Origin of the sequence: Kitasatospora sp. NPDC048239, assembly GCF_043202015.1 — a bacterium.
Lineage (GTDB): Bacteria > Actinomycetota > Actinomycetes > Streptomycetales > Streptomycetaceae > Kitasatospora.
Genome location: NZ_JBICZP010000001.1, coordinates 216,045 through 273,288 on the forward strand (window position 1 = coordinate 216,045; position 57,244 = coordinate 273,288).

48 protein-coding genes and 1 tRNA gene (1 of these 49 running past the window's edge) are annotated in these 57,244 nt (G+C 73.2%); 18 read left to right on the plus strand and 31 right to left on the minus strand.

Features of this window, described 5'->3' with window-relative positions; translation table 11 throughout:
* Positions 1-134: 134 nt before the first annotated feature.
* From ACGFZP_RS00955 to ACGFZP_RS00975, 5 genes are all read right to left on the minus strand, one after another.
* Positions 135-1,394 carry an acyltransferase gene (locus tag ACGFZP_RS00955; protein ID WP_392927244.1) on the minus strand — a complete coding sequence of 420 codons (1,260 nt, stop codon included), beginning with the start codon at positions 1,392-1,394 and terminating at the stop codon, positions 135-137.
* Between the two features lie 30 nt (positions 1,395-1,424).
* Entirely contained in the window at positions 1,425-2,543 is a 1,119-nt protein-coding gene (locus ACGFZP_RS00960; RefSeq protein WP_392927246.1) for an alpha/beta hydrolase, read from the minus strand.
* Positions 2,544-2,664: 121 nt separating this feature from the next.
* Complete coding sequence (locus ACGFZP_RS00965) at positions 2,665-3,339, minus strand: response regulator (RefSeq protein ID WP_392927248.1); 675 nt, start codon at positions 3,337-3,339, stop codon at positions 2,665-2,667.
* Positions 3,336-4,646, minus strand: a complete 1,311-nt coding sequence (locus ACGFZP_RS00970; protein ID WP_392927250.1) for a sensor histidine kinase — start codon at positions 4,644-4,646, stop codon at positions 3,336-3,338. Before ACGFZP_RS00970 ends, ACGFZP_RS00965 begins: the two co-directional genes overlap by 4 nt.
* Before the next feature lie 108 nt (positions 4,647-4,754).
* Positions 4,755-5,489, minus strand: a complete 735-nt coding sequence (locus tag ACGFZP_RS00975) for a TetR/AcrR family transcriptional regulator (RefSeq protein ID WP_392927251.1) — start codon at positions 5,487-5,489, stop codon at positions 4,755-4,757.
* A gap of 175 nt (positions 5,490-5,664) precedes the next feature.
* Between ACGFZP_RS00975 and ACGFZP_RS00980 the strand changes: the two genes are divergently transcribed.
* Positions 5,665-7,272, plus strand: coding sequence for an MFS transporter (locus ACGFZP_RS00980; protein WP_392927252.1), 1,608 nt, complete (start codon positions 5,665-5,667; stop codon positions 7,270-7,272).
* A gap of 177 nt (positions 7,273-7,449) precedes the next feature.
* Here the strand turns inward: ACGFZP_RS00980 and aceE are convergent, their stop codons facing one another.
* Positions 7,450-10,200, minus strand: coding sequence for a pyruvate dehydrogenase (acetyl-transferring), homodimeric type (gene aceE, locus ACGFZP_RS00985; protein WP_392927254.1), 2,751 nt, complete (start codon positions 10,198-10,200; stop codon positions 7,450-7,452).
* A gap of 516 nt (positions 10,201-10,716) precedes the next feature.
* Here aceE and ACGFZP_RS00990 point away from each other — a divergent pair.
* From ACGFZP_RS00990 to ACGFZP_RS01010, 5 genes are all read left to right on the plus strand, one after another.
* Positions 10,717-11,151, plus strand: a complete 435-nt coding sequence (locus ACGFZP_RS00990; RefSeq protein ID WP_387939950.1) for a DUF3052 domain-containing protein — start codon at positions 10,717-10,719, stop codon at positions 11,149-11,151.
* Between the two features lie 229 nt (positions 11,152-11,380).
* Positions 11,381-11,839, plus strand: coding sequence for a peroxiredoxin (locus ACGFZP_RS00995; RefSeq protein WP_392927256.1), 459 nt, complete (start codon positions 11,381-11,383; stop codon positions 11,837-11,839).
* 272 nt (positions 11,840-12,111) lie between these two features.
* The gene (locus ACGFZP_RS01000) at positions 12,112-12,687 is read left to right on the plus strand and encodes a TerD family protein (RefSeq protein ID WP_387939954.1); all 576 of its coding nucleotides are present in this window, start codon (positions 12,112-12,114) and stop codon (positions 12,685-12,687) included.
* A 230-nt stretch (positions 12,688-12,917) separates the two neighbouring features.
* On the plus strand, positions 12,918-13,493 hold the full coding sequence (locus ACGFZP_RS01005) for a TerD family protein (RefSeq protein WP_387939956.1): 576 nt from the start codon (positions 12,918-12,920) through the stop codon (positions 13,491-13,493).
* 187 nt (positions 13,494-13,680) lie between these two features.
* Positions 13,681-14,787 carry a DUF475 domain-containing protein gene (locus ACGFZP_RS01010; protein ID WP_392927258.1) on the plus strand — a complete coding sequence of 369 codons (1,107 nt, stop codon included), beginning with the start codon at positions 13,681-13,683 and terminating at the stop codon, positions 14,785-14,787.
* Between the two features lie 96 nt (positions 14,788-14,883).
* On the opposite strand, the gene ACGFZP_RS01015 is transcribed toward ACGFZP_RS01010, so the two are convergent.
* Positions 14,884-16,047 carry a DUF2637 domain-containing protein gene (locus ACGFZP_RS01015; protein WP_392927260.1) on the minus strand — a complete coding sequence of 388 codons (1,164 nt, stop codon included), beginning with the start codon at positions 16,045-16,047 and terminating at the stop codon, positions 14,884-14,886.
* A gap of 472 nt (positions 16,048-16,519) precedes the next feature.
* Here ACGFZP_RS01015 and ACGFZP_RS01020 point away from each other — a divergent pair, with 472 nt between their 5' ends.
* Positions 16,520-17,266, plus strand: coding sequence for a Tellurium resistance (locus ACGFZP_RS01020; protein WP_392927262.1), 747 nt, complete (start codon positions 16,520-16,522; stop codon positions 17,264-17,266).
* A gap of 79 nt (positions 17,267-17,345) precedes the next feature.
* Here the strand turns inward: ACGFZP_RS01020 and ACGFZP_RS01025 are convergent, their stop codons facing one another.
* The gene (locus ACGFZP_RS01025; protein WP_392927263.1) at positions 17,346-18,512 is read right to left on the minus strand and encodes a TerD family protein; all 1,167 of its coding nucleotides are present in this window, start codon (positions 18,510-18,512) and stop codon (positions 17,346-17,348) included.
* Between the two features lie 359 nt (positions 18,513-18,871).
* On the opposite strand from ACGFZP_RS01025, the gene ACGFZP_RS01030 reads away from it, so the two are divergent.
* The 3 genes from ACGFZP_RS01030 to ACGFZP_RS01040 all read left to right on the plus strand — a co-directional run bounded on the left by ACGFZP_RS01030 (position 18,872) and on the right by ACGFZP_RS01040 (position 23,549).
* Positions 18,872-20,083, plus strand: a complete 1,212-nt coding sequence (locus tag ACGFZP_RS01030; protein WP_392927266.1) for an HpcH/HpaI aldolase/citrate lyase family protein — start codon at positions 18,872-18,874, stop codon at positions 20,081-20,083.
* A 98-nt stretch (positions 20,084-20,181) separates the two neighbouring features.
* Positions 20,182-22,695 carry a phosphoribosyltransferase gene (locus ACGFZP_RS01035; protein WP_392927268.1) on the plus strand — a complete coding sequence of 838 codons (2,514 nt, stop codon included), beginning with the start codon at positions 20,182-20,184 and terminating at the stop codon, positions 22,693-22,695.
* Positions 22,696-22,700: 5 nt separating this feature from the next.
* A complete protein-coding gene (locus tag ACGFZP_RS01040; protein ID WP_392927270.1) occupies positions 22,701-23,549 on the plus strand; it encodes an HAD family hydrolase in 849 nt (282 codons plus the stop codon).
* A 55-nt stretch (positions 23,550-23,604) separates the two neighbouring features.
* On the opposite strand, the gene ACGFZP_RS01045 is transcribed toward ACGFZP_RS01040, so the two are convergent.
* Together ACGFZP_RS01045 and ACGFZP_RS01050 are read right to left on the minus strand one after the other, a co-directional pair.
* Positions 23,605-23,823: a zinc ribbon domain-containing protein gene (locus ACGFZP_RS01045; RefSeq protein ID WP_392927272.1), complete on the minus strand. Its 219-nt coding sequence runs from the start codon at positions 23,821-23,823 to the stop codon at positions 23,605-23,607.
* Positions 23,824-23,942: 119 nt separating this feature from the next.
* A complete protein-coding gene (locus ACGFZP_RS01050; RefSeq protein WP_392927273.1) occupies positions 23,943-25,277 on the minus strand; it encodes a hypothetical protein in 1,335 nt (444 codons plus the stop codon).
* Positions 25,278-25,499: 222 nt separating this feature from the next.
* Between ACGFZP_RS01050 and ACGFZP_RS01055 the strand changes: the two genes are divergently transcribed.
* A tRNA-Val gene (locus ACGFZP_RS01055) sits at positions 25,500-25,571 on the plus strand.
* A 477-nt stretch (positions 25,572-26,048) separates the two neighbouring features.
* On the plus strand, positions 26,049-26,957 hold the full coding sequence (locus ACGFZP_RS01060) for a hypothetical protein (protein WP_392927274.1): 909 nt from the start codon (positions 26,049-26,051) through the stop codon (positions 26,955-26,957).
* 234 nt (positions 26,958-27,191) lie between these two features.
* Here ACGFZP_RS01060 and ACGFZP_RS01065 read toward each other — a convergent pair whose 3' ends face one another.
* Positions 27,192-27,830: a nuclease-related domain-containing protein gene (locus tag ACGFZP_RS01065; protein WP_392927276.1), complete on the minus strand. Its 639-nt coding sequence runs from the start codon at positions 27,828-27,830 to the stop codon at positions 27,192-27,194.
* 486 nt (positions 27,831-28,316) lie between these two features.
* Between ACGFZP_RS01065 and ACGFZP_RS01070 the strand changes: the two genes are divergently transcribed.
* A complete protein-coding gene (locus ACGFZP_RS01070; protein WP_392927278.1) occupies positions 28,317-28,859 on the plus strand; it encodes a flavoprotein in 543 nt (180 codons plus the stop codon).
* 12 nt (positions 28,860-28,871) lie between these two features.
* Here the strand turns inward: ACGFZP_RS01070 and ACGFZP_RS01075 are convergent, their stop codons facing one another.
* From ACGFZP_RS01075 to pgl, 9 genes are all read right to left on the minus strand, one after another.
* Complete coding sequence (locus tag ACGFZP_RS01075) at positions 28,872-29,444, minus strand: HAAS signaling domain-containing protein (protein WP_392927279.1); 573 nt, start codon at positions 29,442-29,444, stop codon at positions 28,872-28,874.
* Complete coding sequence (locus ACGFZP_RS01080; RefSeq protein WP_392927281.1) at positions 29,441-29,809, minus strand: PadR family transcriptional regulator; 369 nt, start codon at positions 29,807-29,809, stop codon at positions 29,441-29,443. Before ACGFZP_RS01080 ends, ACGFZP_RS01075 begins: the two co-directional genes overlap by 4 nt.
* Positions 29,810-29,958: 149 nt before the next feature.
* Positions 29,959-30,606 (minus strand): HAD-IA family hydrolase, encoded by a 648-nt coding sequence (locus ACGFZP_RS01085; RefSeq protein WP_392927283.1) that lies wholly within the window; start codon positions 30,604-30,606, stop codon positions 29,959-29,961.
* The gene (locus tag ACGFZP_RS01090; protein ID WP_392927285.1) at positions 30,606-31,283 is read right to left on the minus strand and encodes a ribulose-phosphate 3-epimerase; all 678 of its coding nucleotides are present in this window, start codon (positions 31,281-31,283) and stop codon (positions 30,606-30,608) included. The genes ACGFZP_RS01085 and ACGFZP_RS01090 overlap by 1 nt, the downstream gene beginning before the upstream one ends.
* Before the next feature lie 22 nt (positions 31,284-31,305).
* Positions 31,306-32,397: a DegT/DnrJ/EryC1/StrS family aminotransferase gene (locus ACGFZP_RS01095; RefSeq protein ID WP_392927287.1), complete on the minus strand. Its 1,092-nt coding sequence runs from the start codon at positions 32,395-32,397 to the stop codon at positions 31,306-31,308.
* 87 nt (positions 32,398-32,484) lie between these two features.
* Positions 32,485-33,702, minus strand: a complete 1,218-nt coding sequence (locus ACGFZP_RS01100; RefSeq protein ID WP_392927289.1) for a dehydrogenase — start codon at positions 33,700-33,702, stop codon at positions 32,485-32,487.
* On the minus strand, positions 33,699-34,832 hold the full coding sequence (locus ACGFZP_RS01105) for a sedoheptulose 7-phosphate cyclase (RefSeq protein ID WP_392927291.1): 1,134 nt from the start codon (positions 34,830-34,832) through the stop codon (positions 33,699-33,701). Before ACGFZP_RS01105 ends, ACGFZP_RS01100 begins: the two co-directional genes overlap by 4 nt.
* Positions 34,829-35,956 carry an ROK family protein gene (locus tag ACGFZP_RS01110; protein WP_392927292.1) on the minus strand — a complete coding sequence of 376 codons (1,128 nt, stop codon included), beginning with the start codon at positions 35,954-35,956 and terminating at the stop codon, positions 34,829-34,831. The genes ACGFZP_RS01105 and ACGFZP_RS01110 overlap by 4 nt, the downstream gene beginning before the upstream one ends.
* On the minus strand, positions 35,953-36,819 hold the full coding sequence (pgl, locus tag ACGFZP_RS01115; protein WP_392928289.1) for a 6-phosphogluconolactonase: 867 nt from the start codon (positions 36,817-36,819) through the stop codon (positions 35,953-35,955). Before pgl ends, ACGFZP_RS01110 begins: the two co-directional genes overlap by 4 nt.
* Between pgl and ACGFZP_RS01120 the strand changes: the two genes are divergently transcribed.
* Positions 36,818-37,681: an arylamine N-acetyltransferase gene (locus tag ACGFZP_RS01120; RefSeq protein ID WP_392927294.1), complete on the plus strand. Its 864-nt coding sequence runs from the start codon at positions 36,818-36,820 to the stop codon at positions 37,679-37,681. The two genes, pgl and ACGFZP_RS01120, sit on opposite strands and share 2 nt — an antisense overlap.
* 13 nt (positions 37,682-37,694) lie before the next feature.
* On the opposite strand, the gene ACGFZP_RS01125 is transcribed toward ACGFZP_RS01120, so the two are convergent.
* Both ACGFZP_RS01125 and ACGFZP_RS01130 read right to left on the minus strand, forming a co-directional pair.
* On the minus strand, positions 37,695-39,170 hold the full coding sequence (locus tag ACGFZP_RS01125; protein WP_392927296.1) for a glycoside hydrolase family 3 N-terminal domain-containing protein: 1,476 nt from the start codon (positions 39,168-39,170) through the stop codon (positions 37,695-37,697).
* A 63-nt stretch (positions 39,171-39,233) separates the two neighbouring features.
* Positions 39,234-40,253 (minus strand): ParB/RepB/Spo0J family partition protein, encoded by a 1,020-nt coding sequence (locus tag ACGFZP_RS01130; RefSeq protein ID WP_392927298.1) that lies wholly within the window; start codon positions 40,251-40,253, stop codon positions 39,234-39,236.
* Positions 40,254-42,130: 1,877 nt separating this feature from the next.
* On the opposite strand from ACGFZP_RS01130, the gene ACGFZP_RS01135 reads away from it, so the two are divergent.
* The 4 genes from ACGFZP_RS01135 to ACGFZP_RS01150 all read left to right on the plus strand — a co-directional run bounded on the left by ACGFZP_RS01135 (position 42,131) and on the right by ACGFZP_RS01150 (position 47,594).
* Positions 42,131-43,144, plus strand: a complete 1,014-nt coding sequence (locus ACGFZP_RS01135) for an LLM class flavin-dependent oxidoreductase (protein ID WP_392927299.1) — start codon at positions 42,131-42,133, stop codon at positions 43,142-43,144.
* 341 nt (positions 43,145-43,485) lie between these two features.
* A complete protein-coding gene (locus ACGFZP_RS01140) occupies positions 43,486-45,909 on the plus strand; it encodes an acyl-CoA dehydrogenase family protein (protein WP_392927301.1) in 2,424 nt (807 codons plus the stop codon).
* A 66-nt stretch (positions 45,910-45,975) separates the two neighbouring features.
* Positions 45,976-46,233, plus strand: a complete 258-nt coding sequence (locus ACGFZP_RS01145; RefSeq protein WP_392927303.1) for a phosphopantetheine-binding protein — start codon at positions 45,976-45,978, stop codon at positions 46,231-46,233.
* Complete coding sequence (locus ACGFZP_RS01150) at positions 46,230-47,594, plus strand: condensation domain-containing protein (RefSeq protein ID WP_392927304.1); 1,365 nt, start codon at positions 46,230-46,232, stop codon at positions 47,592-47,594. Before ACGFZP_RS01145 ends, ACGFZP_RS01150 begins: the two co-directional genes overlap by 4 nt.
* Positions 47,595-47,703: 109 nt before the next feature.
* On the opposite strand, the gene ACGFZP_RS01155 is transcribed toward ACGFZP_RS01150, so the two are convergent.
* The 9 genes from ACGFZP_RS01155 to ACGFZP_RS01195 form a co-directional block, all read right to left on the minus strand.
* On the minus strand, positions 47,704-49,038 hold the full coding sequence (locus tag ACGFZP_RS01155) for a bifunctional folylpolyglutamate synthase/dihydrofolate synthase (protein ID WP_392927306.1): 1,335 nt from the start codon (positions 49,036-49,038) through the stop codon (positions 47,704-47,706).
* Positions 49,032-50,834 carry an AMP-binding protein gene (locus tag ACGFZP_RS01160; RefSeq protein WP_392927307.1) on the minus strand — a complete coding sequence of 601 codons (1,803 nt, stop codon included), beginning with the start codon at positions 50,832-50,834 and terminating at the stop codon, positions 49,032-49,034. The genes ACGFZP_RS01155 and ACGFZP_RS01160 overlap by 7 nt, the downstream gene beginning before the upstream one ends.
* A 4-nt stretch (positions 50,835-50,838) precedes the next feature.
* The gene (locus ACGFZP_RS01165; RefSeq protein WP_392927309.1) at positions 50,839-51,663 is read right to left on the minus strand and encodes a phytanoyl-CoA dioxygenase family protein; all 825 of its coding nucleotides are present in this window, start codon (positions 51,661-51,663) and stop codon (positions 50,839-50,841) included.
* Between the two features lie 58 nt (positions 51,664-51,721).
* Positions 51,722-52,903 carry an acyl-CoA dehydrogenase family protein gene (locus ACGFZP_RS01170; protein WP_392927312.1) on the minus strand — a complete coding sequence of 394 codons (1,182 nt, stop codon included), beginning with the start codon at positions 52,901-52,903 and terminating at the stop codon, positions 51,722-51,724.
* A 40-nt stretch (positions 52,904-52,943) separates the two neighbouring features.
* Positions 52,944-53,729 carry an SDR family NAD(P)-dependent oxidoreductase gene (locus ACGFZP_RS01175; protein ID WP_392927314.1) on the minus strand — a complete coding sequence of 262 codons (786 nt, stop codon included), beginning with the start codon at positions 53,727-53,729 and terminating at the stop codon, positions 52,944-52,946.
* Positions 53,730-53,819: 90 nt separating this feature from the next.
* A complete protein-coding gene (gene folE, locus ACGFZP_RS01180) occupies positions 53,820-54,449 on the minus strand; it encodes a GTP cyclohydrolase I FolE (protein ID WP_392927317.1) in 630 nt (209 codons plus the stop codon).
* 48 nt (positions 54,450-54,497) lie between these two features.
* The gene (folP, locus tag ACGFZP_RS01185) at positions 54,498-55,403 is read right to left on the minus strand and encodes a dihydropteroate synthase (RefSeq protein ID WP_392927320.1); all 906 of its coding nucleotides are present in this window, start codon (positions 55,401-55,403) and stop codon (positions 54,498-54,500) included.
* Between the two features lie 34 nt (positions 55,404-55,437).
* Entirely contained in the window at positions 55,438-55,779 is a 342-nt protein-coding gene (locus tag ACGFZP_RS01190) for a 4a-hydroxytetrahydrobiopterin dehydratase (protein WP_392927322.1), read from the minus strand.
* A 402-nt stretch (positions 55,780-56,181) separates the two neighbouring features.
* On the minus strand, positions 56,182-57,244 hold the 3' portion of the coding sequence (locus ACGFZP_RS01195) for a phosphoribosylaminoimidazolecarboxamide formyltransferase (RefSeq protein ID WP_392928291.1). It continues 143 nt past the right edge of the window; the window shows 1,063 of its 1,206 coding nt (coding positions 144-1,206); its start codon lies beyond the right edge, outside the window — the gene reads right to left on this strand; its stop codon occupies positions 56,182-56,184.

A 57,244-nucleotide genomic window follows, 5' to 3' on the forward strand; every position in this document is an offset into this window, starting at 1 on the left:
GGCACACCGCGGGGGGGGGGGGGGGGCCGGCGCGCCCCCGGGGGGGGGGGGGGGGGGGGGGCCCCCCGGGGGGGGGGGGCCGTGGGCCCCGCGCCCCACCGGTCCTCACGCTCCGGCGCTCGCGCCCGCCCTGGTCACACCACCCCCAGCGCGTAGGCGGCGAAGAGCGCCGCCCCGGCACCGGCCACCGCCTTCCAGGTGCGGGAGACGGACGTCCACGGCCCGTCGAAACGGCGGGTGAACCACCCGATCGCGACCAGCGCGGCGCCGAACAGCGGAAGCAGCGCCAGCCGGGCGGCCACCCAGCCGAGCGAGTCGGGTGCGGTGGTCAGCCCCGGCACCGCGCCGAGGGTCGCGGCGCCGGGCACGGCGACCGCGAGCATGGCGCTCTGGTGCCAGCAGAAGATCGTCATCGCCGAGAGGTTCACCGCGACCACCGGCAGCCAGAGCAGCGGACGGCGCCTCAGCAGCCGCCCGAGCCGCTCGCGCAGCAGCACGGCCGCGCCGCACTGCACCGCCGCCAGGGCCGGCACCAGCAGGGACGGCGGGTGCGAGTTGGTCCGCTGCACCCCGGGCACGCCGACCATGCTGGCCGGGTAGTGGAAGACCAGCAGCAGGGCGGCGAACAGCGCGCCGCCGCCGAACAGCAGCAGCCGCGCACCCGGCCGGCCGAGCCGGCCCTGCGCCCAGAGCACCCCGAGCTGGTAGCCGAACAGCCAGCCCGGCAGGATGTTCAGCAGCGCGACCCAGGACGGCGCCGCGTCGGCCCACGGCCCGTACCGCAGCGCGTCGACCAGTGCGACGGCGGCCACCAGGGCGCCCGCCGACCAGCCGCGCAGCCGGCGGCCGGCCGCCATGCAGAGCGGGGTGAGCGCGGTCAGCCCCAGGTAGACGGCGATGTACCAGAGCGGCTGCACCACCAGCACCGAGCCGGTCCGCACGGTGTCGCCGGGGACGCCCAGCCGGCCCAGCAGCGGGATCAGTACCGCCCAGACGGCCGCCACCCCGAGCACCGGGCGCAGCAGTCGCACCGACCGGCCGCGCAGCCAGCCCGCCCAGGTCTCCCCCCTGGCCCTGGCCCGTTCCAGCGAGCGGACCGAGGAGTGGCCGCCGACCAGGAAGAAGACCCCGAGCATCTGGAGCACCCAGCTGAGCGGGGCGAAGAAGCCGAGCGAGGCGAGCGGGCTGGCGTTGTGCAGGGCGCCGTCGGCGGAGCGGGTGAGGCCGCCGAGCATCCAGTGGCCGAACGGCACGGCGAGCAGGGCGAGCGCGCGCAGGCCGTCCAGGGCGCGGTCGCGGGTCTCGGGGGTGCGGGCGTCGACCCGGGCGGCGGCGCGGCGCAGCGCGGTGAGGGGGCGGGCGGTGAGGGGGCGGGCGGTGCGGGGGTGGGCCATGGCGGTGCTCCTCGGGGGTGGTGGGTCGGGTCAGCGGCCGAGCGCGACGGCGGCGAAGGCGGCCAGGGACGCGGTGCCGGGGGCGAAGTAGCCGGTGTGGCCGTGCGAGCCGGTGGCGGGCAGCGGGCGGGCGCCGAAGCCGGGGCCGGTCGGGTCGGCGCCGTGGCCGAGGCCGAGCACCGAGACGTGGGGCACGTTGCCGATCCAGTCGGAGCCGTTGCGCGCGGTGGCCCAGAGCGGCACCCGGGGGTCGAGCTCGGCGGCCGAGCCGACGCCCATCCCGGGGGAGCCGAGCACCACCAGGCCGGAGGCCCGCGCGGGCCCGGGTGCGGCCAGCCCGCAGACCACCGAGCCGTAGCTGTGGCAGAACACCGTGGCGGGGGCGTCGGGGCGGGTGGTGACGGCGAGTCCGTCGAGCAGCCGGTCGAGCCGCCGGGCCCCGGCGCGGGCGAGGTCCTCGGTGGCGGCGTCCGGGCCGAGGCCGACCGGGGTGGTGTAGCCGGCCCAGGCGACCACGGCGGTTCCGCGGCCGGTGGCCTCGTACAGTGCGCGGGCCATCCCGGCCGGGGTGCCGTAGGGGTCGGCGGCCCGGTCGAAGCTCATCAGGTCGATGTCGGAGCCGGGGACGACCACCGCCGTGCGGGGTGCGGCGGCCAGGTCGCCGAACACCTCGGCGGCCTGGCCGCGGCCGCGCGGGTCGAAGGCGAGGATCTGCCGGCCGCCGTCGAGCAGGGTGCGGTAGCGCTCGGCGCGCTCGCGGGCGGCGGAGTGGTCCTGGGGGGTGAGCGCCGGGTCGGCGGCGCGGGCCAGCTGGTGACCGCGCTCCTCGGCGAGGGCCAGCGCGTTGGCGCGGTAGCGCAGCGGGACGGGGGCGCCGTCCAGGTTGCCGACCACCAGCGGGTGGCGGACGGCCAGCGCGTCCCGCTGGGCGGGCGGCAGGGCGGCGAAGAAGGCGGCCACCTCGGCGGGGGCGGCGGTGGCCGGGTCCGGCAGCCGGATGCCCAGGGTGGTGTCGGCCGTCCAGGCGGCGCTTCCGGGCGGCGGGCCGGTGACGGCCTGCTGGGTGCCGGCCGCCCAGCCGCCGGCGCCCAGTACCGCGGCGACGGCCAGTGCGACGGCGGCGACCGTCCTCCTCAGGCGCTGCTGCATGTCCGTTGTCTCCCTCGTCCGTGTGGTCCCGACGGAGAGGAAGGTAGAAATGCGGCGGCCCCGCGGGCGTCACACCGCGGGGCCAACTCCCGGGTGCTACCCGGGTATCAGAGGGGGGCCGTCACTGACCCGGGGTCACCAGGCCGGACTCGTAGGCGAGGACGACCGCCTGGGCGCGGTCGCGCAGGTCGAGCTTGGCGAGGATGCGCCCGATGTGGGTCTTGACGGTCTGTTCGGCGAGGACGAGTCCGGTGGCGATCTCCTGGTTGGACAGTCCGCGGGCGATCAGCTCCAGGACCTCGGTCTCGCGCGGGGTCAGCCCGTTGAGCCGCAGCCGAGGGTCCCGGCGGCGGGCGGGCCTGCTCCGGGCGAAGTCCTCGATCAGCCGGCGGGTCACCGAGGGGGCGAGCAGGGCCTCGCCGGCCGCGACCACCCGGACGGCGGCGATCAGGTCGGCCGGCGGTGCGTCCTTCAACAGGAAGCCGCTGGCCCCGGCGCGCAGCGCCTCGTACACGTAGTCGTCCAGGTCGAAGGTGGTCAGCATCAGCACCTTGGGGCGGTGGGCTCCGGGCACGGCCGGGTCGAGCAGCCGGCGGGTCGCCTCCAGGCCGTCCATGCCGGGCATCCGGACGTCCATCAGGACCACGTCCGGGTGGGTGCGGCCGCAGACCTCCAGGGCTTGTGCACCGTCCGCGGCGTCGCCCACCACGTCGATGTCGCTCTGGACGCCCAGCAGGGCCCCGAAGCCGGCCCTGACCATCGCCTGGTCGTCGACGATGATCACGCGGATGGTCATGGCGTTGTCTCCACAGGGGTGTCGAGCGGCAGGGCGGCGGCCACCTTGAAGCCGCCGTCGGGCAGCGGGCCGGTGTCCAGACTGCCATCCAGCAGGCGTACGCGTTCCCGCATTCCGACCAGGCCGTGGCCGGTGCCCTCGGCGGAGTCCTCCAGCGACGCGCGGCGCTCGGGCGGGGCGCCGTTCACCACGGTGACCAGCAGGACCGGGCCGTCGACGGCGAGCGAGACCCGGGCGGGCGCGCCGGGTGCGTGCCGGACGACGTTGGCCAGCGCCTCCTGGACGATCCGGTAGACGGAGAGGTCGACGGCCGGTGCCAGCGCGCCGTCGATCCCCGGCGGCATGGTCAGCTCGGCCGGGACCCCGGCCCGGCCGACCGTCTCGACCAGCTGGGCGAGTTGGCCGATGCCGGGCTGCGGGGCCGTCTCGGCGGCGGACTCCTCGCTGCGCAGCACGCCCAGCAGCCGCCGCATCTCGGTCAGCGACTCGCGGGCCGTCCCGGCGATGGCGGTGAACTCCTCGGCGGCCTCCGGTGGGACGCCGGTGATCCGGTAGGGCGCGCTGGCGGCCTGGACGGCGATCACCGACATGTGGTGGGCGACCACGTCGTGCAGCTCCCGGGCGATCCGGGCGCGCTCCTCCAGCAGGGTGCGCCGCTCGCGCTCGGCCTCGCTGATGTGCTCCTGCTCGGTGAGCAGCCGCTGGGCCTCGGCCCGCTCCCGCAAGGCCCCGCCGAGCACCAGGACGGCGCCGGTCAGCGCGATCGCCAGCACGCTGTTGTCGCCGCCCTCCCGGCTGCCGAGGCCGATCGCCGACAGGGTGAGGCTGCCGGCGGCGGTGGCCAGCCAGACCGCGATGAGGGTGCGCCGGGGCTCGCGGAGCGCGAGCGGCACCATCAGCATCAGGTAGCCGACGATGAGGGGGGCGGGCCAGGGCCAGCTGGCGGAGGACTCGCCGCCGGTGGTGAGGATCAGCAGGGCGGCCAGGGCGCCGGCGCCGCCGGTCGCCCACCAGGCGGGCAGCGGAAGGCTCGACGCGAACAGCAGTGGCGCGGTCTGCGCGAGGGCGAGGGGGGCGGCGAGCCCGGCGTCCAGCCCGTAGTCGCGGGTGAGGACGCTGATCGTGCTCGGCAGCAGCGAGCAGAACGCGCACAGCGCGAGCGCGTACGGCAGGTAGCGGACCCAGCGGCGGGAGGCGTGGGCCAGCAGCGGGGTGCGGTCGGCGGACGGGCTGGTGAGCGGGGCGAACAGGGCGAGCAGGGCGGGGAGTCGGCCGCCCCGGGCCGGCCCGGTGGGCGGATCGATCATCCGGTCAGCCTAGGTGCGCCGGGCCGCCCGGGCGTCGGACCGGGGAGGGGGATCGGCCGTAGTACCCCGGTATGACCCGGCGGCGCCCGGGGCCCCGGCGCGGGCCGCTCAGCGGCGCCAGTCGCCGGCCAGGGCGGGGCCGAGCTGGTCGAAGTGGCGTTCGATCAGCTCGATCATGCCCTCGGGGCCGGACTCCGCGCGGTCGGGCGTCCAGGAGAGGTGGGCGGAGCGCAGGACGGCGCCGAAGACGGCGGCCAGGACGGCGGGGCGCAGGTCCTCGGCCGGGTCCAGCCCCTCGCGGTCGGCGATCACCCGGGCCACCACCCGCTCCTGCTCGGTGACGCGGCGCAGGTGGGTGGCGAGCAGCGGCGGGGTGTTCTCGATGATCTGCATCAGCTCCAGCGCGCTGGTGATCGAGCCGCTCCCGCTCGGGTGGTCGGAGGCGAGGTCGCGCCAGGACTCGACGATCGCGGCGCGCAGGGCCCGCAGCGGGTTCTCCTCGGCGGGGCGCCGGCGCAGCCGCTCGATGAAGTAGTCCTCGGCGTCGGCCAGCACGGCGAGGGCGACCTCGTCCTTGTTGGCGAAGTAGCGGAAGAAGGTGCGCTGCGAGACGTCGACGGCGGCGGCGATCTCGTCCACGGTCGTCCGGGCGAAGCCCTGGCCGATGAACAGCTGGTGGGCGGCCTCGATCAGGGCGTCCCTGGTGCGCTGCTTCTTGCGTTCGCGCAGGCCGGGCGGCTGGGCGGCGGAGTGTCCGGAGGCCTCTGCGGCGGCGGGGGGAGCGGGCTGCGCGGCCATGGCGGGGGCCTTCCGGAGGGTGCTGCGGGCGGGGTGTCGGAGCACAACTGTAGCGTTCTGACAAATGTCAGACAGGGCCAGAAGTCAGTTCTTGCCGAATGTCAGTGGCTGACATAATCTGCCGGAAGTGGCGCCCGCCGGGCCGATGACTCGTGGGGACGGGTGGGCAGTGGGCGCCACGTCCACTTCCGATCTCTGCCACGCCCCCGGAGGGCCCCGGATGAGCCAGTCCGTCGTCAAGAGCGCCAAGGCGGGCCAGCCGCCGCGGCGCGATGAGCCAACCGCCGGGGGCCGCCTCCAGGGGCACCCCTGGCTGACCCTGCTGACCGTCGCGGTCGGCGTGATGATGGTCGCCCTCGACGGCACCATCGTCGCGATCGCCAACCCGGTCATCCAGGCCGACCTGAAGGCCGCGCCGTCCGAGATCCAGTGGGTGACCAGCGGCTACCTGCTGGCCCTCGCGGTCTTCCTGATCACCGCCGGCAAGATCGGTGACCGGTTCGGGCACAAGAACACCTTCCTGGTCGGCGCCGTCGGCTTCGCCGCCACCTCGGCCGCGATCGGCTTCGCCGGGAACATCCAGACGGTCATCGCCTTCCGGGTGCTCCAGGGCCTGTTCGGCGCGCTGCTCCAGCCGGCCGCGCTCGGCCTGCTGCGCGGGGCGTTCCCGGCCGAGCGGCTCAACATGGCGATCGGCATCTGGGGCGGGGTGATCGGCGCCTCCACCGCGGCCGGCCCGATCGTCGGCGGCCTGCTGGTCGAGCACGTCAGCTGGGAGTCGGTGTTCTTCATCAACATCCCGGTCGGCCTGATCGCGCTGCTCCTCGGACTTTGGATCCTCAGGGACGTCCGGGCCGAGAACGCCGCCAGGTCCTTCGACCTGCCCGGCATCGCGCTGCTCTCGGCGGCGATGTTCGCCCTGGTCTTCGGCATCATCAAGGCCCCCGAGTGGGGCTGGGCCGACGTCAACACGCTGCTCTTCCTGGGCGGCGCGGTGATCCTGATGACGGCCTTCGCGTTCTGGCAGCGGGTGGCCCGCGAGCCGCTGATCCCGCTCGGCCTGTTCCGCTCGGTGCCGCTGTCGGCGGGCACCCTGCTGATGGTGCTGATGGCCTTCTCGTTCTTCGGCGCGATCTTCTTCGTGACCTTCTACCTGCAGAACGTCCACGGGCTTTCGCCGGTCTCGGCCGGTGTCCACCTGCTGCCGATGACCGGAATGATGATCGTCGGCTCGCCGGTGGCCGGCCTGGCGATCGGCAGGCTGGGCCCGCGGATCCCGATCGTGGCGGGCATGCTGATCACCACGGTGGCGATGTTCGGGATGTCCACCCTGGACGCGGGCTCCGGCGGCGGCGTGATGTCGCTCTGGTTCGTGCTGATGGGCCTGGGCATCAGCCCGGTCATGGTCGGCGCCACCGAGGTGATCGTCGGCAACGCCCCGCTGGAGCTGTCCGGTGTGGCGGGCGGCCTGCAGCAGGCCGCGATGCAGGTCGGCGGCAGCCTGGGCACCGCCGTTCTGGGCGCGCTGATGGCCGCCAAGGTCACCGACGTGCTGCCCGGCAACTGGGCCGGGGCCGGGCTGCCGCCGGTCGAGGCCTCCCAGGTCGAGGGCCTCAACCAGGCCGCCCAGCTGGGCATCGCCCCGCCCGCCCCGGCCGGCACCCCGCAGCAGGCGGTGGACGCGATGGCCGGCGCCGTCCACGACTCCTTCGTCAGCGGCATGTCGCTCGCCTTCGCGGTGGCCGCCGTGGTGGCCTTCGGCGCCGCGCTGCTCGGCCTGCTCACCCGCCGGGGCAGCACGGACGCCGGCCCGGCCGTGCACATCTGAGCACCGCGCACCGCCCGGGCGGCCCCGGCTCCACTCAGGGAGTCCGGGGCCGCCTGCTGTCCGGGCCCGGGCCCGGACGAGCCCTGAACGCCCGTGGCCGGGCGAACCGGACCGCGGAACCCCGAAGGGCCCGGCCTCCGTGACGGAGGCCGGGCCCTTCGGTACCAGTCGGACCGGTCAGGCGTCGCCGCCGGCGGCGCCCGGGTCGGCCGCCGCCACGTCCAGCAGCTGGTAGCGGTCGATCGCCTCCTTCAGCGCGCTGCGGTCGATCTTGCCCTGCTTGGCGAGCTCGGTGAGCACGCCAAGGACGACCGACTGCGCGTCGATGTGGAAGAAGCGGCGGGCCGCGCCACGGGTGTCGGCGAAGCCGAAGCCGTCGGCGCCCAGGGACTGGTACTGGCCCGGCACCCAGCGCGAGATCTGGTCCGGCACGGCGCGCATCCAGTCGGACACGGCGACGAACGGGCCCTCGGCGCCCTGGAGCTTCTGCGTCACGAAGGGGACGCGCTGCGGCTCCTCCGGGTGCAGCAGGTTGAACTCCTCGGCCTCCACCGCGTCGCGGCGCAGCTCGTTCCAGGAGGTCGCGGACCAGACGTCGGCCTTGACGTTCCACTGCTCGGCGAGGATGCGCTGGGCCTCCAGGGCCCACGGCACCGCCACGCCGGAGGCGAGGATCTGGGCCGGGATCTGGCCGGCGGTCGCCGGGGCGTACCGGTGCAGACCCTTGAGGATGCCCTCGACGTCGACGTTCTCCGGCTCGGCCGGCATCTTGATCGGCTCGTTGTAGACGGTCATGTAGTAGAACACGTCCTCGCCGTGCGGGTGCTCGGCGCTGGAGCCGTACATCCGCCGCAGACCGTCCTGGACGATGTGCGCGATCTCGAAGCCGTACGCGGGGTCGTACGCGACGACGCCCGGGTTGGTCGAGGCCAGCAGGTGCGAGTGGCCGTCGGCGTGCTGCAGGCCCTCACCCGTCAGGGTGGTGCGGCCGGCGGTGGCGCCGATCACGAAGCCGCGCGCCAGCTGGTCGGCCATCTGCCAGAACTGGTCGCCGGTGCGCTGGAACCCGAACATCGAGTAGAAGACGTACACCGGGATCAGCGGCTCGCCGTGGGTCGCGTAGGACGACCCGGCGGCGATCAGCGAGGCGGTGCAGCCGGCCTCGGAGATGCCGTCGTGCAGCATCTGGCCGCTCGGCGACTCCTTGTAGGCGAGCAGCAGATCGCGGTCGACCGACTCGTAGGTCTGGCCGAGCGGGTTGTAGATCTTCGCCGACGGGAAGAGCGAGTCCATGCCGAAGGTGCGGTACTCGTCGGGCGCGATCGGCACGAAGCGGTTGCCGATGCCCTTGTCGCGCATCAGGTCCTTGAGCACCCGGACGAACGCCATGGTGGTGGCGATGGTCTGGTTGCCGGAGCCCTTCTTGACCGCCTTGTACGCGTCGTCGCCCGGGAGCTCCAGCTTGCGCGGCCGCACCTTGCGGGTCGGCACGTAGCCGCCCAGCTCCTTGCGGCGGTCGTGCATGTACTGGATCTCCTCCGAGTCACGGCCCGGGTGGTAGTAGGGCGGGTAGCCCTCCTCCAGCTGCTTGTCCGTGATCGGCAGGTGCAGGCGGTCGCGGAAGCGCTTCAGGTCCTCGACCGTCAGCTTCTTCATCTGGTGCGTCGCGTTGCGGCCCTCGAAGTTGGGGCCCAGCGTCCAGCCCTTGACCGTCTGGGCGAGGATGACCGTCGGCTGGCCCTGGTGCTCGCGGGCCGCCTTGAACGCCGCGTAGACCTTGGCGTGGTCGTGGCCGCCGCGGCCCAGGTGCTGGATCTGCTGGTCGGTCATCGACTCGACCATCTTGCGCAGCCGCAGGTCGCCGCCGAAGAAGTTCTCGCGGATGTACGCGCCGGTCTCGGTCGCGTAGGTCTGGAACTGGCCGTCCACCGTGGTGTTCAGCTTGTTCACCAGGACGCCGTCGCGGTCCTGCGCGAGCAGCGGGTCCCAGCTGCGGTCCCAGACCAGCTTGATCACGTTCCAGCCGGCGCCCCGGAACTGGGACTCCAGCTCCTGGATGATCTTGCCGTTGCCGCGGACCGGGCCGTCCAGGCGCTGCAGGTTGCAGTTGACCACGAAGGTCAGGTTGTCCAGGCCCTCACGGGCGGCCAGCGACAGCTGGCCCAGCGACTCGGGCTCGTCCATCTCGCCGTCGCCGAGGAAGGCGTAGACGTGCGAGTCGGAGGTGTCCTTGATGCCCCGGTGCTCCAGGTAGCGGTTCATCCGGGCCTGGTAGATCGCGCCGAGCGGGCCGAGGCCCATCGAGACGGTCGGGAACTCCCAGAAGTCCGGCATCAGCCGCGGGTGCGGGTAGCTGGAGAGGCCGTACGGGGCCTTCGACTTCTCCTGGCGGAAGGCGTCGAGCTGCTGCTCGGACAGTCGGTCCAGGAGGAAGGCGCGGGCGTAGATGCCGGGGGAGGCGTGGCCCTGGAAGAAGATCTGGTCGCCGGACTCGCCCTCGGCGTCCTTGCCGCGGAAGAAGTAGTTGAAGCCCACGTCGTACAGCGACGCGGAGGAGGCGAAGGTGGCGATGTGGCCGCCCACGCCGATGCCGGGCCGCTGGGCCCGGGAGACCATGACGGCCGCGTTCCAGCGGGTCGCGTTGAGGACCTTGCGCTCGATCTCCTCGTTGCCGGGGAAGAAGGGCTCGTCCTTGGTCGCGATGGTGTTGACGTAGTCCGTGCTGCGCATCTCGGGCACGGCGACGCGCTTCTCGCGGGCGCGCTCGATCAGGCGGAGCATCAGGTAGCGGGCGCGCTCGCGCCCCCGCTCGTCGATGGCCGCGTCAAGCGACTCCAGCCATTCCGCGGTCTCCTCGGGATCGAAGTCCGGGACCTGACTCGGAAGGCCGCCAATGATGATCGGGTTGCGATCGGATCCGGAAGCCACGCTGTTCCTTCACTGTCGGTCGAAACTGAGGTGTGTCGCGCCGCCTCCATCGTGCTACCGCGCTCGGAGATCCGTCATCTCTACCGATCGGTAACCATTCCGCCTGGTGGGCGGTACGGTCTGGCGGTGAGCGGTTCAGGCGCCGTCGCCTGTACCGCGCACCCCCGGGTGTTACGAACAGAGGTGGTCCGACCTGGTTGCCCGACCGTCCGATGGCGGGCGGTCGGGGTGAGGGCCAACAGGAGACTCTACGCCCGCGCACGCGCGGACCCGAATGCCGTTCGCATCTCGGGCACACGTACGCCCTGTGGGCCGGGACCACCCGAAGCATCCTTGTCTTACGCAGAGAAGGGCAAATCGGTGTGATTCGCGACACATCGACCGGCGTGTCCCTCTGTGGCACGTCAACCTTTGGGGGGGATCGGGGGTCGGGTACTTGCGCGAACCGCCGCGCCCGTGTGGACTACGGCCACAGCCTCGGCATGGATGCCGGGCCGAATACTGGAGGTTATTCCCGTGAGCGCGACCGCGGACCCCGCGGACAAGTCCAACCCGGCGCACCGTCTCGGTTTCGAGAAGGACCAGATCATCCAGGAGCTGGGGTACGACGAAGACACTGACCAGGAACTCCGCGAGGGCATCGAGGAGCTCACCGGGACGGATCTCGTCGACGAGGACTACGACGACGTCGCCGACGCCGTCCTGCTGTGGCACCGCGACGACGACGGGGATCTCACCGACGCCCTCGTCGACGCCCTGGAGTACCTGGCGGAGGGCGGCCTGATCTGGCTGCTGACGCCCAAGACGGGTCGGGACGGCCATATCGAGGCCTCCGACATCGCGGACGCGGCCAAGACCGCCGGTCTCTCGCAGACCAGCTCGATCGCCGTCGCCAAGGACTGGGCCGCCACTCGTCTGGCCACCAAGGCCGCGAAGGCGGGCAAGCGCTGAGCACCCTGTGAAAGCCCCGGCCGGGCCCCGCTGGACGAACCTCCAGCGGGGCCCGGCCGCTTTCCGTTCCCGTTTGGACTCGCTGACCAGGGCGGCGTTCGCCGAGGGCGAAAGCGGGGGGTCCGAGCCCCCCGGCCTCACCCATCCGGCCGAATCGGCCCCGACGAATGCGAGGATGACGCTCGCCGCGCCCGTCGCGCGGCACTGTCGCGTCAGAAAGGTCCCACTCATGGCCATCGAGGTCGGCACCCAGGCTCCGGACTTCGAGCTGAAGAACCAGCACGGCGAGCTGGTCAGGCTCTCCGACTTCCAGGGCAGCAAGAACGTCGTCCTGGTCTTCTACCCGTTCTCCTTCACGGGTGTCTGCACCGGCGAGGTCTGCGCGATCCAGAAGGAGCTGCCGCAGCTGCAGAACGACGAGGTGCAGGTGCTCGGCATCTCCAACGACTCGCCGTTCACCCAGCGGGTCTTCGCCGACCAGGAGGGCCTGGACTACCCGCTGCTCTCCGACTTCTGGCCGCACGGCGAGGTCTCCCGGGCCTACGGCGTCTTCAACGAGGAGAAGGGCTGCGCGGTGCGCGGCACCTTCGTGATCGACAAGGCCGGCACGGTCCGCTGGAGCGTGGTCAACGACCTGCCGGACGCCCGGGACGAGCAGGAGTACCTGAAGGTCCTCGGCGCGCTCTGAGGCCCCGTGCAGCCCGCGTACGGCCCCTCGGGGCGGCGCGGGCGGGCACGGGAGAGGCCCGGGAGGGCCTGTGGGGCCCCTGGGCCCGGCGGTGCCGGGAATCGATCACGGAGATTCGAACAGGCACGCCGGGCCCGTTCCCTGCCCAGGACGGGAACCCGGCACTACGATCGGTCCGTTGGCTGGTCAGAGGCTCGGCGGCAATCGCCGGCCGGCGCCTCGGACCGCACCACGGGGGCACCAGGGCGTGCCTCCCGATTCTTGGAGGACCAGTGGGTGTCAGCCTGAGCAAGGGCGGCAATGTCTCCCTCACCAAGGAGGCCCCCGGCCTGACCGCCGTGATCGTCGGCCTTGGCTGGGACGTTCGCACCACCACCGGCACGGATTTCGACCTGGACGCCAGCGCCCTGCTCTGCAACGACCAGGGCCGCGTCGGCGCGGACGGCAACTTCGTCTTCTTCAACAACCTGACGAGCCCGGACGGCTCGGTCGAGCACACCGGCGACAACCTCACCGGTGAGGGCGAGGGCGACGACGAGCAGATCAAGGTCAACCTGGCCGGCGTCCCGGCCGACGTCGCCAAGATCGTCTTCCCGGTGTCGATCTACGACGCCGAGAACCGGACGCAGAACTTCGGCCAGGTCCGCAACGCGTTCATCCGCGTGGTGAACCAGGCGGACAACAAGGAGCTGGCCCGCTACGACCTCTCCGAGGACGCCTCCACCGAGACGGCCATGGTCTTCGGCGAGCTCTACCGCAACGGCGCCGAGTGGAAGTTCCGTGCCATCGGCCAGGGCTACGCCTCCGGCCTGCGCGGCATCGCCCAGGACTTCGGCGTCAACGTCTGATCCTCGGGTACGGGCCCGTGGCGGCCTGACGGGACACCACCCGGGCCGGGGCGGCCGCGGACGCGATGCGTCGGCGGCCGCCCCGGCTTCGTGCTGCCCGGGTGCGGCGCGGGTCCGACGCACTGGGAGGATAGGAGTTCAGGAAGTTCAGCCGGTCGGAAGAGGCCGGACGGGGCCACGGGGGCATACACCTGAGATGCGCTCCGGGACGCAAGGGAGGAAGGACAGCCATGAGTGTCACGCTCGCCAAGGGCGGAAACGTCTCGCTCACCAAGGCCGCGCCGAATCTGACGCAGGTGCAGATCGGCCTCGGCTGGGACGCCCGCTCGACCACGGGTGCGCCGTTCGACCTCGACGCGAGCGCCCTGCTCTGCGGGGGAGGCCGGGTGCTCGGTGACGAGTACTTCGTCTTCTACAACAACCTCACGAGCCCCGAGGGCTCGGTCGAGCACCAGGGCGACAACCTCACCGGCGACGGCGACGGCGACGACGAGGTCGTCCTGGTCAACCTGGACCTCGTGCCGGCCCAGGTGGACAAGGTGGTCTTCGCGGTGTCGATCTACGACGCCGAGACGCGGCTGCAGAACTTCGGCCAGGTGCGCAACGCCTACATCCGGGTGGTCAACTCGGTGGACGGGCAGGAGATCGCCCGCTACGACCTGACCGAGGACGCCTCCAGCGAGACCGCCATGATCTTCGGCGAGCTGTACCGCTACGCGGGGGAGTGGAAGTTCCGCGCGGTGGGCCAGGGCTACGCCTCCGGCCTGCGGGGCATTGCCCTCGATTTCGGCGTAAACGTACAGTAAAGGCCCGGACGTCACACATATTGAGCAGTGGGCAGTGCGGGGGTGACCTGACCGGGCCGGGCCCGGTCAGGGCGTCTCAGGACGCCGCCGCTACGACGCCGTGAGAACTCCGCGAGAACCTCGCGAGAACACTCGCAACGACGCCGCACCCGCGGCACGCCCTGAACCTGAAAGGTAACCAAGTCCCGTGTTCCTCCGCACATTCGGCTGGTCATTCGCGATCACCGTCATCGGCCTGATCGCAGCCGGCCTGCTCTGGGGAGCCGAGGGATTCGGCATCGTGCTGATCCTCTCCGTCCTGGAGATCTCCCTCTCGTTCGACAACGCGGTGGTCAACGCCACGGTGTTGAAGCGGATGAACCCGTACTGGCAGAAGATCTTCCTCACCGTCGGCGTGCTGATCGCCGTCTTCGGTATGCGCCTGATCTTCCCGCTGCTGGTCGTCGGCCTCACCGCGCACCTCAGCCCGGCGACGGTCATCGACCTCGCGCTCAACTCCGACAACACGTACAACGGCTCCACGTACGCCCAGTACCTGGAGGCGGCCAACCCGGCCATCGCGGCCTTCGGCGGCGTGTTCCTGCTGATGATCTTCCTCGACTTCATCTTCGAGGAGAAGGACTACAACTGGCTGGCCTGGATCGAGCGCCCGCTGGAGAAGGTCGGCAAGCTGGAGGCCTTCTCCTCGGTGGTCGCGCTGGTCTCGCTCTGCCTGGCCGCCAACTTCTTCGCCGACGGGCACGCCGAGACCGTGCTGCTCTCCGGCATCCTCGGCCTGGTCACCTACCTCGCCGTGAACGGCCTGTCCTCGATCTTCGAGGCCGGGCTGGAGGAGGAGGCCGAGGAGGAGGAGAAGGCCGAGAAGAGCGGCAAGTCGATCGTCCAGGTCGGCGGGAAGGCCGCGTTCTTCCTCTTCCTCTACCTGGAGGTCCTGGACGCGTCGTTCTCCTTCGACGGCGTGGTCGGCGCGTTCGCCATCACCAGTGACATCTTCATGATCACGCTGGGCCTCGGCATCGGCGCCATGTACATCCGCTCGCTGACCGTCTTCCTGGTCCGCAAGGGCACCCTGGACGACTACGTCTACCTGGAGCACGGCGCGCACTACGCGATCGGCGCGCTCTCGGTGATCCTGCTGGTCGGCATCAAGTACCACATCCCGGAGATGGTCACCGGCCTGATCGGGGTCGCCTTCATCGGCCTGGCCCTGGGGTCCTCGATCCTCCGCAACCGCCGTGAGACCGCCGGGGGCGGGGACGGCGAGGAGAAGGAACTGGTGAGCGCGGGCGAGTAGTTTCCGCCCGCCCCGCCGGCGAACACACGTGAACGGCCGCCCCCGGATCCCCGGGGGCGGCCGTTCACGTGTATCGGGGCGCTTGCGCTCCGGTGGTTAGCCGAGCTGCTGCTCGATGGCGCGCAGCTTGCGCTCCAGCGAGTCCAGCTTCGGCATCGACAGCGTGTCGTCGTCGGCCGTCAGGTCGATCGTCGAGCTGCGGTACGAGCTGCCGTAGGTGCTGCTGTAGGAGGAGCTGCTGTAGGAGGACTCCGAGGAGCCGCTGCCGGTGGAGCTGCCGGAGGAGGAGCCGACGGCGGCGCGCGGGCGGCGGCCGGCCTCCAGTGCGCTCAGCGAGGCGGCGGCCTCCAGCTCGGGGGCCTGGGAGTTCGCGGAGGCGGTATCGGCCTCGGCGGCTAGGGCAGGCTCCGTAGCGTTCGGGCCGTCTCCGGCAGCGGTGAGAGCGGGCACCTGGCGGCCGCCGCGGGCGCGGGCGAGCACGCCGCCCTGGCGGGAGATGGCCTTGAGCTCGGCGCGCTCGCGGCGGTCGGCACTGCGGGCCCGCAGCTTCGCGGCCTCCTTGGCCTGGCGCTCCTCGCGCACCTCCTCGACCGCCTCGTCCAGGCTGCGGACGTTCTCCAGCAGCATCAGCGACCAGGCCGCGTAGGTCTCGCGCGGGGCGCGCAGCCAGCGGACGATGCGGATCTGCGGCAGCGGGCGCGGCACCAGGCCCTGCTCGCGCAGGGCGGCCTTGCGGGTCTGCTTCAGCGCGCGGTCGAACAGGATCGCCGCCGAGATGGACATGCCGGAGAAGAACTCGGGGGCGCCGTCGTGGGACAGGCCGCGCGGGGCGTGCACCCAGTTGAACCAGGCCGAGGCGACCGCGAAGACCCAGACCAGCAGGCGCGAACCGAGCGCCGCGTCACCGTGGCTGGCCTCGCGCACGGCGAGCACCGAGCAGAACATCGCCGCGCCGTCCAGGCCGAACGGGACGAGGTACTCCCAGCCGTTGGACAGGCCCAGGTTCTCCTTGCCGAAGCCCACCAGGCCGTGGAACGACAGTGCGGCCGCGACGCCGGCGCAGCAGAACAGCAGGACGTAGGAGGAGATCCCGTAGATCATCTCCTTGCGCCGGCGGCGCTCCTCGCTGCGCTCCCAGGAGTCGCCCGACTCCTCGGCCTTGGTGTTCTTGAAGCGCAGGGTCGCCACCAGGATGGCGGTGAACAGCAGGGCTGCGCCGCCGATGACGGTCCAGACCAGCTGTATGGAGGTCAGGTTCATTGCGGGTCGGGCCTCGGGTTTCCGCAGGGGACAGGTCACAGTGCGAGACAGGCGGTCAGGTCGCAGGGCAGGGAGCGAGCCTGACGGTGCGTCGTTGCCGCCGGGCGCGCCCACCGCGCCCGGGCAGGGCGGACGGGACACCTGTGCGGCTAGACGATATCGCGTCCGAAGGGGCGGCATCGTACGGGAGCGGGGCTCGGGCCCGCCAATCGACCCGCCGACGGCTCGGGCGGGCACTTTGGTGGCGGCTTCGGTGCCGGTTCTGGTATCGGCTTCGGTGGTGGCTTGGGTGGTCGTTTCGCGGTGGCTCAGCCGGTGGCTCAGATGGTGGCTTCGGTGGGCGTCCGCGGGGGCCGGTCGGTGTCCCGTCCACCTGGATGGGTAGGGAAGTTGGGTACCCGGCGGGTGGCCTGATGCCCGATCATGGAGCGGCGGACCGTCGGACCGACCGGCGGCCGCGGGGGAGGACTGGATGGCCTCGATTTGGGAGTACCTGCGCGGGGAGCGGAACACCCTCGACCCCGGCGGTCAGCACAAGATCACGCTCACCAAGTCGGCCCCGCACTACGCCATCACCGGGGCCGCGGCCACCACCGGCTTCCTGTACGTCAACCTGCACTGGACCGCCCGCGTCTCGGCTCCCGGGCCGACCGCGCGGGAGACGCTCAAGCGCTGGTTCAGCCCGCGGATCCTGAGCCCGATGGAGCCGGACTCCTACCAGAGCGCGCAGGTCAACGTGGACCTCGACCTGGCCTGCATGTACGAACTGGCCGACGGCACCCGGGGGGTGGTGCAGCCGCTCGGCGGCTTCTTCGGCGATCTGCAGCGCGCGCCGTACGTCAAGCTCAGCGGCGACGACCAGTACGGGGCGCCCTCCGGCGAGACGATGTACGTCAACCTGGAGAAGAAGGACCAGTTCAAGCGGCTGCTGATCTTCGTCTACATCTACGACGGCACGCCCGCCTTCGAGCAGGCCAACGCGGTGGTGACGATCGTGCCGCAGACCGGTCCGCGGATCGAGATCAAGCTGGAGGAGCGGGCCGCGGCCGCGCGGTCCTGCGCGGTGGTGCTGATCGAGAACGACGGGGACAACCAGCTGACGGTGCGCCGCGAGGTGCGGTACGTCAACGGCTTCCAGGCGGACATCGACCGGCTGTACGGCTTCGGGATGCAGTGGCAGCGCGGCTACAAGGGCGGGCCGGGGGGAGGGTCGGACTAGCCGCGTCGGGGTTGGCCCCGGCCCTGGGGCGGGGGGTTCCTTGCGGTCCGCGGCGGTCCGCGGCGGTCTGCGGCTGGTCCTAGCGGGGCTGGAACTGCGGGCCCTGCGGGGGCAGCGCGAACTCCTCGGTGCCGGTCGCGCCCTGGGCGGCCTGGACCGGCTGCTGCTGGGGCGGCTGCGGGGCCTGGGGCTGTTGGGCCTGGGCCTGCTGCTGGGCGGTGTTCGGCGGCGGGTAGCCGTACCCGGACTGCTGCGGCGCCTGCGGCGGGTAGCCGTACCCGGCGGCCGACTGCTGGTACGGCTGCTGCTGCGACTGGGCCTGCGGGTAGCCGGGGTGCTGGGCCTGCGGAGGGTAGCCGTAGCCGCCCGCCTGCTGGGGCTGGTTCTGCGGCTGCCGCGGGGGGTACCCGTACCCCGGCTGCTGGGCCGGCGGCGCCTGGGGTGCGGGCGGGATGGCCGGCGGCACGGTCGGCGGTGCCGGCGGGGGCGGGGGAGTGCTGGTGGGTACGGCGGCCACCGGTGCGACGGCCGGCGCGGCCGTGGGCGGCAGCGGGACGGCGGGTGCCAGGGTGAAGGTCCCGGGCTCGGGGCGCTGGGCCGGGCGCGGGTCCGGCATGGCGGCGGCGCGCGGGTCCACGGCCTGGGTGGCCTGCGGGGCGGGCTGGAGGGCCGCGTCGGAGGTCTGCCCGCCCTCGGCGGAGTCCTCGACGGTGATGCCGAAGTCGGTGGCCAGGCCGATCAGCCCGGAGGCGTAGCCCTGGCCGACCGCCCGGAACTTCCAGGCGCCGGCGCGACGGTAGAGCTCACCCGCGACCAGGGCGGTGACCTCGTCGGCCTCCAGCATGGCGAACTCGGCGATGGCCGGCCCGCCCTCGCCGCCGGCGGCGTCGTAGAGCAGGACCCGCAGGCCCGTCACGGCGCGGAACGAGCCGCCCTCGGAGGAGCCGGCCAGCACCACCCGGTCGACCTCGGCGGGCAGCTTGCCGAGCTCCACCTCCACGGTGTCGGCGATCTCGGCCCCGCCGGCCGTTTGCTGCTTGGGCAGGTGGCGCACCAGGCCGGAGGGGTGCCGCGGCTGGTTGTAGAAGACGAAGTCGGTATCGGAGCGGACCCTGCCGTCCGTGCCGAGCAGTAGCGCGGACGCGTCCACGTCCGGCGCGCCGGGCGTCGCGCTCCAGCGCAGCACGGCGCGGACCGCCGCCACCGGCAGTGCGATGTTGGCGCCCTTGGCCATCACGTGCGTCATAGCCGACCATCCTGCCTGTTCGCCACCCCTTCGGACAACGTGACCGAAGGTGGTGGAACGGTGGGGGACTTTGCCAACGCTTGCGCTTTGTGAAGCGGACGGTAACCTTCCGAGAATTCGATGTTTCGGAACCGCGTTCGACCAGGTGTCGTCCGTACGATGGGCGGCGAGAGGGCCCGGGGGGTTTGTCGGGGGGTGGAGGAGCAGCGCGCACCCGGGAACCACCCGCCCCGTGGACCGGTTAGTCCTTGTGATGTGCGAGCCCGGGAGTGATGACGCTCCGTACCCGCATACCCCGTACCGGGCCTGCGTACCCGCACCCCCGCCGCCCGGCGGCCGCACCCCCAGAGGAGAGCACCATGCGCCATTTCGGCCACCTCGCCGACGACGTACGCGGCCGGCTCTTCCTCGAACAGCCGCGGGCGTTCTCCGCGGAGAGCGGGGCGGCGGTCCTCTCCACGGCACTCGGAGCGACCCTCTACAGCCCCGCGACCCGGGCCACCCTGGCGGTCGACATCCGCAAGCAGGCCGCCCGGGGCGTCGTCTCCATGGTGCTCTGCCTGGAGGACGCGATCGCCGACCACGAGGTGCCCGCCGCCGAGGCCAATCTGGTCGCACAGCTCGGAGAGCTTCACGAGGAGGTCGCAGGAGGCCTTTCCGGTGGCGATATCTCCATCGATTGCACACATGATCTGCCCCTTCTCTTCATAAGGGTTCGTGCGGCCTCCCAGATCACCGATCTCACCGCCCGGCTCGGCCCGGCGATCGGCCTGCTCACCGGCTTCGTCCTGCCGAAGTTCACCGAGGAGAGCGGCGGCGGGTTCCTGGAGGCGCTGGCCGCCGCCGAGGCCGCCACCGGTCGGCGGCTGTTCGCCATGCCCGTCCTGGAGTCCCCCGAACTGGCCCACCTGGAGACCAGGCGCGAGCAGCTGTTCGGCGTCTCCCGGCTGCTCGACAAGTACCGCGAGCGGGTCCTCGCCGTCCGCCTCGGCGTCACCGACCTCTGCTCCGCGTACGGCCTGCGCCGCTCGCCCGACCTCACCGCGTACGACGTCGCCCTGGTCGCGGCCGTGATCGGGGACGTGGTCAACGTGCTCGGCCGGGCCGACGGCACCGGGTACACCATCACCGGGCCGGTCTGGGAATACTTCCCCGTCCAGGAGCGGATGTTCAAGCCGCAGCTGCGCCGCACCCCGTTCGCCGAGGCGGAGCCGTCCGGGGAGGCCGTCCGCCAGCGGATCATCGAGCACGACCTGGACGGGCTGATCCGCGAGATAGAGCTCGACCGCGCCAACGGACTGCTCGGCAAGACCTGCATCCACCCCAGCCACGTCCCCGCCGTGCACGCCCTCTCGGTGGTCACGCACGAGGAGTACAGCGACGCGCGCGACATCCTCGACCAGGAGCGCGGCGGGGGAGGGGTGCTCCGTTCGGCGTACACCAACAAGATGAACGAGGCCAAGCCGCACCGGGCCTGGGCGGAGCGGGTGATGCTGCGCGCCGAGGTGTTCGGGGTGGCCCGGGAGGACGTCAGCTTCGCGGAGCTGCTCTCGGCCTGCCTCTGCGGGTGAGGGGCCGGGGGCCCCTTCACCGCATCGCCTGGACCGCACCGCACCGCTTCGTATGGACCGCATTGCACCGCATCGCACCACCGAAAGTTGGACCAGCAGTGACAGCACAGCAAGAGTGGACCGGCCGCTGGGTGGCCGAGCGGGCCGGCGTCGGTCTGACCGGCTCCGACCGGCTCCCCGAACTGGTCGGCCTGGCCCTGCGGGAGAACCCGAAGCGGGCCCACCTGCTGGTCTCCAACGTGCTCGGCAAGCACGTCCCGCAGCGCCCGTCCGTGGTCCACGGCGCCGGACTGGAGCTCGGCCGCCGGGTGCGCGAACTGCTCGGTGAGGAGGCGGCCGCACGCGCCGTGGTACTCGGGTACGCGGAGACCGCCACCGGCCTCGGCCACAGCGTCGCCGACGGCCTGGACGCCCCCTGCCTGCACTCCACCCGCCGCCCGGTGGCGGGCGTCGCCCCGCTCGGGGGCTTCGAGGAGGAGCACTCGCACGCCACCTCCCACCTGCTGCTGCCCGCCCACCCGCGCCTGGTCGAACTCCTCACCGGGGACGGCCCGTTGGTGCTGGTGGACGACGAGTTCTCGACCGGCAACACCGTCCTCAACACCATCCGCGCCCTGCACGCCCGCCACCCGCGCGGCCACTACGTGGTCGTCGCCCTGGTCGACCTGCGCGACGAGCGGGACCGCACCCGCCTGGTCGACCTCGCCGCCGAACTCGGCACCCGGGTCGACCTGGTGGCCACCGCCGCAGGCGGCGTCAAGCTGCCCGCGGACATCCTGGCCCGGGCGCAGCGGCTGATCGCCGAGGCCGGGCCGGCCCCCGAGCCGCCCGCCGCCGCGCCCGCCCCGCTGGCGCGGGTGGAGCTGGCCTGGCCGACCGGACTGCCGGACGGCGGGCGGCACGGGTTCACCACCGCGCACCGGGCCGCGCTGGACTCCGCCCTCCCCGACCTGGCCGAGCAGGTCGCAGGGCAGCTGGCCGGCGGGGAGGAGCGGATCCTGGTCCTCGGCTTCGAGGAGCTGATGTACGCGCCGCTGCGCCTGGCCGGGGCACTGGCCGACCGGCTCGGCGAGGAGCGGGTCCGCTACTCCACCACCACCCGCTCGCCCGTCCTCGCGGTGGACGACCCCGGCTACGCCATCCGCACCCGGCTCTCCTTCCCGGCGCACGACGACCCGCAGGACCAGGCCTCGCGCGAGCGCTTCGCCTACAACGTGGCCCCCGGCGCCGACCCGGCCCGCCGCTTCGACGCCGTCGTGCTGGTGGTCGACGACGCCGCGGACACGCCCGCCCTGCACGAGGGGGAGCGGGCCCTGCTGACCCAGCTGCGGCAGGTCACCGACCGGGTGGTGCTCGCGGTGCTGCCCTCGCACCGGCCTGCCGGCCCGGCTGCCGGCCCAGCTGCCGGCCTGACTGCCGTGGCGCCGGGTGGTCCGGTTGCCGGTTCGGCTGCTGGCTCGGCTGCCGGTCTGCCGTCGCCGCTGTACGGGCCGGCGTTCTCCTCCTACCGCCCCGAGGAGGTGGCCTGGCTGCTCAAGGACCTCTCCGACGTCCCGCTGGAGGCCCCCACCGAGGAGCGCGAGGAGGCCGTCCAGAGCGGCGGCGCCCACTACGCCGAGTCCCTGCCGGTCGAGTACCAGCCCAGCCCCGAGTACCAGGAGCTGTTCCACCAGGCCCTGCGGGTCTCCGCCCGCCGGATCGCGCTCGCCGTCGGCACCGTCGCCGAGACCCTGCTGCGCGAGCGCGGCCCCGGCGTGGTGCTCGCCTCGCTGGCGCGGGCCGGTACGCCCGTCGGCGTCCTGATCCGCCGCTGGCTCGCCTTCGCGCACGGGCTGGACACCCCGCACTACGCCGTCTCGATCATCCGGGGCCGGGGCATCGACCCCGTCGCGGTGCGCTACCTGGACGCCCACCACCACGCCCCCGACGTGGTCTTCGTCGACGGCTGGACCGGCAAGGGCGCCATCACCCGCGAACTCGCCGCCGCCCTCGCCGGATCGGCGTTCAACCCGGAGCTGGCCGTCCTCGCCGACCCCGGCCGCTGCGTGCGCACCTACGGCACCCGGGACGACTTCCTGATCCCCTCCGCCTGCCTCAACTCCACCGTCTCCGGCCTGGTCTCGCGCACCGTGCTGCGGGCCGACCTGATCGGCCCGGACGACTTCCACGGTGCCAAGCACTACACCGACCTGGCCGGCGGGGACGTCTCCGGCGCCTTCCTGGACACCGTCGCCGACCACTTCGCCCAGGTCCGGGACGAGGCGCAGGCCGCCGCCGAACTGGCCGCCGCCGCCGACCGCACCCCCGACTGGGCCGGCTGGGCCGCCGTCGAGCGGATCAGCGCCGAGTACGGCATCGACGACGTCAACCTGGTCAAGCCCGGCGTCGGCGAGACCACCCGGGTCATGCTGCGCCGCGTCCCGTGGAAGGTCCTGGCCCGCCGCGGCACCGGAGCCGACCTCGACCACGTCCGCCTGCTCGCCGCCCAGCGCGGCGTCCCCGTCGAGGAGGTGGACGACCTGCCGTACTCCTGCGTCGGCCTGATCCACCCCCGCTACAGTCGGGGAGCGACCGGTGCCTCCGGCACAGCCGTCCTGGTGAAGGAGTCCTGAGCCCGATGAATGGTTTCCTGGTCGCGAGCGACCTCGACCGCACCCTGATCTACTCCAACCGCGCACTCGCGCTGGACGTGCCCGACCGGCTCGCCCCGCGGCTGCTCTCGGTCGAGGTGCACGACGGCAAGGCGCTCTCGTTCATGACCGAGCAGGCCGCCGCCCTGCTGGTCGAGCTCGCCCGCGAGGCCGTCCTCGTCCCCGCCACCACCCGGACCAGGACGCAGTACGAGCGCGTCAACCTGCCCGGCCCGACGCCCGGCTGGGTACCGTCGTACGCGATCTGCAGCAACGGCGGGCAGCTCATCGTGGACGGCGTCCCGGACGAGGACTGGCGCACCGAGGTGCGCGGCCGGCTGGCCACCGCCTCCGTGCCGCTGACCGAGGTGGTCGAGCACCTGGCCCTGTGCGCCGACCCGGAGTGGACCCACAAGCGCCGGGTCGCCGACGACCTCTTCGCCTACCTGGTCGTCGAGCGCGCCGAGCTGCCGGCCGGCTGGCTCGACGAGCTCACCGGCTGGTGTGCCGAGCGCGGCTGGACGGTCTCGCTCCAGGGCCGCAAGGTGTACGCCGTGCCGGCGCCGCTGAGCAAGAGCGCCGCCCTGGCCGAGGTCGAACGGCGGGTCGGCGGCTGTACCGTGCTGGCCGCCGGCGACTCGCTGCTCGACGCGGACCTGCTGCTCGCCGCGGACGCCGGCTGGCGGCCCGGGCACGGCGAACTCGCCGACGGCGGCTGGACCGCCCCCGGCGTCACCGCCCTCGACCAGGTGGGGGTGGCGGCCGGGGAGGAGATCGTCCGCCGCTTCCTGGACCGGGTGCGGGCGGGAGTGCCGGTAGCGGCCGAGCTGGGGTAGGGGTTGGGGCTGGGGCCTGGGGTTGTTGAGTGGAGGACCCCGGGCCGGTCGCGGCTCAGCCGCAGCAGCCGCCTCCGCAGCAGCCCCCGCCGGACGGGGCCTGCTGCGGGGCGCCGCCTCCGGAGGCGGCGCCGGTGACGGCGACGGCCGACAGCAGCTTCACGGTGTCCTCGTGCCCCTGCGGGCACACCGCCGGGTCGTTGGCCTGCGCCATCTGGCGGCGGAGTTCAAAGGTGGCTCCGCAGGAGCGGCAGCGGAAGTCGTAGCGTGGCATACCCCGCAGCGTACCCAGCGCGGTGGCCGGCCGCGCACGGTTGTGGGCGCGGGCCGTGCTCGGGCGTGCTTGGGTGTGCGTGCTCGGGTGCGATCGGGCCGGGCACGGCGGGTCACGGTTCAGTGGTGGCTGCCGAGGTCCCCCCGGATCAGCCCCACCACCCGCGCCGCCGTCTCCCGCACCTCGGCCAGCTCGGTCAGGAAGTGCCAGTAGTCGGGGTGCCGCCCGGCCGCCTCCAGCTCCGCCACCGCCCGGTCCAGCCGTCCCACCGCCGCGTCCAGCGGACCGGCGTGCCGAGGGTCCGGCGCCTGCCGTCCGGCCATCGCGAGCCGCTGGGCGTCCCGCAGGGCGAAACGGGTCCGCTCGATCTCCCGGTTCGGGTCGTGCTGCACCTCGTTCAGCTGCCGCAACCGCTCGTTCACCGCGACCACCGAGCCGTCCGCCGTGTCCAGCAGGGCGCGCACCGTACCGATCGCGCCGGTCGCGTCCGCCCAGCGCTGCTCATCGCGCGCCCGCGCCGCCTCGGCCAGCTTCTGCTCGGCCGCGCGCCCGGTCTCCGCCACCTGGTCCGGCACCCGCTGGAGGTCCTGCCAGCACGCCGTGCTGAACCGGCGACGCAGCTCGCTCAGCGCCGGCTCCACCGTGCCCGCCTTGGTCTCCAGCGCCTGGATCCGGGTCCGCAGACTCGCCACCCGCCGGTCGATCTCCCGTGCCCGCTCCGGCAGTTGCTCCGCATCCGCGGCGATCGCCTGGGCGCGCTCCCTCACGTTCTCCGCCCGCTGCAGCGTGCCCGCCACCCCGTGCTTGGCCGCGCCCTCGTTCAGCCGCCCCAGCTCCGGGGCCAGCTCCGCCAGCCGCGCCGCCAGGTCGTCCGCCCGCAGCCCGGCCCCGCGCACCGCGTCCAGCGCGTTCGTCGCCGCCAGCAGCGCACGCTTCGCCTGCTCCACCGCGGGCGTCACCCGCATCAGCTGCGACTCCGCGTGGTCCAGCGTCGGCTGCAACCGCCGGAGGAAGTCGCCCAACTCCGCCTGCGCCGCCCCGAGCTGCCCCTTCACGTCCTCCAGCTGGTGCCGGGCCCGCGCCGCCGCACCGGACTCCAGCTCCTCGGCGTCCAGGTCGTGCGCGTCCAGCGCGGCCAGATAGTTCACCGTCACCTGGTCGACCCGGCCGGAGATCGCCTGGAAGTCCGCCAGCGCCCGCCGCGCCGCCGCGCCGTCCTCGGCGGCCCGCACCGTCTCCACCGCCAGCTGTACCTCCCGCTGCGCGGAGTCCAGCTCGTAGAACGCCTGCTGCGCCGCGTCCCGGGCCGCCTTGGCGTCCGCCCGCATGCCCTCGCCGCCGCGCCTGCCCCACCAGCCCCCGCCACGCCCACCGCCGGCACCGCCGAACGCCGCCGCCCCCGCGGCCCCCAGCGCCCCCGCGACCACCAGCGGCAGCACCAGCGCCTCGGCCACTGCACCCCCCGGCCACCGCCGCCCCCGCCCGATCCCGCCGGCCACCCTCACTGCGCGCTCCCTGCTCCGACCGTTTGATCCACCCCCATTCTTCCCGATCACCCCACCCGACCGGCACCCCCACCCACCCCACCCCGTCCCACTCCCCGACCACCTGCGCCACACCACCCGCCGGACCAGGTACTCTAGGCAGTCGTCGTGCCCCCACCAGGCCGCGACAGGGGGCGCGTAGCTCAGTGGTAGAGCGCTGCTCTTACAAAGCAGATGTCGGCGGTTCGAAACCGTCCGCGCCCACAGATGAGAAGGGCCAGTTCGGAGGAGTGATCCTCACGAACTGGCCCTCGGTCGTTTCCGGGGTCTCAGTCGGGCTGCGCCGCTGGTGTGCTGGATGCCCCGGGCGCAGGGAAGCACTGGGCCCGCCAGGACGGGCCGCCTTGGCCCCTTGGCTCCTTGGCTCCTTGGCTCCTTGAGCGTGCAGCCGTGCCGGTGAAGCAGGTCGAGGATGTTGCGCCGCAGATCAGTACGGCAGAGCGCTGGTCGTCACGGGTCTCCTCCTGCATCTGCGGAGGAGGGCCCGGGCGGTACTGCGTCGGCACACCCATAGTCAGCAATTGAATTCAGGCAGTGGCGAATCCGTGGTGCTGGGATGGCCGGCGTCGCGCAAGGGGGAATGGTTGCATCTGACGCTGCCGCAGAGGATCGTAGACAATGTACTCAAGAATCAAGGGATGATCAGCCGGCATCGATCGAGCCCTAGGAGAGGGGGCAGTTGTGGCCAATCAACGCTCGCATGCGGACAGTCCGGCACTGAGCAAGGCTGCAAGTAAAGGGAACGTTGCCCTCGGGTGCGGTGTGGCCCTCGTCGCAACCATTCTATATTTCATCGCATTCGCCGAAAGGGGTAGCGTTGGCTGGAATGCGGTTCTCAACTCCATCGCCGCCTCCTTAACCGCAGCCCTCCTGTTCACCTTGGCCGACTATCTGTTGAGCAGAAGAGACTATGCGCAGTATATTGAGCAGCTTGGCAACATGATGCTCACCGAGATTCGATCCCTGGAGTTTCAATCGAATGCGGTTTCAAATGCTCGTGACCTGGGGCTGGTTCAGGTATTTACGAACGACAGGAATGACGAGTGCATGAGGGCGGAGGGGAAGCTGATACGCGAAGCTGCAAGTTTGACTCTGCTCATGAATGCAGGTGCCAGCTGGGTTGAGATGCATAGGGAGTCATTCCGCTCCCGATTTGGCGATCAAGAAAAATCGACAACGATCTTCATGCCGAGCCCTGCGTCCGACTTCTCGGTTATTCAGGCCCGGAAGGAAGAGATGAACGCGGATGCCCTCATAAATAGGCAAATAGGCGTCATTCGCAAGCTTGATGGCCTGTCCCCTCGAGGTGGCGATCGCCCCTACACGGTGATCGGCCATCAGTTGTTCCATCCTTGCCTGCTCATACTGACCGACACGGATGCCATTATTGCGCCGTACTATGCATCAAAGGGACGGAAGGTGCCGCCGGCGATGTGGTTCAAGAAGACCAAAGGGGGAAGTGATTATTACTCGCGCCTCCGGGATGATGTTAGGGAGCTTGAGGCGCTCGCGGACTCGGCTGAAATTCTCCCCTGGTTTGACGAGCAGATGCGTGGCGAAGTGCCAATTCCCATCCAGGGGGCTGCCTAGTGATTCAAGTCCGCGCTGCTCTCAGTGGTCAGAGCTGGGTGCTATTCGAATCCGTGCCATTGCGTCCGGCGATGCACATGTGACCTGCTCGTCCGGTCCGGTTCGAAACCGTCCGCGCCCACCGGCCCCGGTGCCCCGCACCGGGGCATCGGGCTTTAGAAGCCGGGCCGGCTGAAGTAGGCGACGGCAACGGCTGATGGCGGGTCCCGTGCGGCGGCTTGGGGACGGTCGGTGTCACGGAGGTCCGGGCTGGCGGGACCTCCTGTTGTGGGCGCCGAGCTGGCTCCAGACGTGGCGGTGCCGCGCGATGGTGAAGATGCGTTCGACATGCTCCGGGGTCAGCTGCGTCGGCGCGGATGCGAGGTTCGCGGCGATCTGCTCGCCGGCGACGACGATCACGGGGGAGGCCGTCTCCTGGGTGATCTTCCGGGCACCGACCACGGCGACGACCGGGTGAACGGGCACCTCGAAGCCGCACCACCTCCTGAGCAGCTCCGCCGTTCTGGTGGCCTCGAACGCGGCGTTCGCCAGGTAGGGGAAGCTGTTGCGGTTGACGCTCACCATTCTGTCGCCGACCCGCACGGTGGCGTCCGGGTGGTGCTTGGTGTTGATCGTGAAGACGCCGGGCGACCCGATCACCACGTGGTCGATGTCGGCGCCGCTGGGCAGGGGCACGCCGTGCAGGATCTTCCAGCCGGAGACCCGCAGCGGCTCCAGGTTGGCCCCGACGATGCGTTCGCCCTCCAGCCCCAGGAGAGTGGTCGGCGCCCCGAGGGGATTCCGGGTCGCCTTGGCGACCAGCCGGACCCACACGTTGTGCGTCCGCTCGTCCCGCCGGAGCATGCTCTGCAGGCCGGCGCCGGGAGCGTTCAACGCGAGATCGTCCTCATCCCGCAGGGGCGGGAGGTAGGGCACGCGCACCTGCGGCCCCGGCGCGGTTGCGTCTCCGTTGCGCCGCACAGCGCGCGGAGGTATGACCTGCCCGTAGACGGCACACCACTCTTCGATTTTCGCCAGCGCGGCACGCTCAAGCGTGGAGTCCTGGATGTCGACCACACCGGTCAGACAGTCAAGCCATGCGACCGAAGAGCCGCGGGCACCGGCCCTGTTGACGTACAACCGCCACCTGCCCGGCTTCCGCCACGGCCTGACCGAAAGCTCCTCCACGAGGCTCTGTCCTCCCCAGTCCAGATGCCTGACACCAGATCAGCATGCCCAGCGCGTAGCGGGCGCGAACGCCGTCGGCCAGCCAGGGAGGGGAGGGGTTCGGTCAATGACCGAGTGAGTGGGTGTGTGTGATGGGGTGCCTTGCCCGGGCTGTGGTGGCGGGGGTTGCATGGGGCCATGTCGACTCGTCGGGTGCTGTACGTGTTGGGGTCCGCTGCGTTGCCGGTGCTGGATGTGGGGGTGGTGGTGCGGGCTGCGCAGGGGGAGGGGTGGGATGTGTGTCTGGGGTTGACGCCCACGGCTGCGGAGTGGTTGGGGGGTGAGCTGGCGGAGTTGGAGGCGCTGACCGGGCATCCGGTGAAGAGTCGGTATCGGCGGCCCGGTGATCCGGAGTTGTGGCCTGCGGCGAGTGCGGTGCTGGTGGCTCCGGCGACCTTTCACACGATCAACGCGCTGGCTCTCGGGATCACCGGGTCATGGGTGGTCGGGTTCGCGGCGGAGGCGATCGGCAAGGGCATTCCCATGGCGGTGATGCCTTGTGTGAATACCGCGCTTCTTGCTCATCCGCAGGCTGGGCGGAGCCTTGCGGTGCTTCGGGAGGCGGGTGTTGCCGTCCTGCTCGGGGAGGGCGGGTTCGTCCCGAGCGCGCCGGGGGAGGGGCAGCCGGCCGAGTACCCCTGGGCAGCGGCGCTCGCCGGAGTGGCGAGGCTCGGTGACGGGGCCCGGCGCGGCTGAGCGGCAAACGGTTCACGCCGTCCGGTGGAGGCGGATCGCGGCGAGGGTCGGGAGGGCGGCGGCCAGGAGGAGGGCGGCCAGCAGGCCGACGGGGCTGAGGCCGCCGAGGGTGGTGGAGAGGGCGGCGGCGAGGGCGGGGACGGTGAGGAGGGGGGAGAGGGCGAACAGGGTCGCCTGCCGCTTCTCGCCGCGGGACCACTGGGGGGACTTCCACAGGCGGATGAGGCCGGCGGCCGCGGCGGCGGGGGCGACGAGGAGTCCGAGGACGGGGATGAGTGCGGCCGGCAGCGGGAGGACGAGCAGGCCGAGGGTGATGGCGGTGCGGCGGGGGCTCTCCGGGACGGGTCGGGCGGCGGGTTCCTCGGAAAGAGCGGCGTCGGCGATCTCCGTGGGGGTGCCGAGCTGGTCCAGGATGCGGCGGACGGCGCTCCCGTCGGAGGGGTCGGACTCCGACAGGGCCACCTCGATGTGTTCGCGCAGGTCCGCGAGCAGTTCCCGGCGGCGGGCGTCGGGCAGGGCCGCGGTCCGGTCCTCGACCGAGGACAGGAAGGAGCGGACGAGGGGGTGGGCGAGGGTGTTGGTCACGTCGGCTCTCCAGGGGTGAGGAAGTGGTCGACGGCGGCGCGGAAGGAGGGCCAGTTCGCGGTGAACTCCTCCAGCGCGCTCCGGCCGGCGTCGGTCAGCGTGTAGTACCGGCGCGGGGGTCCGCTCTCGGACTCCTGTAGGTGGGTGTCGGCGAGCCCGGTCCGTCGCAGGCGTGACAGCAGGGGGTAGATCGTGCCCTGGCTGGTGGCCATCACCTCGACGCGGGCGAGTTCCGCCAGCAGCTCGACGCCGTAGCGGGGGCCGTCCCGCAGCAGTGCCAGGACGCAGTACTCCAGCACTCCTTTGCGGAGTTGGCTCGCCACCCGTCCGTCTGCCTCGGGGTTACTTGCATTGCCATCTACCATGCAAAGCAAGGTACCACGCCGGGGGTGGACACGGGGGTAGCGCGAAGGGCCGGTCCGCAGGTGGGGAGTCTGCGGACCGGCCCTTGGGGGTGGGGCGTCAGTGCGGTGCGTCGGTGCGGTGTATCAGCGCGGGTCGTCAGTGCGGTGTGTCAGCGCGGGGCGTGCGCGGCCAGGACGGCGCGGATGTCCGACAGGCTGTCCACCACCGCGTGGGCCTCGGCGAGTTGGTCGGCCGAGTGGGTGGTGGTGATCCCGATGACGAACATCCCCGCCCGGCGGCCCGCGGTCACGCCCGCCGGTGCGTCCTCGACCACCACGCACTCCTGCGGGGCGGCGCCGAGCGCGTCGGCCGCGGCCAGGTACCCCTCGGGGTGGGGCTTGCCGTTCTCGACGTGGTCGGCGGCCACCAGGACGGCCGGGGTCGGCAGGCCGGCGCTGCGCAGGCGGCCGGTCATCAGGCCGCTCGGGCCGGACGTCACCGCGGCCCACCGGTCCGCGGGCAGGCCGCCGAGCAGTTCGGGCGCGCCCGCCACCGGGCTGAGCAGGGCGACCCCCTCGGCCTCCAGCTGCTGGATGCGGGTCAGCACCGAGGGGACGTCCTCGGCGCGGAAGAACATCGGTACCACCTCGGCGTCCCGGCGGCCGTGGCAGACCGCCAGGATGGCGTCCGCGTCCGCGCCGAACTCGGCAGCCACCCGCCGCCAGACGTCGACGATCAGCCGGCTGGAGTCGACCAGGGTGCCGTCGATGTCGAACAGGAGGCGCAGGTCCGCGGGGGCCGGGGCGACGGCCGTCATCAGGCGCCTGCCGCGATGGCGCCCAGCGAGCGGAACGCCGACTCCACGCCGGCCGGGTCCTGGAACAGGGCCGAGGCGACGACCAGGCGGTCGGCGCCGGCCGCCCGCAGCGCGGCGGCGCGCTCCGCCGTCACGCCGCCGTCCGCGGCGATCCGGATGTGGCCGAGACCGCGCGCGTCCAGGTCGGCGCGCAGGCGGCGGATCTTGTCCACGGTGTAGGGCAGGAAGTCGCTGGTGCCGGGGTTGACCGCCATGACGACGACCTGTTCGACGAGGTGGGCGATCTCTTCGACGGACGACAGCGGGGTGCCGGGGTTGAGCGCGATGCCCGCCGCGATGCCCGACTTCTCCAGGTCGCGCAGCAGTCGGGCGATGTGCGGGGTGCTCTCGACGTGGACGGAGACGAGGTCGACGCCCGCCTCGGCCAGGCCGTCGATGTGGGACTCCGGCCGCGTCACCTGGAGGTGCACGTCCAACCGCCGGTCGAAGGCCTTGCGGACGGACTTCACCGCCTTGAGGCCGAAGCTGATGTCGGGGACGAACACCCCGTCCATCACGTCGAGGTGCAGGAGGTCCGCGTCGGTGCGCGAGACATCGCCCACCGCCCGCCCGTACTCCAGCGGATCGGCGCCGAACAGGCCCGGCACAATGGAAACATCGGTCGTTGACCCGGTCATGGGGATCTCCTCGATTTCTCGGTCAGCCGACGATCGACAGCAGCGTGGCGGCCACCAGGTCGACCTCGTCGGGGCTCATCTCCGGTCGCAGCGGCAGGCACAGCGCGTTCTCCGCCAGGAAGTCGGAGTTCGGGAACGCGGCCGCGTCGAACGCGTAGGCGGAGAAGGCGGGTTGGCGGGCGATGGGCACCGGGTAGCGCACGACGGCGTCAACTCCCGCCGCCCTGAGGGCGGCCAGGGTGGCGTCACGGTCGGGGACGATGGCCTGGTACATGTGGTAGACGTGCTCCGGGCCGGCGACGGGCACGCGGACGGCGCTGCCGGACAGGGCCCGGGTGTACTGCTCGGCGCGTTCGCGGCGGGCCTGGTTCCACGCGTCCAGCCGGGGCAGCTTGTGCCCCAGCACCAGTGCCTGCACGGAGTCCATCCGACTGCTGAACCCGGCCTCGACGTGGTGGTTCTGCTCCTGTTGGCCCAGTCCGCGCAGCCGGCGCAGCCGGTCGGCCAGCTCCGGGCTGCCGGTCACGGCGGCTCCCGCGTCGCCGGCGGCGCCGAGGTTCTTCGACGGGTGGAAGCTGAAGCAGCCGATCTCGCCGAAGGTGCCGACCGGCCGGCCCTTCCAGCGGGCGCCGACCGCCTGGGCGCAGTCCTCGACGACCGCGAGGCCGTGGGTCGCGGCCAGCCCGGTGATCCGGTCCATGTCCAGCACCTGGCCGAACATGTGGACGGCGAGGATCGCCTTGGTGCGGGGCGTGATCGCGGCTTCGAGCCGGTCCGGGTCCATCAGGTAGTCGGTGTCCGTGCAGTCCACCAGGACGGGGACGGCACCGACCCGGACGATCGCCAGCACGGTGGAGTGGAAGGTGTTGGCCACCGTGACGACCTCGTCGCCCGGTCCGATGCCCAGGGCGTGCAGGGCGAGGATGAGCGCGTCGGTGCCGGAGTTGACCCCGACGGCGAAGCCCGCCTCGACCTGCTCGGCGAAGGCCCGCTCGAACTGCTCGACCGGCTTGCCGAGGATGTAGTCGCCGGACAGCAGGAGCTCGGAGATCCTCCCGGTCAGCTCCTCGAGGTCGTCGAACTGGGCCGGGTAGCCGTAACGCGGGACCAGCATGGTGTTCTCCCTGGACGGGTGGGTGCCCTGGACGGGCGGGTGGTTCGGAGGGGGGCGGGGCAGGCGGCGCGGGCCGGCGGCCGGGGCTCAGCAGCCGGGGAGGACCTCGGCCACCGTGGTGGTGAGGTCGGGCGCCCGGGTGGTGCCCGACGGCATCGTCGGGTCGATCAGCACCTTGAGGTGCTCTCCGGTCAGGCGCCGGCCCGGCGGGTCGGTCGCCATCGACCGCAGGACCGGTCCGGCCGCCTCCAGGGGGAGGACGTGGCTGAGCACCCGGCCGAACCGCCGCGGGTGGGCGACGAGCAGGTCCTGCGCGCGCCGCAGGAGGTCGGCGGAGGTGCCGCGGTGCCCGGTGAGGCGGATCCGCTTGCCCGAGGGCAGGGCCACCAGGCGTCCCGGTGCCGGTTCGGGCGAGCCGCAGATGTTGGACCTGCGGATCGAGTTGAGGTCCAGGTCCCCGGTCAGCTCGTGCACCGTGCCGGTGCCGAAGCCGCCGAACAGGTCGATGGCCCCGCCCTCCTCCAGGGCGCGCGCGGCCTGGGTGAGCGCGGTGGCCGAGGCCTCCCGGGGCAGGCAGAGGAAGGCCGCCCCGACGCCGGAGACGGGCGGCTCGGTGCGGTACCGGGTGCCGGGCAGGACGTCGCGGCCGCGCAGGTAGTCCAGCCGCTCCGCGCGCCCGTGGACCAGGGTCATCGGTGTCCCGCGCAGTTCGCCGACCAGTGCGGCCAGTACGGCGGTCGTCCCGCTGCCCCACACCGCCGCGCTCCGCGCCCGCCCGGAGGCGTCGAGCAGGTCCCAGCCGTAGAGGACCGCGCCCAGCGGTTCGACGAGCACGGCGAGGTCGGCGACCAGGTCCGGCCGGGCGGGGACGAGGGTGCGCAGCACCGCGGCGCCGGCGGCCGTCGTCGGGTAGTACCGCCGGAAGACCCCGTCGTGGGAGTGCCCGAGGATGCTGTCCTGGTCGTGGGGGTCAACCGGGTTGAAGATGCCCCGGTGGACGCCCGAGGGCGAGCGGTACTCCGCGAGTCCCTCGTGGCCGAGCACCGCCGCCCCGTCGGGCCGGATCCCGCGCTGGATCTGCAGGTCGGTGCCGCAGATCCCGGCGCGGAGCACCCGCAGGGCCGGGCCGGCCGCGGCCTCGGTGCGGTCGAGGCGCAGGCCGTGGTCGGCGGTGCGGGTCCAGGCGAGGTCGTCCCTGGCGGAGACGGCCGTGGAGACGCCACTGAAGGCAGCGGTGGTGTCGGTGCGGGCGGTGTCGGTGCGGGCGGTGCCGGTGCGGGCGGGGTCGCCGTCGGTGTCGCTCATGCCGCGAGCCCCTCCTCGTCGAGCAGCCGGTGGAGGACGTCCACCGAGCGCCGCAGCTCCGGCTCCGTCAGCTCGTTGACGAACACGCACTTTCCGATGCCGACGGGCAGCGGGATGTTCTGCCGCCCGTCGCGGTGCCGGGTGGACTCGCCGAGGGCGTCCCAGAGCAGTCCGACCTCGCAGACGGGGTGCCAGACCGGCAGTCCGGACCTGCGCAGCAGGCGCAGCACACGGACGGCGTCGGCGGGCGACTGCAGGCCCTGGTCGACGGCCAGCGCGCAGGACAGCGCCATGTCGATCGACACCGCCTCGCCGTGCAGCAGCCCGGGCCGGGCCGCCATCTCGAACCCCGGGCTGAAGGTGTGCCCGAAGTCCACCGCCCGGCGCAGCTCGTGCTCCCACAGGTTGGGTTCGAGCTCCTCCAGCATGCCGCCGATCGCGCGCCGGACCACCTCCTGTCCGGCGGAGCCGTCCAGCCGGTGGCGCACCAGCTGTTCGGCCTCCGCGTCGAGCAGGTCGAAGAGGGCGGCGTCGTGGATCACCGCCATCTTGATGATCTCGGCCATTCCGTTGCTGATGTGGCGGGTGTCCAGGGTGCGCAGGAAGGCCCGGTCCACCAGCGTGTCGCGGGCGGGATGGTAGGTGCCGAGCCGGTTCTTGTGGCCGTGGAAGTTCACCGCGTTCTTGGCGCCGACCGCCGCGTCGACCATCCCGACCAGCGTGGTGGGGATGCGGACGAACGGGGTGCCGCGCCGGTACAGTCCGGCCGCCAGCCCGACCAGGTCGGTCAGCACACCGCCGCCGACGGCCGTGATCGGCTCCCGGCGGGCGAGCGCGATCGAGTCGGCCGCGCGCACGATCTCCTCGAGTGACGGGATCGTCTTGGTGTGCTCGCCGCCGGGCAGCCGCAGGATGTGCGGGACGGTCTTCCGGCTGAGGAAGTACTCCTGGATCCGCGCGCCGTGGAGGGCGAAGACCTGCTCGTCCACCACCACCAGGCGCCGCGCGCCCGGCGTCAGGCCCACGGCCTGGGCGAGCGCGTCGTTCGCGGGTGACAGCACCTCCGTCACCTGGGTGACCCGGTAGGAGACGTCCTGACGGGCGCGGACGGTCCATTCCCCAAGACTCATGCTGTGTGCGCTCTCTCGTTCAGAATTCCCCGTGCGTGAACTCCCGCTCCACGCAGCGCGTTCAGCCCGTTCGGCTGTCCTCGGACGATCCGGCGGGCGAAGTAGCCCTGGTCCCGGTCCGAAATCCCGTACAACCCCAGCTGGTTGAGGTTGCGTAGCAGGCTCGCCAGATAGGCGTCCCCGAGATTGTCCACCACCCCGCCGGTGAGCACGGTGTGTTCAACCTCCGGGTTGAGGGCGGCCTGGGCGAGCAGCACCCGGGCCAGCGGCAGGGTCACGGCGTCGAGCACCCGCAGGGCGCCGCGGTGGCTCTGCGCGACCAGCCCGCCGAAGGACGCGAGCGTCTGAGCCGTCGACCGGTTCGGCGTGTCCGTACCGCCCCACACCGGAGCGGGCAGGCTGCGCAGGAAGCGCCCGATGCCCGCGCCCGAGGAGAGCGCGCCGACGTGGTCGGGCGCCCCGCAGTCGCAGCGGGCGGTCACGGGGGCGCCGTCCCAGTGCAGTTGTGCGGGCAGGTGGCCGATCTCGCCCTGCAGGCCGTGCTCCCGGTCCAGCGGGATGCGGCCGGTGGCCAGGTCGATCGTCCGGTAGGCGATGCCGGTGCTCACCGTGACGGCGGCGGCCTGCCGGCGCTGGTCCAGTCGGTCGTTCCTCAGCAGTGCGTACGCGAGCGCGGACACGTCGTTGACCACCGACCAGCGCGCGTCCGGCCGCCGGGCGGAAAGCTCCCGGGCCGGCCACCAGTCGGTCCGCTCACTGCCGAACAGCGGTGCGCTGCCGACCACGTGGCCGGTCCGCCCGTCCATGGCCGCGCCGAGGGAGACCGCGCACAGGTCGAGCGCGGTGGGCCACTCCAGCCGGATCTCGTCCAGCGTCCGCACCAGCCAGTCGACGATGCGCTGTTGGAGGACGGCGGCCGTGGCGGGTGCCGCGGGCGCGGTGCCGCGGGTGACGGCCGGGTGGCGGCGGAAGGCGGCGACGGTGTCGCCGTCGACCAGGACGCCCGCCCGGAACCAGGTGCCGCCGAGGTCGAACACCACCACCGGGCGCGTGCTGCGGCGGGCCTCGGCGGCGCAGAAGCCGGGCGTCCCGGCGGCGGCCGGTTCGGACGGGGGAGCGGTCACCGGTAGGTGCCGGCGGCTTCGGCGTCCAGCAGCAGGAGCCCGTCCGATCCGAGGAAGGCCCGGGCGGCCAGGGTGTCGGCCGTGCCGGTCGCCAACTTGGCCACCGCCTCGGTCTTCTGCGCGCCGGTCGCCATGATGATGCGGGTGGCGGCGCCGCGCAGCGACGGCAGGGTCTGCGTCATGCGCACCGCGCCGTCCACGGTGGTGGTCACCGTGACCCCGGCCTGGTCCTGCGGGTCGTAGCGGTCGGCGAACAGCGAGGCCAGGTGGCCGTCCGGGCCCAGTTGGAGCAGGACGGCGTCGGCGCCCGCGGTGCCGGTCAGCGAGGCCAGCAGCTTCGCGTACTGCGCCGCGCCGTCGGCCGGGTCGCCGGACCGGACCGGCATGGGGTGCCGGCGGTCCTGGGGCACCGCGGCCGGGTCCAGCAGCGTCTCGCAGATCATCCGCCAGTTGGACCCGGTCTCGGCCTCGGGGAGGACCCGGTCGTCGGTCTGCACGAAGTGCACCGACGCCCAGGGCAGGTCGTAGGTCGCGAGCAATTGGTAGGCCGTGGTCGGAGTATTTCCTCCGGTCAGTGCAACGACGCATTCGCCGCGCTCGGCCACGGCCTTTCGTACGGCTTCGGCGACGGCTTCAGCGGCATTCTCGGCCGCCGCGTCGGCGGTCGGCAGAACCCGCGAGGGGAGGGGGCTCAATGCAAAACTCCCGGTCTTGGCCAAACAATCGATCAATCCGGTACGACCGTACTGCGGACGGCCGTATCCGGCCATGGGTGGGATTGAACAGCCGCCCTGGGAGCGGGAGATGGACCCGCACGTCAGGCCCTGTCGAACGGTGTGGACGGCTGCTACGGTTCCGACCATGCCGACGACCACTACCGCTGGATATCTCGACCGACTCGGCCTCCCCGGCGACCTGGCGCCCACCGTCGAGAATCTGCGACGACTGCACCGCGCCCATGTGGAGAGAATTCCCTACGAGACGCTGGACTTCCAGCTCGGAACGCCCGCGGGGATCGACCCGCAGGAGTCGTTCGACCGTATCGGGCAATTCCGCCGGGGCGGGTACTGCTTCCAGCTGAACGGCGCTTTCCTGGTCCTTCTCGGAGAACTCGGCTACCAGGTCGGGATGCACCGGGTCGGCGTCCAGAAGGTCGACGAGGCGGAGCCGGCGGGGGTCAACGGCAACCACATGGCGCTGACGGTCGGCGGGCTGCCGACGCCGCAGTCGCCCGACGGGCGCTGGCTGGTCGACGTCGGTCTGGGCTTCGCCTTCCACGAGCCCCTCCCGCTGCGGACCGGCCTGACCGAGCAGGGCCCGTTCGGGTACCGGCTGTCGGAGTCCTCCTGCGAGCCCGGCGGCTGGCGCCTGGACCACCGCCCGCTGCGCGGCTTCGCGGGCGCCGACATCTCCGTCCGTCCGGCCCGCGCCGAGGACTTCGCCGACCAGCACGCCCACCTGTCGACCTCGCCCGAGTCCGACTTCGTCCGCCTCGCCCGGGTACAGCGCAGGGACGCCCTCGGCACCGACCTGCTGCTGGGCCGGGTGCTCACCCGGATCGACGGAACGGGCGATCAGCGCCGTGAACTGACCAGCCCCGACGAGTGGTTCGAGGTGCTGCGGACCCGCTTCGGCCTGCCCCTCGACGAGCTCGGCGCCGCCGGGCGCGAGCGGCTGTGGGCGGTGGTGTGCGACGGCCACGAGTCCTGGCTGCGGCAGGGCTGACCCGGCGGCGGTCTCACCACCGGTCCCTCGGGGCGCCCGCCGCCCGCCTGCCGGACAGCAGCTCGGCCGCCGCCATCGCGTTGACCAGGCCGGCGCCGAAGGTCTTCAGCACCACCGTGCCGGCGGGGGCGGGCAGGTCGCGGAAGCCCATGTCCACCAGGACCGCGTCGGGGCGGCCCGCCAGCAGCGCGGTGAGCACCCCGGTCTGCCAGGCGTCCGCGGTCTCGGCCCTGACCACGACGGCCAGCGGCACGCCCGCCGGCAGGTCGAGGTCGGCGGCCGCCGTGCCGGGTGCCACCGTGAGCGCCCCGGCGAGCGCGCCGAGCCGCGCCATCGGCTCCGCCAGGCCCCACGGCACCGTGCCGCAGGAGATGTTGGGCTCCGGGCGCAGCTCGACGACGAACCGCGCGGAGGGCGCGGGAAGCGTGCCGCGCACCTCGACGGCCCGGCGGGCGGCCGCCAGCCCGATCCCGCCCAGGTCGCCGGTCGGCCTGGCGGGGGAGGAGGTCCACTTCCGCAGCCGGGCGACCCGCTCGGCGGCCTCCTCCAGCCGGGACAGCGGCAGGACGCCCTCGGCGACGGCCCGCCGGGCGCTGTCCCGGATCTCCGCGCAGATCCCCTCGCCGTCCTGCGGCCCGATGATCATCAGGTCGACGCCCGCGAGCCAGGCCCGCACGGCCGCGCCGCCGAACCCCAGCCCGGCCTGCGCGGACCGCATGTCCAGCGAGTCGCTGATCACCACGCCGTCGAAGCCGAGTTCGCCCCGCAGCAGGTCGGTGACGAACCGCGGGCTGAAGGTGGCAGGGGTGTCGTCGATCGCGCCGACGACCACGTGCCCGGTCATCACGGCCTGCACGCCCGCCTCGACGGCCGCCGTGAACGGGTACAGGTCGCGGGAGCGGAACTCCGAGGCGGGGGTGTCCACGACGGGCAGCTCGAAGTGGGAGTCGACCCGGGTGGCCCCCAGGCCGGGGAAGTGCTTGGCCGTCGCGGCGACGCCGTGGCGCTGCAGCCCCTCGACGAAGGCCCGGGTGTGTGCGGCCACCCGTGCGGGGTCGGAGCTGAACGACCGGGCGCCGAACACCGGCATGTCGTACCCGGGACAGACCTCGACGGAGGGGGCGAGGTTCAGTGAGACGCCCGCGTCGATCAGGTCGGCGGCGATGGCGCCGGCCACCTGCGAGGTCAGCGCCGGATCGTCCACCACACCGAGGGCGAGGTTGCCGGGGTAGTTGCTGCCCCGGTGGTACTCGACCCGGGTGATGTCGCCGCCCTCCTCGTCCAGGGCGACGATCAGATCCGGGCGGTGGGCCCGCAGCGGCTCGGTGACCACCTCGCGCACCCGGCCGTCCAGGAGCCCCAGGTTCGCGCCGAACAGCACGATTCCGGCGAGCCCGTCGTCCAGCTCGCGCCGCAGCCAGTCGGTGGGCGCCGCGCCGCCGTAGGCCGGCAGCAGGCAGGAGTTGACCAGAGTCGACAGACGGTCCATCAGTTTCCCTCAGCTGTTCTTCCATACGGGACGACCGGGCCGAGGCCCTGTCAGGTTGAGGCCCTAGGCCGACGCGCGGTGGCGCTGTTCCAGCTGCTTGGCGAACTCCCGCCAGGAGTCGCTGCAGCGGTGCGCGAGGTCCGCCACCGTGCCGACGCAGTGGCTCGGTACGGTCTCGACCACGGTCTGCCACTCGTCCGGCTCGATGACGTGTCCGCCCAGCCAGCGGAGCAGGTTGCGCCCGGCGTCCGTGAAGCGCAGCGACGGGTCCGCGACCAGGATCCGCATCGCCATCGCCACGTCCCGCTGGCTGCGCCGCTCGACGGTCGGGGCGGCGGGAGTGCTCTGGGGGAGGACCGCCGCCGCCTCGGTGCCGCCCGCAGCGGGAACGCCGCGCAGCCGCGGCTGCGGCACCGGGTCCTCGCCGCGCAGCACGCGGGCGCGGACGTCGGAGGCGGTGCCCAGGGAGATGCCGGCCTCCCTGGCGATCCGGCGCAGCGGGGTCTGCGGATCCGCTTTGACCAGCTCACCGGCGGACCGCCGCCCCTCGGCGCTGCTCAGCGGACGGCGCTTGCCGTCCCGGCCGATCCGGGCCTGGAGCGTGGACACCTCGGCGCCGGGCTCCTGGCGCATGGCGCCGACCGCCTTGGCGGCGAGCCCGGTCGCCTCGGCGATGGCCCGGTCGGACCACTGGGGGTGGGAGACCAGGATCCGCGCCACCGCGGCGCGGCGGTCCGCCAGCGAGAGGGGCAGGCCGTGCGTGACGTTGAGCCGTACGGCGAGGAGGAAGAGGTCCTTCTCGTCACCCTCGACGAACCGGACGTCGATCCGCTCGGCGCCGCGCAGCCGGGCGGCGTGGACGCGGTGCATCCCGTCGATCACGCGCATGCTCGACCGGTGGACGACGATGGGCGGCAACGGTGCGTCCGACTGCGCCAGGACCTGCACGTGGTCCGGATCCTCGGCCTGGAGTCGCGGGGAGTCGGCCGAGCGCAGTGACGCGATGGGGACCGACTCGGTCGCGTGCTCCTCGGCACCGTCCCCGCTGAGCCCCAGCACCGCCGTATCGAGCCGGCCTTCCATCGGAAACTCCCCCTTTGTCATCGAACTCGGTACTGGCCATGGGAAATCGGGCCCGGGCGGCCCGCCCGCCGCCGCCCCGCCGCTGTCGGTCCATGGCACCGACATCGGCCGCCCTGCAACACCCCGCCGCCGGCCGGTGAGCAGCCGCCAGAGGTGCGCGCCGCCCGGGACGACCGGTCCGGGGGGCCGACCCCTGTACCGCGGGCCTGCCCGCCCGCGCGGCTGCGCAACGGGCGACCGCCTGACCGGGGCCCTTCGGCGGCGGCAGGACGTCGCGCCGCACACGGCGGATCCGACGCGGCGTCATGGGTGGGTGACGGTTCGCGTCGGGACGGGCTCCGGTGGAGGGAGGCCCGCTGGTCCGGTCGGCCGCGCGGAGTACGCATGCTCGGGTGGGAGCACGGCTGCCGGGGTTGCCCGATCGGGCCGGAGATCCTGTGCCGGGTCACCCGGCGCGGCGCGGCTCCGCACTGTCGGAGGGGCGGGTGCGCGGCGCGCTCGTGCCGAGGGCCGCGCGGTCCGCCGACGCGGCGGTCGGCCGTCCGCGCCGCAGGCGGGGTCCGGCCGTGACGGGCGCCGGCGCCGGGCCGGCGAGCGGGCCCGGCGCCGCGCCGTGGCGGGCTCTTCGGTGCGCGTGCGGCGAGGCGTCTCTTCGTCGGTGTTGGGCCCTCATGTATCTGATATCCCCGTCAGAAATCAAGCACGGATCGGTCGGGGCCGTCCTGGACCCGGCTGCGGATCGCAGGTAATGAACGGCCGCCGAGTGGGGGTTGCAACCGGCCGGGGCGGCCCCCGGCCCGCATTCAAAGGACCTTTGAATGCGAGTAACGGGCTCCCCCGGAGCCGTAGTTGACGACACCCCCAGCGGTCATGCGATGCGAAACGTAACAGGGGCGCAGTTCCTATGTCTAGACCAATATGGGCGGCTCCCCCGAGTTCAATGTGGGATATGGCGCCGCAGATGTGCGAGGGCCGCCGCGGAGTCGGCCGGAGGCGTTCCGGTGGGCGGCCGGAGTGCGGGCTTCCGCCGCACGGGGATCGAATTTCGCCGACTCCCTTGAGGGGATCGGTTCATGACGAACCCGCAGGTGCGGTTCGGTGCGGCCCGGCTCGTGCGGGTGTGTCCAGACCGTGCAGAACTCGGGGATGTTTGACCCGTCCGATGGGTGGCGCCCTGCCTCGATGGTGCTGCGCCGAATGGGGTTGACGGTCGGTCACCATCGCCGGCCATGTCGCGCAAGGAATGTCTACGCGCGTTACGTGGATTCGCGGCGGAGGCCGGATCCCGGGGTGCCGCCACCGATTCACCGCTCCTCGGTGGCGATTTCCGGACGGCTCGCCGGTGCGGATTTCGGTAATCGGCCGGGGGGCTGGTCATTTTCGGCGCGATTACTCACCGGCGGCTCCACAGGTGGGGGGATTTCATTCCGATCGGATTCCGGTCGACGGCGTTGTGCCGACCTGTCGGCGAAACGTGAAGCGGCCGCCGGCCCGGCGGGCCGCTCCCCGTTTCGCCGGTGTTCCCGGAGGACTGTTGAGGACGGGCAGGCGGTGGTCTACCGTGACTGCCGCCGGACCCCCGCCGCGTGGCCCTCGGAGCCCGCGGCCCCCGGCCGACGGGTCGGGCGGGCGGGTCGGCCCGGCGGGTCGGGCGCCCGGCCGCAGGGCCGAGGAGGCCGCCGGAGCACCCGGACCACCCCGTACGCCAGGCCCGCCCGGGCCGCGACCTCCCATGAGCCCGGCCGGGACCCCACCCTCCCCGCGCACTACCGGACGGCGGCCGGCCGCGCCGACATTCCGTGGGGAATTTGCCCGATCGCCTCCCCGCGGAGAACCCGAAAAGGCACCAGCCCGCCGAGCAGACCAGGGATTACACGGTGAAACACGACTTTGACGTCTACGCGACGGCCGCCACGTCCCGACCCGGCGAGGGGCACGGGCTCTCCGCCCTCGGCGAGGTCTCCCGGAATGCCGAGGAGCACGGATTCAGCGGATTGCTGGCCTTCTACAACCACCGCAACCTCGATCCCTGGCTGGTCGCGTCGACCGTGATGGGGTGCACCGAGCACCTGGTGCCGCTGGTCGCCGCCCAGCCGTACGCCGCGCCGCCGTTCACCGTGGCCCAGATGATCTACACGCTGACCACCCTCCACGGCCGCCGGGTGGACCTCAATCTGATCACCGGCGCCGCAGGGGCCGAACTGGCCCAGGTGGGCGAGACCCTGGACCACGACGAGCGCTACCGGCGCGCGGTGGAGTACGTCTCGGTGATCCGCGGGCTGCTCTCGGAGCCCGGCCCGCTCCACCACGAGGGCGGCTACTACCGGTACGAGGGCCTGCGGATCAACGCGCCGCTCGCCCCCTCGCTGATGCCCCGGGTGTTCGTCGCCGGTTCGTCGCCCGCGGGTCTGGAGGCGGCCCGGGCCGTCGCCGACGTCGCGATCACCCACCCGGAGCCGGTGGCGGGGTTCGCTGCGGACTTCGCGGGCGCGCTGGCCGGAGGACCGCGGATCGGAATCCGGGTGGGGCTGGTCGCGCGGCCGACCGGTGCGCAGGCCTGGGCGGCCGCCCGCGAGACGTACCAGGACAGCCGGGCGTCCCGGCTGACGACGGCCGTGCGCCGCAGGACCGGATCGGACTGGAGCCGGCGGCTGGCCGTCCTGGCGACCGAGGGCGACGTCTACGACGACGTGTACTGGACCGGTGCGTACCGGGCCGACAAGGGGACCCTCCCGCTGCTGGTCGGCGACTACGAGGCCGTCGCCGACTACCTCGCCCGGTACCTCGCGGCGGGCGTGCGCGTGGTCCTGCTCGGCAACATGAGCACCGCGGAGGACTTCCGGCACGCCGACGCCGTGCTCTCGCTGCTCGGCCGGACGCGGAGCGGTTGAACGCGGCGGGCCGGCGCCGGGAAGGCCTGCGACGGACGGCGCGGCTGGTCCGGGGGCGGTCCGGGAGGGGTCGTTCAACTGCTGCCCGGGAGCAGTTGAACGACCGGTCCGCGAAGGCCGCTGACGGGCGCTCAAAGCGTTCGACGTGAACGCCCCGCCCCGTGTGTATCTTCATCCGAGCGTGTTCCCCGGGAGGTCGTACGCGGTGGGCCGGGCAGCTGGGCGGCCGCGCGACCGGGGCTTGGGCGACCGGGGCTTGGGCGCTGATCGAGGAGCTGCCGCTCACCCCGCCACAGGACCGACCGGAAGCGGTCGCCCGAAACCGTGAGGAACCAGAAGCGATGAAGGCGACCACGCTGGTCGAACAGTTCGGCAGCCCGCTCTACGTCTACGACCTGGCCCAGGCCACCGAGGCCGCCGCCGCGCTGCGCGACCGGCTGCCGACCGGCGCCACCCTGTTCTACTCGCTCAAGGCCAACCCCCACCCGGACGTCGTGCGCACCCTGCGGTCGGCCGGCTGCCGCGCCGAGGTCAGCTCGGCGGGCGAACTGGACGCGGCGCTGCTCGCGGGCCACACCGGGTCCGACTGCCTGTACACGGGGCCCGGGAAGACCGCCGTCGAACTGGCGCACGCCATGCGCTCCGGCGTCACCTGCTACTCCGCCGAGTCGCTGGACGACCTGCGGCGGATCGGCGCGGCGGCCGAGCGGCACGGGGTGACGGCGCAGTGCCTGCTGCGGATCAACGGGACCACCGGCGCCGGGTCCGCCGGACTGCGGATGACCGGCACCGCCTCGCAGTTCGGGTTCGACCTCGACGCCGCGGCCGACTGGGCCGACGCCGTCGCGGACGTCCCGAACGTCGAACTGGTCGGCCTGCACCTGTTCGCCCTGACCAACGCCGGGGACGAGGCCGGACTGATCCGGGAGCTGGTGGCGAGCGTGCGCACCGCGGCGCTCCTGCGGTCCGAGCACGGGATCCCGGTGCGGCTGCTCGACCTCGGCGGCGGGTTCGCGCACCCGTACGCCGTCCCCGGCGAGCGGCCCGACTACCCGTTGCTGCGGGGGGCCCTGGAGGAGGAGCTCGACCGGCAGTTCGCCGGGTGGCGCGACGGCGCCCCGGAGGTGGCCTTCGAGTCGGGCCGCTACCTCAGCGGCTCCTGCGGGCAACTGCTCACCAGCGTCACCGACGTGAAGGAGAGCAAGGGAAAGACCTTCGTGGTGCTCGACGCCGGCGTGAACACCCTCGGGGGTCTCGCGGGCCTGCGCAGGCTGCCGCCGGTCCGGGCCGGGGCGGTGACGGCCGACGGCTCCGACCCGGATCCCGCGGTGGAGCGGCAGGTGACGCTGGTCGGACCGCTCTGCACCCCGAGCGACACCCTCGCGCACGATGCCGTGCTGCCCTGCCCGGCGCCCGGCGACCTGCTCGCCATCCCGAACACCGGTGCGTACGGCCTGACCGCCAGCCTGATCGGCTTCCTCTCCCGGCCCGCGCCCGCCGAGGTCGCCGTCCTCGACGACCGGGTGGTGTCCGCCACGCTGCTCGAACTGCGGCGGGACGCCCACCCGTTCGGCCGGGAGACGTCCGCCTCGCCGGCGGACCGGGCGCGCGGGATCCTCCCGGTGATCGCCGAGCACGCCCGCGCGGTGGACGCCGAGGCGCGCTTCCCCGCCGAGGCCCTGGCGGCCCTGCGCGGCAGCGGCCTGATGGGGCTGCTCGTCCCGGTCGGCCAGGGCGGGCTGGGCGGCGGGCTCGCCGACCTCGTCGAGGTGGCCGGGATCCTGGCCTCGGCCTGCCTGTCCACCGCGATGATCTGGGCGATGCACTGCCAACAGGTCGACGCCGTCGTCCGGTTCGGCACCGCCGAGCTGCGCGAGGACCTGCTGCCCAGGATCGCGGCGGGCTCGGTCTACCTCGGCTCGATCACCTCCGAGAAGCAGACCGGCGGCCATCTGCTGACCAGCGCCGCCCCGCTGCGGGAGACCGCGGACGGCCTCGTCGTCGAGCGGGACGCGCCCATCGTCACCGGCGGCGCGGTGGCGGACGGCTTCCTGGTCACGATGCGCGACGCGCCGGAGGCCTCGCCGCGGCAGGTCACCCTGGTCTACGTCGAGCGCGGCCAGGCCGACATCCAGGTCGGCGGCGACTGGAACCCGCTGGGCATGCGGGGCACCCACAGTGTCGCGCTGCGGCTGTCGGCGGTGGTGGCGCCGCATCAGATCATCGGTGCCAGGGGGGAGTTCGCGAAGGTGGCGATCTCCGGCTTCGCCCCGCTCGGCCACATCGGCTGGGCGGCCTGCTGGCTCGGCGCGGCCCGGCAGGCGCTGGCCGAGCTCATCACGGTGCTGCGCTCGCCGAGGCGTCCGTCCTCCCTGGACCTGAAGTCCGACCTGGTCGCCGAGCGGCTGGCCAGGATCCGGATGGACCTGGAGACGGTCGGCGCCTACCTGCGCCAGAGCGAGGAGGAGGTCTCGCGCTGCCGCGCCCTGGGCACGGACCCCGCCGAGATCTCGGTGCAGATCCACCTCAACACCCTGAAGGTGCTGGCCGCGGAGCTGTGCCACCGCGCGGCCGACCGGTGTGTGGAGCTGGCCGGACTCGGGCTCGGCTACCGGGCGGACTCTCCCGTCCCGCTGGAGCGCCACCTGCGCGACCTGCGGTCGGCGAGCCTCAACTACTCCAACGACCGACTGCTGACCGCGACCGGAACGCTGTGTCTGGTCGACCGGGAGGTCCGGCTCCTCGGGAGCGCGGCGTCCGGCTGACGGCCGGCAGGCGGGGCCGGCGGTCACCAGGCCGTCGGACCACCACGACCAGAGCGGAGCAAGACCGTGCCCACCGAATGGACACCGCAGTTCGAGCAGGTACTCCGGGAGCACCTCCCCCTGCTGGAGGCCGATCAACACCTCCTTCCCGAAGCCCGGTTGACGGCACTCGGCCTGGACTCGCTGGCGACGGTGCAGCTGCTGATCGGTCTGGAGGACGCCCTGGAGACGACCATCCCGGACGCGATGCTCACGCCCGAGAACTTCGCCACCCCCGGCGCGCTCTGGGCGGCGATGACGAGCCTGGCGACCCCGCAGCCGTGAACGAGGACGTCACCCGGGCCCGGGTGGTCCGGATCCCCGTCGGCGGCCGGCGCTCGGGCACCGCGCCCCTCACCTGGGCCCAGCGCCTGCAGTGGAACGACACGGAGTGGATGAAGCCGCACGACCACCACTTCAACCAGGGCAAGGTGCTGGCCGTTCCGCCGGGCTGCGGGCTGCCGGAGCTGGTCGAGGCCGTCGGCGCGGTGGTGACCCGGCACGAGAGCCTGCGCACCCGGTACCCGGTCGACGCCGACGGCGGACCGGTCCAGCGGCTCGCCGACACCGAGGAGCTCCTGGTGCCGGTCTACCGCACCTCGGCACCGGATCCGGCGCGGGCCGCCACCCGGCTCTGCGACCGCCTCCGGGCCGAGCGGTTCGAGCTGACCGGGGAACTGCCGCTGCGGCTCGCCGTCCTGGAGCACGAGGGGAGGCCCCGGTACCTGGTGCTGGTGGTCTCCCACGTGACCCTGGACTACTCGGGCCTCGTCCTGCTGACGGACGAACTGGACGCGCTGCTGCACGGCCGCACCACCCCCGCCGGGTTGGCCCCGGTGCACCACCAGCACTTCGACCAGGCGGCCGCCGAGGCGACCCCGCGGCTGCGGCAGCGCTCCGCGGCCGCGCTCGGCCACTGGGAGCAGGTCCTGCGCGCGGCGCCCGTCAGCATCTTCGACCCGCCCGCCGGTCCCCCGGTGGCCGCCGCCGATCCGGACCGGTTCGGCCAGGTCACCATGGTCTCGCCGGCGCTGACGCTCGCCACCGGAACGCTGGCCGACCGGCTCGGGGTCAGCAGCACCACCGTGCTGATGGCGGCTCTGAACGTGGTGCTCGGCACCGTCACCGGGCGGGCGGAGGTGCCGGTCAAGCTGATCGCGTCGAACCGCGGGTTGCCGGAGCTGCGCGACCTCGTGGGCATCGCCCTCGGCAGCTGCGTCACGCTGGTCCGGACCCGCGACCGGGGCTTTCCCGAGGTGGTCCGCGACACCGGCCACGCCGCGCTGCGGGCCTACCGCAGGGCGCAGTGCGACCCGGTCGCGCTGTCCGCGCTGCGGGCCGCGGTGAGCGCCGAACGCGGCGTGGCGGAGATCGAGTTGTCCTGCGGCTTCAACGACATGCGGCCCGCGCGCACGCAGGCCGCCGCCGCGCGGGAGATCTCCGATCTCCTCCCGCGCACCGAGGTGGTGTGGGACGGTCCGCGGCCCCGCCAGGAGGTCACCCTCTGGTACTGGGCGCAGGAGTCGGACGGCGTCGACGTCCACCACGCCCTGGTCGACCTGCACTACCTGCCCAGGGAACGGACGGAGGAACTGCTGCTCGCGGTCGAGCGGGTGATCGTGTCGGCGGCCGTCGAGGCGCCCTGACCGCAGTACCCGGCGAGTGCCCGGGCCGCCCGCGCCCGCAAAGGACCCGGCCGCCCCCTCCGTCCAGGACGGAGGGGGCGGCCGGGTCCTTCGGGGCGTCCGGGTCGGCTCAGTCCGCCAGCAGCCGGTTGCGCACCGCGCCGACCAGGTTGAAGGACCCGGTCACACAGATCAGGTCGTGCTCGCCGGCGAGCGAGAGGGCCAGCCGGTAGGCGTCCCACGGGTCGGCGGCCTGGTGGACGGGCAGGTCGGGACGGAGGCGGCCGAGGATGTCCGCGATCTCCCCGGTGGAGCGCCCGGAGATCGCGCCGAACTCGGTGTGGGCCTGGTAGCCGGTGGCGACCACGACGTCGAAGGCGTCGGCCACGAGCCCCAGGGAGCGCTCGCCGTCCCGCCCGGGGGCCAGGGCGAGCACCCCGATCCTGCGGCGGCCCGCGTACACCTCGCCGAGCGCCTGGGCCAGGGCCTCCAGCTTCGGCGGGCAGTGGGCGCCGTCCAGGACGACCTCCGGTGCGCGCCGGACGGTCTCCAGCCGCCCGGGGACGGTCACCTCGGCCAGGGCCTTGCGCCAGTGCGCCTCGGCGACCGGCAGGCCCCGGGAGCCCAGGGCCTCGACCGCGGTCACCGCGAGGGCCGCGTTGGAGACCTGGTGGCGGCCGCGGGCGCGCAGCCGCAGACCGGACCGGTCACCGCCCGCGCCGGAGAGCCGCCAGCCGGTGCCCTCGGTGTCGACGGACTCGATCTCCGCGGTGAAGTCCCGCCCGAGTTCCAGCAGCGGCGACCCCGTCTCGGCGGCCCGCGCCCTGATCACCTCGGCCAGCTCGGGCCGGGTCACCCCGCTCACGGCGACGGCACCGGGCTTGATGATGCCGGCCTTGTGCCCGGCGACCGTGAGCAGGCTGCCGCCCAGCATGTCGACGTGGTCGTCACCCACGTTGGTCACCACGCTGACCAGCGGTTCGACCACGTTGGTCGCGTCGGTGGTGCCGCCCATGCCCACCTCGACCACCGCCACGTCGACCTCGGCGTCGGCGAAGTAGCGCAGGGCGAGGGCGGAGACCGACTCGAACCAGGTGGGCCCGATGCCGTCGACCAGGCGCCCGAGCGCCCGGGCGCGGTCCATCAGCTCGCCCGCGCCGATCGCCCGGCCGTCGACGAGGAAGCGCTCGGTCAGGCTCCGCAGGTGCGGCTTGGTGGAGAGGCCGACCCGGTACCCGCCGGCCTGGAGCATCTCGGCGATCATGCGGGCCGTGGACCCCTTGCCGGCGGTGCCGCCGACGTGGACCACCGGGAGCCCGCGGTGGGGGTCGCCCAGGACCGCCATCAGCCGGCGGACCCGCTCCAGGTCGAACTCCTCGTCCCAGTGGCGGGGCCGCGAGGAGGCCAGGACGGCGTCGTAGAGGTCCTGGGGGCTTACCGCGTCGCCCGCGTCGGGGTTCAGCACGGCTCTTCTCCTGTCGCCGGGGGGAGCGGTACCGCGCCCTCGGTGAGTTCTGCCACCAACCGGGTGAACCCGGCCAGGGTGGGGTGGGTGTAGAGGGCCTCGGCGGGCAGCTCGACCGCGAACTCCTCCTCGATCCGGGTCAGCATCAGCATGGCGCCGACCGAGGTGCCGCCGAGGTCGAAGAAGCCGGCGTCCACGCCCGGGTCGTCGGTGGTGTGCTCGGCCCAGACCGCGCGCAGGAAGGCCGCCGGGCCGGGCTCGGCCGCCCCGGCGGCGGGCACGGTCGGCACCGGGGCGGGTCCGGTCGGCACGGCGGCCGACGCGGCCAGCAGGTGCCGCCGCACCTTGCCGGTGGCCCCGCGCGGCAGGGCCGGGACGAACCGCACCACCGAGGGGACCTTGTGCCGGGCCAGCCGCTGCGCGGCGAACCGGCGCAGCTCGGCGGCCTCCACCGGCCGGCGGGCGACCACCACGGCGGCGACCCGGTCACCGGCCGCGCCGTCCGGCTCGCCGTGGACGGCGAGGTCCACGACGGCCGGGTGCTCGGCCAGCACGGCCTCGATCTCGCCCGGTGAGACCCGCATGCCGGCGACGTTCAGCACGTCGTCGGCCCGGCCGTCGATCCGCAGCAGTCCGGCGGCGTCCACGGACCCGAGGTCCCCGGCCCACAGCCAGCCCTCCCGGTCGAGGTCCCGGACGTCCTCGGGGGACACCCACAGCCGGCGCGCCGGAGCCCCGGCGTACCGCAGCCAGACCAGGCCGGTGGCGCCCGGCGGCAGTTCGGCGAAGTCCTCGTCGCGGATCGAGACCAGGGTCCGGCCGACCGGGGCGCCCACGGCCTCGGGCAGCGCGGGGTCGAACAGCATCGCCGCGCCGGCCGGGAGGATCTCGGTGGCCCCGTACATCCGGACGACCCCGGCGAGCGGGAAGAGCCGCTGGACGGCGGTCAGCAGGGTGGCGGTGGCGGCCGCGGTGGAGACGGTCACCACGCGCACGCTGTCGAGGCGGTAGCCGCCGGTGTCGGCCTCCACGAGGGCGGCCGCCGAGGCGGGCACCAGCCCGATCCGGTCGGGGCGGTACCGGTCGACGGCCTCCAGCAGGCGGCGCGGGGCCGGGTCCGGCAGCGCGATGTAACTGCTCCCGCCGCCGATGTAGGCGCCGTTCAGGATGCGCTGGCCGCCGGCGGTGCCGATCACCGTGGAGTGCAGCGAGCGCTCGGGCCCGGTGGGGACGACCAGACCGGACGCCTGGTCGACGGCGAGCGGGGCGAGGAGGTTGGCCTCCGAGCACGCGATGATCTTCGGGCGCCCGGTGGTGCCCGAGGTGCAGACGAGTTCGGACACCTCGGCCACCGGCACCCGCGGCGGCGCGGGCCCGTCCGCGGCCGGGACGGTGGCGCTGTCCAGCCAGACCGCGTCCACGGTGAGGGCGTCGGGCCGCTCGGCGCAGACCACGTGCGAGGGCCGGACGGCGGCGAGCAGCCCGGCGATCTCGGCCGCCGTGAAGCGGGCCGACACCGGCAGCACCGTGGCGCCGGCCTTGAGCGCCGCCGCGTGCCAGCAGGCGAACGACACCCACTGGTCCTCGGGGAAGACCAGCGCGATCCGGCCGCCCGGGGCGGCGCCGTGGTCGGACAGGTGGCGGGCGAGCGCGTCCGACCGGGCGTCCCACTCGGCGTAGGTCAGTGCGGGGCCGTCCACCGTCGCCAGCACCACGTGGTCGGGCCGCTGCGCCGCGCTGCGCCGCAGCAGGTCGACGCGGGTGGGCGCGGACGGGCGCGCCGTCGGTGCGGTCATGCCGTCACCCGGCCCGGCGCAGGGTGAGCCGGGCGTCGGCCGCGGGCACCACGGGGGCGGTGTCGCGCGCCACCAGGAACTCCGGCCTGGTCGGCGCGGCCGGGGCGTTGGCCACCGCGTTGTAGGTGATGAGCAGGAGCGCCCTGCGGTCGGGCGAGAGGTTGTCGGTCGAGGAGTGGACGATGCTCGGGTGGAAGGCGTGCACCGTGCCGGCCGGGCCGACCAGCAGCTCGGTGCCGTGCTCGGCACCGAGCCGGGCGGCCAGGTCGGGGGAGACGGTGTACGCGAGGTCGGCGGACACGTGGTCGCGCCAGTCGCCGGAGCGGGCGGTCGGCGCGGGCAGGTCCAGCAGGCCGAGCCGGTGGGACCGGGGGATCACGGTCAGCGGCCCGTTGCCCTCGTGCGCGTCGTCCAGCGCGATGGCGATGTTCACCGCGTCGGGCCGGGGCATGCCGTCCTCCTCGCGCCAGAACGCGTAGTCCTGGTGCCACGGCCATGCGGCGCCCTCGTACGGCTGCTTGAAGTTGACCTTGAACTGGTAGACGTAGACCGGTCCGCCGAGCAGCGACTCGGCCAGGCCGACCAGCTCCGGCAGCCGGACCAGCGCGGCGCACAGCTCGTCCCAGGTGTGGCAGCCGTGGACGGCCCGGGTGCTCCCGCCCTGCTTCTCGTGCACGACCTCGGGGCGGCGGTGGCCGCCGAGTTCGGTGATCCGGCCGCGGACGGCGGCCACCGAGTCGCGGTCGAGGGCGAACCCGGCCGGGTACCAGCCGTTCTCGTGGTACCGGGCGACGGCGTCCGGGGACGCGGCGGGTGTCGGGATGGTCAAAGCCGCCTCCTGAGCGGGGTGGATGAAGGTCGGGCGCGCGGCGTCAGAGGAAGCGGCGTCAGAGGAAGTTGCTCTGCGGGTCCAGGCCGAGGGCGATCCGGCCCTGGAGCTCCAGCGCGGTGTCCGGGTTGAGCGCCGCGTGCAGGCACAGTGCCTGGATGTCGCGCCGCATCCGCTGCACCGGTACCTCGGACCGGATGGAGGAGGCGCCGCTCGCCGAGCAGACGATCTCGACGGCCTCGTGGCAGAGCTTGGCGACGTACGCGGCGGACGACCGGGCAGCGGCGCGCTCGGCGAGCGCGTGCGCGGTGTGCGCGGCGCCCAGGCGCTCGGTGCGCTCCGCCAGGTCGTCGGCCAGCAGCCCGGCCAGCCGCAGCTTGAGGCCGACCTCGCCGAGCTGGCGGTGGGTCAGCGGGGCGAGGCTCTGGTCCGGGTACGGGCTGAAGGTGATCTGCCGGCCGGGGGCCCGCTCGACCAGGAACTCGGCCGCCGCCCGGGCGATGCCGAGCGGCGTGCCGACGTTGAGGGTCGAGAACAGCGGGAAGACCTCGTACCGGGGTGCGGCGGGGGCGGCCTGCGGGTCGCCGCCGGGCAGCGTCGCACCGACCGGGAAGGGCAGCACCCGCTCGGCCGGCACGGCCAGGTCCGCGCACTCGACGGTGTTGCTCCCGGTGCCCTGCAGGCCGGAGGCGTACCAGTCGTCGTGGACCGACAGATCGGCGGTGGGCACCAGCACCAGGACGTGTTCGCGGCTGCCGTCGGGGGCCTGCCGAAGTGCCCCCAGGATGTCCCAGTGGGCGTCCGGCACACCGGTGTTGAACCCCCAGCGGCCGGTCAGCCGGGGTCCGCCCGGTCCGTCCGCCAGGACGCCGGTGGGGCTGAGGCTGACCGAGATCCGGGCGGCCGGGACGGCGAACACCTCCGCCGCCACCCGGTCGGGGAACAGGCCGGTCAACCAGCCGCCGGTGAGGTAGATGGACGCCGTCCAGGACGTGGAGGCGCACCCCCGGCCCAGCTCGGCGAGCGCCCGCACCTGGGTGGGGAGGCCGGCCTGCCGCCCGCCGTGGCGCTCGGGGACGGCCAGGCCGAACAGCCCCGCCGTGGTGAGGGCGTCCACCACGGCGGGGACGAGGCGGCGGTGCCGCTCGGTCTCGGCGGCGTGCCGGCGCAGCAGGGGCACCAGGCCGGCCAGTGCCTCGACCTCGGGTTCGGCGCTGTTCGCGCCCGGGACGACGTCCATGGGTTCTCCTGGAGCTCGGTACGGCCGGACCTCGGTCCGGTCACTTGGACGGCGGTTCGAAGCGCCCGTCGGCGGCGGTCCACCCGCCGTCGACCGCGAGCACCGCGCCGGTGACGAAGGTCGACGCGTCCGAGGCGAGGTAGACCACGGCGCCGGCGAGTTCCTCCGGGCGGGCCCAGCGGTTGAGCACGCTCTTCTCGGCGTACGCCCGGTACCAGTCGGGCTCGGCCATGATCTGCGCGGTGAGCGGCGTCTCCACGATTCCGGGGGCGATCGCGTTGACCCGCACACCGCTCGGCCCGAACTCGGTCGCCGCGGCCCGCAGCAGCTGGGTCACCCCGGCCTTGCTCGCCGAGTAGACGCCCTGGCCGGGTTCGAGGGCCACCGCGCGCATCGAGGAGAACCCGATGATGCTGCCGCTTCCCCGGGCCGCCATCGGGCCGCCGAAGGCCCGGATGACGTCGAAGGCCCCCCGGAGGTTGAGCGTGACGACCCGGTCGAACTCCTCGGCGGAGTAGTCGAGCAGGCGCTTGCGGACGTGCGTGCCGGCGGTGAGCACCAGCACGTCGACGTCGCCGAGCCGCTCCGCCGCGCGGGTCAGCGCCGACCGGTCCAGGACGTCCAACTCCAGCGGGCTGGCCGCCGGTCCGGCCTCCTTCGCGGTCTGCTCGGCCGAGGCCGGGTCGAGGTCGGCGCAGATCACCTCCGCCCCCTGGGCGGCCAGCGCCCGGGCGGCCTCCCGGCCGATGCCGCTGCCGGCGCCGAGGACGACGGCCCGGCGGCCGTCCAGCCGGAACATGCTCGTGTAGTCCAGTGCGGTGGTCATGGTGAGGACCCCTCGTGGTGGGCCGGACGCGGCGGCTTGCGGCCGGTCGGCGGATGGTCGGTGCTGCGGCGGTGCTGAGTCAGTGCTGCGTCAGTGCTGCGTCAGTGCCAGGAACTCCTGGCGCGACCGCGCGTCGTCGCGCAGGGTGCCGAGCAGGGTCGAGGTCACCGTGTCGGTGCCGCCGGCGCGGACGCCGCGCAGGGTCATGCAGGTGTGCTCCGCCTCGATGACCACGCCCACGCCCTTGGGGGCGAGGCGGGTGTCGAGCCAGTCGGCGATCTGCTTGGTGAGCCGCTCCTGGACCTGCGGGCGGCACGCGAAGTGCTCCACCACTCGGGCCAGTTTGGAGAGGCCGAGGATCCGGTCCTTCGGCAGGTAGCCGACGTGGGCGACGCCGACGAACGGCAGCAGGTGGTGCTCGCAGACCGAGCGCAGCGGGATGCGCCGGGCCAGGACCAGTTCGTCGTAGCCCTCGTCGTTGGGGAACGTGGTGAGGTCGAACGGGCGGGGGGAGAACAGCTCCGCGTACGCCTTCGCCATCCGGCGCGGGGTGTTGCGCAGGCTCTCCGAGTCGGTCGGCACGCCGAGGGCGGCGAGGAAGTGCCCGGCGGCCTCCTCCGCCGCTGCCAGGTCGGGGGCGGCGCCGCCCCGGGCGACGTGGATGTGCTGCTCGGGGACGGCCGGGATGACCGTCGGTTCGGCTGTTCCAGCGACAGGCATGGGTTCCTCTCGGGGCAGGGGGCCTGGCGGCCCGGACGTGGCGGGTGCTCAGCCCGCGGGGGTGGGCTGCGCGCGCAGCAGCCGGTCGCACATGAGGGCGGCCTGCTTGTTCAGCGGCACGTTGTGGATGCGCAGCATGTCGACCCCGGCGGCGATGCCGAGGCCGGTGGTGGCGACGGTGGCGCCGTCGCGCTCGGCCGGGGTGCCGCCGACGACCTCGCCGATGAAGTTCTTCCGCGAGTGCGACAGCAGGGCCGGGGCGCCGAGTTCGCGCATGGCGGCGAGGTTCCGGAAGAGCACGAGGTTCTGCGCGGGTGCCTTGCCCATGCCGAGGCCGAAGTCGGCGATCAGCCGGTCGGCGGCGATGCCCTGTTCCTGGGCGTAGGCGAGCTGCTCGCGCAGGTCGGCCATCACCTCGGCGAGCACGTCCCGGTAGCCGGCGTCCAGCCAGTAGCCGCCGTTGGGCCCGGTGACGGCGACCGACCTGCGGTTGTGGGTCAGGACGAGCGGGACCTCCCGCTCGGCCACCACCTTGGCGAGGTCGGCGTTCCAGCCGCCGTCGGTGGTGCGCAGCCCCCAGCAGCTGTTGATCATGTGGGCGCCGGCGTCGAGGGCGGCCTCGGCGACCCTGGCCTGGCAGGTGTCGACGGAGACGGCGACCGGGACCTCGGCGCTGACGGCCCGCACGATCGGGGCGACCCGGGCGCGCTCCTCCTCCCACGGCACCGGGGCGGCTCCGGGGAAGGTGGGCACGCCGCCGATGTCGACCACGTCGGCGCCGTCGGCCAGCGCCCTGGCCGCGATCCTGATCGCCTGGGCCTCGGCGGCCGGGGTGGCGTAGACGCCGTCGCCGCTGAAGGAGTCGGGGGTGGCGTTGATGATGGCCAGGATGTACGTGCGGCTCCCCCAGTGGATGTCCAGGGGGCCGACGGTGGTGGTGGTTCCTGCGGACACGGTGCGTTCTCCTCTCGGGCTCGGTCGGCGGGGCTCAGCCGGCGGGGGTCAGGGCGGTCTCGATGGACGCGGCCAGGGCCGCGTCCGCCGCGGTGACCGCGCCGAGGGTGTGGGTGTTGCAGCGGAAGGTGAGCGAGAGCACGGCCGGCAGCTTCACGGCGGGGTCGTCCTGCGGGGTGCGGACCGGCGGGCGCCAGCGGATCTCGATGTCGGGGTGGTGGTTGGCGGCCTCCGCAACCTGCTCCACACGGCTTACCGTGGCGAGGAGTTCGGGGAAGGTCGACGGTTCGAAGACCCGAACCAGGGCGTTGTCCTGCTGCTGCCAGGCGGCCGGTACGGCCGGCGCGGCGGGGTCGGTGGGGGCGGTGGCGGTCACGGGTCTCTCCGGGGATGGGCGACTGCGCGGGCAGGCGGATGGGCGCGATCGGCCGACCGGTGGGAACCGGCGGGCGGGTCACGGTGTGGCGTCACCGGGGGGCGGGGATGTCCCGCCGTCCGGTGGGGCGGCCCGGACGCGGCGCGTCGGGTGCAGGCCCTGGGCGGGCCGCGAGGGGGTGGCCGGCCTCGTGGGGCAACGGCCACCGCCCATTTGATCAAGGTAATCGGATCGGCTGTTCAAGTACAGGCCGGTGGGCGTCCACCGACGCGCCAACTCGCGCTGGAACCAGGGGGTTTGCCATCGGCGTCAGGCTTCGGGGAGGCCGGTCGGTCCCGTCCCGAAACGCCACCGGGGCGCCGCGCGGAAGTGCGCGGCGCCCCGGTGGCGTGGCCGGTCGGATCAGTGGTGGAACAGCCGCAGGCCGGTCCTGGCCAGGGCGATGCCGTGCTCCCGGCAGGCGTCCTCGACCTCGCCGGACCGGATGGACCCGCCGGGCTCGGCGATGCTGGTGACCCCGTGCCGGCGGGCGTGGTCGACGTTGTCGCGGAACGGCAGCGAGCCGTCCGAGACGAAGGACACGCCGCTCAGCCGGGCGAGCCAGTCGGCCCGCTCGGCCGCGCCGAGCCCACCGGGCTCCGTCTCGACCGCCTCGTGGAAGCGCGCGCGCTCGTCCGCCGTCAGATCGCCCTCGATGAAGCGGATCTGCCAGTTCACCCGGTCCTGGCGGCGGACCTCGGGCCGGAACGCGAGGCCCTGCACGAGCGGGTGCCGGCGCAGCCACCAGGTGTCCACCTTGGCGCCCGCGAGACGGGTGCAGTCCACCCGCGACTGCTGGCCCGCCCCGATGCCCAGGGCCATGCCGTCCCGCACGTAGCAGACCGAGTTGGACTGGGTGTAGCGCAGCACCGCGAGGCCGAGCAGCAGGTCGGTCCTGGCCTCCTCGGGCAGGGTGCCGACGTGGACGTCCGCCAGCAGGTCGGGGGTGAGCGCGGTCGTGTCGCGGTCCTGGGTGAGGCGCAGGCCGAAGACGTCGCGGTTCTCCTGCTCCGGGGGTTCGAAGGCCGGGTCCGCCTCCATCACCAGGAAGCGGCCGTTCTTCTTCTTCGCCAGGATCTCCGTCGCGCCCGGGGCGTAGCCGGGGGCGACGATGCCGTCCGAGACGACCCTGGCGAGCAGTTCGGCCAGTTCGACGTCCACCTCGTGGGAGACGGCCACGAAGTCGCCGTAGGAGGACTTGGGGTCGGCGTCCCTGGCCCGGAGGTAGGCGCTGGTGAGCTCGCCCACCGAGTCGGCGTCCACGCCGTACAGCCGGGCGGTCGCCTCGTCGATCCCGCCCGCCAGCGCGGCGCCGGCCGGGGAGACGTGCTTGAAGGAGGCGGCGGCCGGCCGGTCGAGGGTGCCGGCGGCCTCGCGTACCAGCTGCCAGGAGTTGAGGGCGTCCAGCAGGTTGATGTACGAGGGC

Coding starts and splice junctions, on each gene's coding strand:
- ACGFZP_RS00955 (WP_392927244.1), bottom strand. CDS start 1,394: ATGGCCCACCCCCGCACCGCCCGCCCCCTCACCGCCCGCCCCCTCACC.
- ACGFZP_RS00960 (WP_392927246.1), bottom strand. CDS start 2,543: ATGCAGCAGCGCCTGAGGAGGACGGTCGCCGCCGTCGCACTGGCCGTC.
- ACGFZP_RS00965 (WP_392927248.1), bottom strand. CDS start 3,339: ATGACCATCCGCGTGATCATCGTCGACGACCAGGCGATGGTCAGGGCC.
- ACGFZP_RS00970 (WP_392927250.1), bottom strand. CDS start 4,646: ATGATCGATCCGCCCACCGGGCCGGCCCGGGGCGGCCGACTCCCCGCC.
- ACGFZP_RS00980 (WP_392927252.1), top strand. CDS start 5,665: ATGAGCCAGTCCGTCGTCAAGAGCGCCAAGGCGGGCCAGCCGCCGCGG.
- ACGFZP_RS00995 (WP_392927256.1), top strand. CDS start 11,381: ATGGCCATCGAGGTCGGCACCCAGGCTCCGGACTTCGAGCTGAAGAAC.
- ACGFZP_RS01005 (WP_387939956.1), top strand. CDS start 12,918: ATGAGTGTCACGCTCGCCAAGGGCGGAAACGTCTCGCTCACCAAGGCC.
- ACGFZP_RS01015 (WP_392927260.1), bottom strand. CDS start 16,047: ATGAACCTGACCTCCATACAGCTGGTCTGGACCGTCATCGGCGGCGCA.
- ACGFZP_RS01020 (WP_392927262.1), top strand. CDS start 16,520: ATGGCCTCGATTTGGGAGTACCTGCGCGGGGAGCGGAACACCCTCGAC.
- ACGFZP_RS01025 (WP_392927263.1), bottom strand. CDS start 18,512: ATGACGCACGTGATGGCCAAGGGCGCCAACATCGCACTGCCGGTGGCG.
- ACGFZP_RS01030 (WP_392927266.1), top strand. CDS start 18,872: ATGCGCCATTTCGGCCACCTCGCCGACGACGTACGCGGCCGGCTCTTC.
- ACGFZP_RS01040 (WP_392927270.1), top strand. CDS start 22,701: ATGAATGGTTTCCTGGTCGCGAGCGACCTCGACCGCACCCTGATCTAC.
- ACGFZP_RS01045 (WP_392927272.1), bottom strand. CDS start 23,823: ATGCCACGCTACGACTTCCGCTGCCGCTCCTGCGGAGCCACCTTTGAA.
- ACGFZP_RS01080 (WP_392927281.1), bottom strand. CDS start 29,809: ATGGTAGATGGCAATGCAAGTAACCCCGAGGCAGACGGACGGGTGGCG.
- ACGFZP_RS01085 (WP_392927283.1), bottom strand. CDS start 30,606: ATGACGGCCGTCGCCCCGGCCCCCGCGGACCTGCGCCTCCTGTTCGAC.
- ACGFZP_RS01090 (WP_392927285.1), bottom strand. CDS start 31,283: ATGACCGGGTCAACGACCGATGTTTCCATTGTGCCGGGCCTGTTCGGC.
- ACGFZP_RS01095 (WP_392927287.1), bottom strand. CDS start 32,397: ATGCTGGTCCCGCGTTACGGCTACCCGGCCCAGTTCGACGACCTCGAG.
- ACGFZP_RS01100 (WP_392927289.1), bottom strand. CDS start 33,702: ATGAGCGACACCGACGGCGACCCCGCCCGCACCGGCACCGCCCGCACC.
- ACGFZP_RS01105 (WP_392927291.1), bottom strand. CDS start 34,832: ATGAGTCTTGGGGAATGGACCGTCCGCGCCCGTCAGGACGTCTCCTAC.
- ACGFZP_RS01120 (WP_392927294.1), top strand. CDS start 36,818: ATGCCGACGACCACTACCGCTGGATATCTCGACCGACTCGGCCTCCCC.
- pgl (WP_392928289.1), bottom strand. CDS start 36,819: ATGGTCGGAACCGTAGCAGCCGTCCACACCGTTCGACAGGGCCTGACG.
- ACGFZP_RS01125 (WP_392927296.1), bottom strand. CDS start 39,170: ATGGACCGTCTGTCGACTCTGGTCAACTCCTGCCTGCTGCCGGCCTAC.
- ACGFZP_RS01130 (WP_392927298.1), bottom strand. CDS start 40,253: ATGGAAGGCCGGCTCGATACGGCGGTGCTGGGGCTCAGCGGGGACGGT.
- ACGFZP_RS01140 (WP_392927301.1), top strand. CDS start 43,486: ATGAAGGCGACCACGCTGGTCGAACAGTTCGGCAGCCCGCTCTACGTC.
- ACGFZP_RS01160 (WP_392927307.1), bottom strand. CDS start 50,834: ATGACCGCACCGACGGCGCGCCCGTCCGCGCCCACCCGCGTCGACCTG.
- ACGFZP_RS01170 (WP_392927312.1), bottom strand. CDS start 52,903: ATGGACGTCGTCCCGGGCGCGAACAGCGCCGAACCCGAGGTCGAGGCA.
- ACGFZP_RS01175 (WP_392927314.1), bottom strand. CDS start 53,729: ATGACCACCGCACTGGACTACACGAGCATGTTCCGGCTGGACGGCCGC.
- folE (WP_392927317.1), bottom strand. CDS start 54,449: ATGCCTGTCGCTGGAACAGCCGAACCGACGGTCATCCCGGCCGTCCCC.